Source organism: Bradyrhizobium yuanmingense (assembly GCF_900094575.1).
GTDB lineage: Bacteria > Pseudomonadota > Alphaproteobacteria > Rhizobiales > Xanthobacteraceae > Bradyrhizobium > Bradyrhizobium yuanmingense.
On sequence record NZ_FMAE01000002.1, the window covers coordinates 1 to 56,300 of the forward strand.

Genomic DNA, 56,300 nt, shown 5'->3' on the forward strand with positions numbered 1-56,300 from the left:
ATGAACTTGTGGATCTGGGCTTCGCTCATCTTCTCGAGCTCGGCCTCGGTGACGAGACCGGACGAGAGCGCCTTGGCCTTGATCTTCTCGGTGTTGAGGCCGCGGCCGTTGTCGGCGATGCAGATGATGATGTGGCCGCCCTCGTGATAGGCGGACAGGCGAATGGTGCCCTGCTCGCCCTTGCCGCTGGCGAGGCGCTCGGCGGGGGTCTCCAGGCCATGATCGGCGGAGTTGCGCACCATGTGGGTGAGCGGGTCCTTGATCAGATCGAGCACCTGGCGGTCGAGCTCGGTGTCGGCGCCGTGCATCTCGAGCTCGATCTGCTTGCCGAGTTCGGATGAGAGGTCGCGGACGATGCGGGGCAGCTTCTGCCAGGCATTGCCGATCGGCTGCATGCGCGTCTTCATGACGCCTTCCTGCAGCTCGGCGGTGACGTTGGAGAGGCGCTGCAGCGGCACCTTGAACTCGGTGTCCTCGTTGCGGCGGGAGATCTCCAAGAGCTGGTTGCGGGTCAGGACCAGCTCGGAGACCATGGTCATCAGGTGCTCCAGCGTATCCACGTTGACGCGGATCGACTGGTTGGCGATGCGGTCGCCCTCGCCCGCCATCTCGTCGGCCATCGACTTCTTCGGCGCGGCCTTTTCCTTGGCGGGCTTTGCGGCTTCAGCAGCCGGCTCGGCCTTAACCTCAGCCTTGGCCACGGGCGCGGGCACCGGCGCTTCGATCGCGGTCTCGCGGAAGGCGCGCTCGAGCTCGTCGAGCGAAACCTCGCCCGGACGCAGCGGACGCTCCAGGGTCTGATCGACCAGCGTGCCCATGGTCATCTCCTTGGCGGGGGCGGCTGCAGCGGCGGGCGCTTCCGGCACCAGCGGCGGCGCATCGGCAACGGGAGCCGCAGTGCCGGCAGTCGGCATCGGCTGCGCCGAGCCTGACATCGCCGCCATGCCCTGCTCGACCATTGCCTCCAGCTTGTCGATGAGATCGCGGTCGTTGCCTTCCGGCTCGGCCTCGGTCGCCTCCAAGCCAGCCAAAATCTCCTTGATGCGGTCGATCGAGGACAGGATCACCGTCACCGCCTCGGCAGTGACAGGCATGCCGTCACGGAATTTGCCCATCAGGGTCTCGCCGGCATGCGCCAGCGCTTCCAGCCGCGGCAGGCCGAGGAAGCCGCAGGTGCCCTTGATGGTGTGGACCAGGCGGAAGATGTTATCCAGGATCTTGGCGTTGTTCGGCTCCTGCTCGAACTTCACCAGCTGATTGTCCACGGTGTCCAGGCTCTCGCTGGTCTCCGTCAGAAACTCCCGCAACAGATCATCCATGAGCTACGCCTTACTGACCCGGGCCGCAAACGCGACGTCCGAGCCACCCTTGGCACGGACGGACGCCCTATCCTGGATCGTTAGACATCCCCTTTCACAGTCCCGTTAATTTCATCCTCCGTGCTACTACGGATTTTGAAGAGAAGTTTGCGGTTCTGCCGCGTGTTGCAGCGCTTTTCGGCAAAACCATCCCCGCGCCGCAACGGCGGGAGCCGCGCGGTGAACGAGCCACTAATCGCGCGACGCGGCGTGCGAGAAAGTCCTGCTCGTGAAGAACGATAGAGGCGGTCGAGGCAAGCCGGCCGCGCCCTCGTCGCGCGAGTGCTTGGGCGTTGCCGGATCTAGGCGGTCCACGCTCGAGGTAAACGAAGCGTTACCCCGCGGGGAAAGCGGCTCGTGTCGCGCTAACCGAGCTGCACGGCCGTGGCAATGTCGGAGCGGGGGCGAGGCTCTGCCAGGCAATCGTTGATGGCGGCGAGCAGCGCGTGCGGCGTGAACGGCTTGCGCAGACAGCGCGCGGCGCCGAGCTCCAGCGCCATCCGCAGGAAGTCCGGCGCGGGCGAGTCCAAATTCGCGAAGGCGTAGCCGGACATCGCGATCAGCGGAATGACCGGAGCCCGGTCGTGGAAATCCGGATCGATTCGAACCCGCGCATGTGCGGCATGAAGATGTCGATGATCATCAGATCGAATTGCTTGTGCTCGAGGGCGCGCAGTCCGGCTTCACCACCCTCGGCGATCGTCACCCGAAAATTGTTGCGCTGGAGGTAAACCTCGATGGCCATGCACACCATCGGGTCATCGTCGACGACGAGAATATGGCGCAGATCGTCTCGCCCGGATTGAGCTTCCCGTTCCGGCGATTCAACAATCGAACCGTGGGGCACGCCTTTCTCCTTTGCTTTCGATGAGAGATGAAACTAACATTTTTGCGGACGCGGTCGAGGCGACGCGAGCCGGCCCAATGGCCAGCGCGACTGCAATGCCTTCCGGCTCCTGAGGCCCCCTTGCCGCTTTTTCCCTGCGCAATCGTTGCAGGACGGCCGCCTCGTCAACGAATCAGCGTGCGCTACTTAATTCCGCCGCAAATGAGACAGGCTGTCTGCCCTCTAACGGGTATATGGACGACACCACAACCTTTAGATTAGTATTTGCGCGCCGTGCAACTGAGTGACGAAGGCCGCCGCGCCCGGCGTCCATCGAACCCGCCGGATTAACCTGCATGACCGTGAGCGGCCGCCCGCCCAACCAGCTGCTGCAACTGCTCGATGCCGCGGATTTCGATCTGCTGCGTCCGCACCTCGCGACGGTTGAAATGGTCAGCAAATCTGTCGTGGGCGAGATCGGCACTGCACCGAGACATGTCTACCTCCCGCATGGTGGATGCGTTTCGATCAGGGTGAGCCTGTCCGAAGGACAGACGATCGAAATTGCGATGCTGGGCCGCGACAGCGTCGTGGGGGCCGGTGCGGCCCTTGCCGACGGCATCTCGCCGATGGACGCGGTTGTGCTGTTCCCAGGAGCTGCTTCCGTGATCGAAATCGGAGTTTTCCGCGCGGTAGCGACCGCAAGCGCACGCCTCCGCAAGCTGATGGTCCGCCACGAGCAGGTCATGCTCGCGCATGTGCAGCAATCGCTGCTCTGCAATACGCTGCATCCGGTCGAGGCTCGGCTCGCGCGTTGGCTGCTCCGCGCCCACGACCTGTCCGACGACCAAATCCTGCCGCTGACCCAAGAGGCGCTGGCGCAGATGATCGGCGCCCGCCGCAACGCGATCTCGCTGGTCGCGCATGCGCTGCAGCGCGCCGGCATCATTCGCTACAGCCGCGGCCAGATCGAGATCATCGATCCCAAGGCGCTGCTGGCGACGTCCTGCGGCTGCTATTCGGCGGTGAAGACCCATCACCTGCGCCTGATGGGAGTCGTGGCGTGACGGGAGCACGATGCGATCTCTGTGTTCCGACGTGCACGCAGCGTCGGTGCATCGCCAGGGCCGGACAACTTGTCTCAATTGCCAATATATCCCGCCGCGAGGATGATGGAACTTACCCGCGCACCGCGTGAGTGCAGGCGTGCGATTCCCAGGTGCAAGGGTACGGAGGAGGCAGCTTTGGAAAGCATGGCGCGTCCGTCCAACGGTTTCCTGTCCGCACTGTCGGCAGACGATTATGAGTTGATCCGCCCGCACCTGCGAACTGTGGATCTGGCCCAGGGGGCGGTGCTGGTCGAGACCGGCGAGACGCTCATGCGCGCCTATTTTCCTCACCGCGGCGTCATCTCGCTGGTGGTTGAACTGGCCAAAGGCGAGCATGTGCAGGTCGCCATGATCGGCCGTGGCAGCCTGCTCGGAACGCTCGCCATCGAGGGTGATGCGTGTGCGTTGAACACCGCCATCGTGCTGGTTCCCGGCGCCGCCTCGGTGGTGGATCTGGACCGCCTGCGCATGGCCGCCGATCAGAGCAGCGCCCTGCGCACGCAGCTTGCGCGTCACGGGCTGGCGGTCTACGCCCAGGTGCAGCAAACCGCGGGCTGCAACGCCGCTCATCCGGTGGAGTCGCGGCTGTCGCGCTGCCTGCTGCACACGCATGACATGTCGGGCGAGTCGCGTCTGCTGCTGACACAGGAGACCATGGCTCAGATGATCGGGGCCCGGCGCAACAGCGTGTCGCTGGTCGCCAACTCCCTGCAGCAGGCCAATTTCATCCACTACAGCCGCGGACACATCCAGATCACCAACCTGGACGGGCTGCGCCAGACGGCGTGCGAATGCTACGCCGCCGTGAAGGCCCAGTACGACCGGCTGCTCGGCCCGCCCTGAACGCCGCGGTCCTTGGTAAACCGCGGGCTAATGCCGGCCTGCAAACACCAGCCATCCTGCTACCAGAACTGAAATTCGAAGGGCGTACACACGCGACATGCCGCGCGCGGCGGCGTGCCGCGCGACACGAACCGGGATGAGGGCAGGCAAGACATGTTTGACGTCACCGTCGGGCTCGATGCCGAACCCGCGCGCGAGCCGCGCGCGTACGAAGCGCTGGTGCGCGAGATCGGCGAGGACGGCGCCGGTGAAGTGCGCGACGTGTTCTGGAGCGAGACCTGCGCGCGCCTGCAATTGCTCCGCACGCTCTCGCCCGCGCAGCACCACGCCAGGATCGCGCGCGAAGCGCATTCGCTGAAGAGCGCGGCCGGAACGTTCGGCTATCTCAGGCTCGCAGCGCTGGCGCTGCGGCTGGAGAAAACCGCGGAAAGCCTCGGCGAGACCGAATTCCGCGCGCTCCTGAACCAGATGGATGCGGCCTACGCCGCCGCGCATGCGCAGGAGCCGCAAGGCTAGCTCGCTTGGGATGCGCGCTCGTCGCGCTGCTTCGCGTGAAAACGCTCCGGACTACTCGCGCGTGCATTCCCGCCGTACTTCTACGGTTTGCGATTTTCACAGATGGCTAATCATAGCTGGCGATAGTCCCGGAAAACCAGGAGGGTTTTCCATGTTCACCTACGAGACCGCAGACCAGAAGGAGGTTCGTCGCTTCCGGATCGCACAGTTCAACGGCCGGATGGCGACGGTGAAGGCCGGCGAGTCGACCGTGACCGGCTTCGTGCGCTCGGTGCTGGAGCAGGAATCGAGCATGCCCCCCCGCTGGACCATCACGATCATTCCGAGCGCACCGAAGGAAGAGATCAAGCCGCTGCGTCCCACCTCGCGCGCACGTCCCTTCGCCGAAGACTATTTCTGAGCGCCACGGATTTCCCAACTTTCGAGATAGGCGTCGGGTCTCGCCCGACGGCGGGCGACGGGCCCGGCCTCAGTCGATCGAATGCAGCAGCGCCGCACGGACGAGGTCCGCGGTGTTGCGCGCACCGAGCTTGCGCATCGCCTCGGCGCGATGGCTCTCGAAAGTGCGCGGACTAATCTGCATGCGAAGCGCACCCTGCTTGTTCGAGTAGCCTTCGCTGATCAGCCTCAGCACCTCGCGCTCGCGCCTGGTCAGCCGCTTCTGGCCCGACGGGCCGATCAGATCGGCGCTCGGCGACCGCGGCGGTTGCAGCACGCGGACGGCCTTCGATTCCGCTTCTTCGGACGGGCTGGGTAAGCCGCCCTTGGAGCCGCCCTTGGGCGGGCCGGCGAGCTGCTTGACCAGGCCGCAAACGCGCTCGGTCTGGGCCAGCGCGTTCTCCACCACCCGCTGCAAATAGGCGCGATCGCCGGTCGCGGGGACGAGCTGATCGCTGTGGTGCTTGATCTCGCCCATGTAGAGCAGCAGCGCGGTCAGGGGGCCATTGAGCTCGCGGGCGATGGCAGCCGCCATTTCGTCGGCCGCCTTGGCACGCAAGGCGCTCAGGCGGGCGAAATCGAGCTCTTCAGCTGAAGCAGCGCTGCTTTCGTGCCATGCCGACGGCCGCGAATCGGTGGCCGTATCATTCTGTGACCCCATGTCACTCGTTTAGCGGAACCGGGGCGGGTCTGTGATTAACTTTTTGCTCCGTATGACTACGGTGATTTAGACGGTTTTACGCTGAAATGACGACTTCGGCACAATTTGTGCTTGCGCGGCGCCGCACGCGACCATGCAGCGGTTGAGTTTTCTGCCGAATGCTGGGCTGGGAACGGGAAAAGCTCCTCGGCGAACGCCTTGCTCCGACATCCACCCCCCGGATTTTACGGATTAATTAACGGCGACTTGCTTCTCTAGGGAGGTTGAGAGCGCGCAAATGCCTCCACGCATTGGGCCCGCAAGCCCGCGGGCCACGCTGCGAAAGATTGCGTGCCATGGACGAGATCGACCGGCTATCGGAATTTCTGCAGAGGCTGACGCCGCTGTCGCGCAGCTGTCTGCTCAGCGAGCTCGAACGGCTCGAGCTGTGCGGCATCGACATGCCGGGTTCGGCCGACATCCAGGCCCGCTTGCGCGCCGAATTCCGCAAGGACGGATCGACCCAGGCGCGCGCCACCAGCCCGTCGCGCTATTTCTTCGCGCCGCTCGAGCTGCTGCTGATCGATGGCGCGCCCGAGCATGCCAACATGGGGCGGATCTCGCGCAATACCCTCACCCCGATCTGGGAATGGATCTGCCGCGACCTGCTGCCGACCATGGCGCGCGACTACATCAAGGCGATCGGCGACCAGGTCGCGGCCAACAACCCGAAGGAAGTCCAGAAGATCGCCTCGACCTTCCAGATCAAGGTCGTCAAGGTCCTCGAGAGCACCCTCGCCTCGCCCGAGAGCGCCGAATCCGCGCGCGCCAAGCTCGGGCAATATACGGCCTCGCGCACCGCCTTCGACGACGTCGTGAAGATGCTGCACGTGTTGCGCGCCGGCGATGCACTGCCGAAGTTCAACGCGAAGCTGCCCGACAAGATCGCGAAGTTCGACGACGGCCAGGTCGCTCAGATCACCGCGCAGCTCGACGCCTTCAAGAAGGCGCATCCTCAGGCGCTGCCCTTCGCGCTGGCGCTGGTGGCGCGACGCCTGAAGACGTCCTGGCAATTGGTGCGGCTTGCTACCCGAGCCGCTGCGAGCAAGGCCGCCGCAGACGTCGCCGCCACCCCCTATGCCTGCGTCGTTCCCATGGTTCTCGACCGGCTCGACGACAAGCGTCTCGCACTTCGCGTCGCGCTCCGGCACAACCGGGTGCTGATCGCCCGCGACCTGCTCGCCGAGATCTACGACACCGAATATGCGCTCAAGGTCCGCATCGACGGCATCGAGCAATGCGAATGGGGCGTCCGCCTCCAGCAATTGATGGATGCGATCGCGGCGCTGGTCTCCGCCGAGGTGAGCCGCTTCCCTGCCAATGTCGGCCACATTCTCGGCTCGCGGCGGCTGCGCAGCCACGATACGCTCGGCGGCAAGCTGAGCTATCTGGCCTGGAAGGGACGCGACGCGATGCAGGACGGTGCGGCGGCGTTCCGCAAATTGATCGGGCAAACCTAGAGCGTTTGAGCATGATCTTTCCGGAAAACTGCTGCACACTTTCCGGATCATGCTCTAGATCCGGTTCGGCCGCGAAAAGCCACGATGCGCCGCGCGGCTAGCGCGGCAGGCACAGGAAGCGATCCATGAATCGCCCTGACAGCACGAACCTGAACCACCAATACATCATTCGCCGCATCGACATAGCTGTAATCCTCGACAGCCCTCCACCGGCTCGGGGGACCTTTAGCGCGAGCGCGGCAACGCGCGTGTGATGTGCTTCACATTCTCGGCCGCCGGCGCGGACCCCTTGTCGCATGACCGTCACGAGCGAAAGGCGACGATGCGCGCATCGCGGGAAGACGCAAGCGTGAAAGCCGCCGCCGATTCACGTTGCGCCGGCTTCATCGCCGCCGCGGGACAACCGCGCGCGTGCACCCAAAGATTTCGTCGACAAATTAGCTCGAATTGCAGGGCTTAACGTTACTCAGATAATTCAAGAACGATGTGAAGCTCTCCTTATTTGAACCCACGCTCCGCGTTTAAGAAACCGTCACGGAACGGGAGTGGTGTACGATGAACGATGGGATGATTGAACTCGTCGGACGAAGGCCTGTGACCTTCGGACGGCGAAAGGTGACGCCGCGCGCCTGCGTGGCCGACAGCAAGCGTCACTTGCGCGCGTTCCTCAGCGAGATCCTCGAGGATCTCGGCTTCGTCACCTGCGAATGTGCCAGCGCCGAGGAGCTGAAGACGGTGCTCGCGAGCGAATTGCCGGACCTGATCCTGCTCGGCGTCGCCGCCGACGGCATCGAGCCGGGACGATTCCTCGAAGTCCTGGTGCGCGAGGCATTCGCCGGCAAGGTTCTCGCCGTCGGCGCCCGCGATTCGATCATCGTCAAAGCCGTGCGGCAGGTCGGCGACGAATATGGCCTTAGCATGCTGCCGCCGCTGACAACGCCTTTCGCCGCGGAGACGCTGCGCGAGCGCGTTGCGATGCTGCTGCCGGAGGAGCCGGCGCCGAGCCCGGCCGTGCATGTCGGCGAGGCCTTGCATGCCGGCTGGCTCGAGCTCTGGTACCAGCCCAAGATTGACGCACGCACGCTGGTGCGCAACGGCGCCGAGGCATTGGTGCGGATGCGGCATCCGACCTGGGGCGTGGTGCCGCCGGCCTATTTCATCCCGGAGCCGCACGATCCGCATTTTCGCGAGCTGTCGGAGTTCGTGATCGATCGCGCCATGCAGGACTGGCACTATCTTCTCGAGCAACAAAGTCCGGTCGACCTGTCGATCAATCTTCCCGCCGCCTATCTCAGGGAGCCGCAGGCGGTGCGCGATCTCTGCCGCCGCGTGCCGACGCATCCGGCCTTCGGCGGACTGACGGTCGAGATCGACAGCGAGGAGGCGATCCGCGAGCTCGATTTCCTCGCCGAGGTCGCGCGCGAGGTCGGCCTGCACAATATCGGCCTGTCGATCGACAATCTCGGCGCCAACTGGCCGTCGCTGATGGAGCTGGACAAGATTCCCTTCGTCAAGCTGAAGGCCGATCGGCAGTTCGTCACCGGCAGCGGCGGCGATCGGTTGAAGCGCACAGTGTGCCGTCATATCGTCGAGCTGGCGCAGACCTTCGGCGCGCGCGCTGTGGCGCAAGGGGTCGAGAGCCGCGCCGACCTCATCGCGGCGAGCGAGATCGGCTTCGATGTCGTTCAGGGCTTTCTGTTCGGCAAGCCGATGCCGCTGAAGAAGTTCGCGAAGGCCGCGCTGACGCGCACCGTGATGGGATGAGCGCGTTCGCTACGCCGTTTCCTCGCGGAGATCTGCCGTTGACCGCATCGCTCCTGGCTTGCTCGGCGCGCCGCCTTCGTGAGCGGAATCGAGGTGGAGCGCGAAACCGCGCGCTCCGGGAGACTCGAGCCCGGCGCGGAGCTGCATGCTCGGAATGATGTAATCGCCGCCATTCTGGCGCCGATAGGGAATCGGCAAAGTCGTCGCGAGCGTTCTCATCCGCTCGCGCAGGCGTTCGGCCGTCGCGCCGAAAGCGGCTTCATCGAACCTGTCGGTCTGATAGGCCACGAACGGCGGCAGGACGTCATAGCCGGGATAATAGAGAATGCCGTGATTGATCGGAAACAGCAGGTCGTCGATCGGCCCGTTGACCCCGCGAGCGGAATAATGGTCCTGCCAGCCGCCGGCCGTCACGATCAGCATCGCGCGCTTGCCCGCCAAGGTCCCCTCGCCATAACGGTCGCCCCAGCGCTTGTCGCTGTGCTCGCCGACACCATAGCCGAAGCCGTAGGCGAACACGCGGTCGACCCAGCCCTTGAGAATCGCAGGCATGCTGAACCACCACAGCGGAAACTGCAGAATCAGAGCATCCGCCCACAGCAGCTTCTCGATCTCGCCCTTGACGTCGGCCGTCAGCGTGCCCGCCTCGAACGCCTGCTTGGATGCCGCGGCGACCGCGAGACGCGCATCGACCGGCAGCGACGGAAAGTCGCCGCGGTCGACCTCGGACTTCCAGCCTTCGGCATAGAGGTCGGAGACCCGCACCTCGTGCCCCTGCGCCACGAGCTCTCTGACGGCGACATCCCGGAGCGAGCCGTTGAGCGAGCGCTGTTCAGGATGAGCATAGACGATCAACACTTTCATGTAAGGGCACCATTGGATTGAGGATTGTGGCTCGGCAGATAGCGCGGTGGCCCGCGATCCGGTAGACGTAGCCGATGGATAAGATTGTGCCGGAAAATGGATAGGCCGGAGGTTACGCTCGAGCGCATGCGCAGCTTCGTGCGCGTCGCCGAACGCGGAAGCCTGTCTGCGGTCGCGCGCGAGCTCGGGGTCGGCCAGTCCACGGTGACGCGGCACATTCGGGAGCTTGAGCAGGCGGTCGGCGTGCCGCTGCTCACCAGAACCACGCGCAGGGTCACCGTGACGGAGGAGGGCCGCAATTACTACGCGGGCTGCGTGCATATCCTGCGTCTCGTCGAGCAGGCCGGCGACGAGGCGCGCTCGACACGCGGCGCGCCGGCCGGAACGGTGCGGGTCTCCTGCACCGCGGCGTTCGGCGTGCTCCACGTCAGCCGCTTGATCTTCGCCTTCCAGGACGCTTATCCGGAGGTGTCGGTCGACCTCAGCCTGACCGACGAGCGGATCGACCTCGTCAGGGAAGGCGTCGATGTCGCGCTGCGTCTGGGGCCGCTCGCCGAAAGCACGATGAAGCTGAAGTCGCTCGGCCAGTCGCGGCGAGTGCTCGTGGCCGCACCCGATTATCTTGCCGCGCGTGGCCGGCCTGCGCGCCCGCAAGACCTCGCTCATCACGAGGGCATTCGGATGTCCAACATCGCTGGCAGCGATGTCCTCGTGCTGCAGGGGCGCCGCGGCGGCCGCCATGCGATACCCTTCGAGGGGCGGCTGCGCCTCGATCACGGGCTCGCCGCGCGTGAGGCGCTCGCGGCCGGCCGCGGCATTGCGCCGGCGCATCTGTGGCTGGTCAGCGACCTGCTCGCGGACGGCAGGCTCGAACGCGTGCTGCCGGACTATTCACCGCCGCCCGTTCCGCTGAACATGCTGATCGTGCCGGAGCGGTCCGGCATTGCGCGCGTGCGCCTCCTGGTCGATTTCCTCGCCGGAGAGATCGCGCGATTACCGGGGATCGAAAGGCCTCAATCAGAGCTTTCTGTCCGGCAAGCCGATGCCGCTGAAGAAGTTCGCACGGAGCGCGCTGATGCGCACCGTGACGGGGCAGCAGTGAGGCGAAGGCCTCACGCTAGCGGCAGACCCAGACGCCGTTGACCAGCACGCGGACGCAGGCTGGCGCCACGACGGCGGCTCCTGCGGCTGCTGCACCGACGGCGGCGCCACCGACCACGGCACGACGCGTCGTTCGACGTGCGACGCCCGCGACACTCGCCGGCGTCGCTGGCCGCCCGACTCGGGCTTCCGCGCTCTGGATCGCGAGTGAAAGACCGTCCTCGGCCGACCACTGCACCGAGCCCAATGCTGCGCAGACAACAACGGCGCCGGCTAACCACAATTTGGTTCGGTGTCGCATGACGTCCTCCTTCGCTCGAGGTTTTGACCAGGCTATTTCCTCGTAAAGGCAGACACCGCGCCGGGACGGGCATTGATCTAGATCAAGGTTTGCCGGTCGCATGACAATGGCCCCAGATATCGATGGCCCCGCCCCCCGCACGAAGCAAGCCGAGTGAGGCGAGAGGCTTTAGGCAAACCGCCGCGCGAAGAAGACGCAGGCGACCACGATTGCCGTCGCGGCGATCATGCTGCCTGCGACCGGCTCGCCAAGCAGAAGGCCGGCGAGCGCCAGACCGAAGAACGGCTGCAGCTGCTGCAGCTGGCCGACGCGGGCAATGCCGCCGATGGCGAGCCCGCGGTACCAGAAGATGAAGCCGACGAACATGCTGAAGACGGAGACATAAGCGAGCCCGATCCAGGCGGGCACACTGACGCCGCTCCAGGTGGGCGGCCACGTCAGCACTGCGAGCACCAGCATCAAGGGCAGCGCGAGCAGCAGCGCCCAGGAGATCACCTGCCAGCCGCCGAGGCGGCGCGACAGCGCAGCGCCCTCGGCATAGCCGAGGCCGCACAGCACGATCGCGGCCACCATCAGGAGATCGCCTTGAAGCGAGGCCGCGCCGTCGCCGGTGAGGGCAAAGCCGGCCACCGTGGCGCTGCCGAGACAAGCGAACAGCCAGAACAACGGCCGCGGCCGCTCGCCGCCGCGCAGCACGCCGAAGATCGCGGTCGACAGCGGCAACAGGCCGATGAAGACGATGGAGCGCGCGGACGTGATGTGCTGGAGCGCGAGCGCCGTCAGCAGGGGAAAGCCGACTACGACGCCGATGGCGACGATGGTGAGCGAGGCGAGATCACGGCGCTGCGGCCGCGCCTGCCGGAGCAGGCCGAGCACCACAGCACCAATCAGCGCCGCGATGACGGCGCGCGCCGACGTCAGGAACAGCGCCGAGAAGCCGCCGACCGCCACCCGCGTCGCCGGCAGCGAGCCGCTGAAGATGATGACGCCGAGAAGCCCGTTGCCCCAGCCGCTGGCGGAAGAGTGCATGTTGGTCTCGCTTGGGTAGGGGCGGCTGGCCCGGTGCCGCGGCGGTGAACGCCTCACGTGATGGCATGGAACAACAAAGGTGCGAAAACAACCCCATGCACAGTAGACGGGGGTTGCAAGATCAATGGGTTAGGTGGGGGGCTGGATGAGGTGCGGGTCGGGCGGGGTTTCGGGAGCCAAAAAGTCGGGGAATCATGATTCGACGCGCTTGTCCGGCGCGCTTTTACGAGCCGACGAAATTGGCGGCGAGCGGCGTCGCCCATTCCGAATGACATCTCCTGTCATTTGCTTCGTCGGGCAAAACAGGAGCATAGTGGCATCATCGCAGGAGGTCGGCCAGGCAGGGCTTTGGCCCAGATCTCGTGAAGGCGTCTGCCGCCGGACGGTGCGCGTTTCGTGCACTGTCACCGCAACATCCGGCATCCGCTCAGGCAAATCGAGAATATCGGGAAAGCTGAAAGAAGGGTTCTGCCTGGTAGGACGGATCGGTGGCAAGGCGAGCGAGCCTTTGCCCGATGGCGGGCGCGAACTTCGCACCATGGCCTGAACACGCAGAGCAGACGATCAGGCGGGACTCCGGCCAGCGATCGATGATAAATTCCTCGCCGGCATCGGGCCGGCGGTCGGCGGGCGCGGTGTTGGTGTAGAGACAGACGTCGCGATCGATGATGGGCCCGGCCGCACCCGGGACGAGGGCGGCCAACGCTTCGCCGATCGGGCGGAGTTCACCATCGCTGGCCTGCGGGCCCCAGTCGTCAGGGCCGACCACGGGCCCGTGGTTGTGAGGCGCAGCTTTGACGCCGCGCTGTTCGAAGTCCGGAAAGCCGTAGACGGTGTCATCAGGACCTCGGTCCAGGATGAAGATCGGCAAACGACCGAGCGACACGCTCTCGGGGCTGCTAGGTGCAAACCAGCCGACCGCCTGTCGGGTCACCTTGAGCAGCGCGGCGAGTTGCGGCAGTGCGCGACCGAGCCATGGGCCTAGCGCCAGAATCGCGCGCTCGGCGAAGAACTCTTCGGTATCAGTGCGGATCGACACGCCGTCGTGGTGCGGCGTGAAGCTCGCGCGTTCCGGAATCACGCGGTCGCGAGCGCGTGCGCGCATCAGTGTCATGACGACACCGGTGTGCAGGATCGCGCCACCGTCCTGCACAACGACGTCCCAATCGTCGGGCAGGCTGAAAGCCGGAAATTCCCTGTTCGCTTGAGCCGCGGTCAGCATCGGATCCGGGCGCCCCTTCGCGATCGCGGCCGCGCGCGAGGACGCCACCATGGCGGAGCCGGGGCGGCCGGCCTCCAAAACAGGGGCTTCCGTCAGAATTGTTTGACCGCTTTCGCTCTGCAGCCGGATCCAGCCGGCATGAGCCTCGTCGCTCAGGCTGGTGTAGTTGGGGTTTTCGAAATTGAAGCGACGGAAAATGCGACATGAACCATGTGACGAGCCTCGATCCGAACCGGGTCCGATCGGGTCGAAGCCGAGCGCATCGACGCCGGCATCCAGCAATGCGCCCAGCGCTGCTCCGCCCATGAGCCCCAGACCCAGCACGGCGACTTCGCATTTTCGCATAAAGGCCTCGCGAGCGATGCTACGACGCGCTGATCATCCTGGTCATTTCGCGCGTTTGCAAGGTGTGCGGGAGGCGATTGCGGCACGACGGCCTGCTCGCGGCAACGGCGTTGGCACACGATCTGACGCGGCAGGCGATATGCCAAAGGATGCAACCAAAGTCGCGCTGGGCTTCACAACGTATACTTGCACTATCCGGCGAAGTCGCTGTACTAGTGTGAGGCCGCTTGGGGCGTTCGAATGGCATTCTTCAAATCTATCTTTCATAGACCGATGACGTACAACGACTTGCTCAACGACATGAGCAAGCTAATCGTGTCCCCGCCGCTGCCGGGCGATTGGAAGCACCTTGCGGCGGGATTAGTTGGCAACAGCGGTGTGAGCCTGCTCGACTATTGGCGCACCTACTTTAAGTCTCAGCTTGAGATGATTGCTGAGGAAGAAACATGGCAGATGCAGCGATCTCGCCTGCTCAATTTGGTCATGTCTGAATGCAGTTGGCGTGCTGTCTATGCCGTCTCGACAAACACAAAGCACGTCGCGTCGTGGTCCTACATGTGTGAGGGGGCGCCGTGGTATGCGAGCGCGACTGAAAGCGATTTGCGCTCGCTGCTGACGCAGCGTTGGCTGATGGCGACTCTGTCAGATGCCTGTCTACGCACACTCGGGGCCATGGCTTACGGAGTAGATAAAGTCAAAGAGAACGAACTCGAATTGCACTACTCATACCACAAAGAGATAAAGCTGCTCGACGCCAACATCGTCGACGCGATCAAGACCGCTGTCGATGAATATAGGGACGAGGACGCACACTTCATCGCGGCATTCAAGGATGACCAACTCGCGCCGCTAATCCGCGAACAATACACATTGCTGGCCCAGCTTGGGGACGACGTCGCTAACGGTACAGTCGATCTCACTTGGCTCAATTCTCGGATGGGCGCACTCAAGCAGAAGCAGAACGAGCTCGCTTCGGCCGTCTCAACAAGTTGACTTAGGAATTACGGCGCACAAAATTGGAACTGGCCATTCAAGAACGTCGGAGCAATGGCGGGCAACGCCCGTCGAAGATGAGTACTATGAAAACATAGCAGGAACTCCTATTTTCAAAAATGACTTGATAATTGGTCCCGCGTCTCCTGTGCGTTAAGATGTAACATATCGCAGGAGAGACTGATCGACGCAGTGCAGGCAATGGAATAGCGACGCATGGCGGAAAATTTCAATTACATCTCTTTCGGCGATTGGAAATGTATCGAAGGAAACATCGATGACATCACCATGGGCCGGGGACGTATGTTCGAATATACGCCATCCGATACCGAAAAGAGGCTTGAGAGCCTAGACAGTACCGCGATCACCTTCCTGGAAAAGCTGCCAACCTTCCTATGCAGTGAAATCAAAGCAAGTGGAGACACCGTCTCCATGCTGATCAAGTACGGTCGAATTTCCAACATCAATCTTGGACGCAAGGAGGTCTCCGCTGCCTTCGAGACCATGATCGACTTCGGCGAGGTGGAATTCGAGGACATTGAGGCCGCGCGAACGGTGTTTGGCGCAGATAGGTTCCAACTCTATCGAACACATTGGGCCGTCCGTGAAGGCGATGCTCGTGACATCCTCAAACGACTCGCTGAGGCGAAGCCAGATCTTGCTCAATCTATAACGGCAGAGGACGCTTATGCTGACGACGAGGAAGTCCAACCGCCGCCGCGAGACAAAAAGATTCTCGGCAAGGCTGACAGCGTAGAGCAGTTTCTTAAGCTTCTTTACAGCTCGCCGGCAAAGGTGGGGACCGAGACCTTCTTCCGGGGGCACAGCGACGCGCGCTATGAATTGACCCCCTCCCTGCTGCGCAAATGGGATAATGGTGACTGGCAGTTCATGCCCAGCGAAGACCGCCTTTGCAAGGAGCTGCTGATCGCCCATCACGACGAGTTCCACGGCGATGACTATTGCTTCGACCGTCTCGTGCGGATGCAACACTACGGTTTGCCGACACGGCTGCTTGACATCTCCGGCAATCCGCTGGTGGCGCTGTTCTTCGCCTGCTCGTGCAGGCCGGATCAACTCGGAATCGACGGCGAGGTCATCGTCTTTCGGGTCGCGTCGGACGATATTAAGTACTATGATTCAGACACCGTCAGTTGCCTATCCAACCTTTCTAATCTGACCTACGCGCAGAAGAACGACATAGACCTCAGCCTTGATCCAGACGCCTTCAACGCAACGGATGTCGCCGGCAAGTTGCTCCACCACATCAAGTCCGAGAAGGGCTTTTTCGAGGGGCGGATAGTTCCCGACGACCTGGGATCTATCATCTGCGTCAAGGCGAAGCGCACGAATACCCGCATCAAATCGCAGTCGGGAGCCTTCCTGCTGTTCGGCCACGAAGCAGCGCTGCCCGATGCTGGACAGAATGGAATTGAGATCAGCCGGGTGACGATCAAGAACAAGGCGTACATTCTCAACCAACTCGACCGCATAAACATCAACGCCACGACCGTCTATCCCAGCATCGACCAGACCGCAGTTCATTTGCGAGATCAGCACCAGTCGCCGAAGCCTGCCAGAGCGGCCTCAACCGCTGCGCCCGGTGTTCTTCCAGAGGTTTGACGGTAGGTTTCGGCCGATTTCAGACATTGATGGCTGGCGGAGAGGGAGGGATTCGAACCCCCGATAGGCTTGCACCTATGCCGCATTTCGAGTGCGGTGCAGTCACTCTGCCACCTCTCCTGAAGACGCCATGGAGGGACTGCACATCTCGCATAGGGAAGCGTAAGATGAGCGAGCGCGGCCACAGCCGATTGTCCCCGCGCCATTCCCCCCTAATACAGCGGCTCCTCATACACCGCCTCACCCTCAAGCAGCAGCCGCTTGATCGCCGCGCGGCCCGAGGGCAGCACGGCGGCGACGATGCGCAGCTTCTGCTGATTGCGGGCCTCTTCGAGCGTCCTGCCCTCGCCTTCGGGGACGAAATAGCTTTCGAGGCCGTATTTGATCGGCAGCTTGTCGCAGAACCTTCGCCGGTCGTCGCCGCAGGACCCGCCGTAATTGCCGACGCGGCCGCGGATCAGCACTTCGGGCGCGGTGACCTTGACCGGCTCGGCATGCACCGAGACCGCCTGATAGACGCCGTCGGCCTTGGGTGCGAGCTTGACGAACACGTCAGGATGCCGCGCAGCGGCGGGCTTGCCGGCGAGCGCGCCGGCCGGCACTTGCGAGATGTCGTAGCGGAGCACGACATAGTCGCCGCGCAGGAGATCGCGGGGATCGACCGGCTGGGTCTGCAGGGTCACCTCGACGCCGTTACGCAGGATCTGCATGCGATCGGCGACCATCAGGACCAGCAGCGCGCACTGGATCAGGATGGCGGCACAAAACAGCACGGCTTTCGGGATGCGCCGCCAGAATGCGGTGAGGGGTGCGATCATCCCGTTCATCGCCCGGCCCTCGGCAGCATGCGATTGAGCGCGGTGGCAAAGGCGACGGCCGCAACGCCCGCCGCCGCCAAGAAGGCCGCGCGGCGCAGCAGCGAGCCCTTCACGGCCCAGGTGATGCCGGCGATGACCCCGGCGATCCCGAGCCAGCCGGCGACGATGCGCGGACGCACGTCGTCGAGCATGCCGGAGACGACGAGACACAGCATGGCCGAGAGCAGCGCGGCATAGGCGAGCCAGGATTCGCCGGCCATGGATGCCGGCCAGATCGGCGCGGCGAGCAGGACCAGGGCGATCGCCGCTGCTGCAAGCAGCTCTCCCGCGCGCCTGGTGATGGCAGCCGAGGCCAGCGCGAGGATCACGCCGGCATTTCCGCACGCGATCGCCCAAAGCGGCTGGCCCGCAAGAGACCCTTCGCGAAAGCGGACGAGATCGTCGACCGTCGTCACCTCCAGGAACGCGGCAATGGCCAATGAAAACGCGCCGTAAATCGACAGCACGCTGCCTAGCCGGAGCGCTCGCGGCGACGGCGCGGCGGCGATCGCAAGCCCGGCGCCGAACAGCAGCGCCGCACCGCTCGCGAGCACGAAGGACGGCTGGGTGCCCTCGAATTCGAAGCGGAGCGAGGTCGCGATCCACCACGGCAGCAGCGCCAGCGCGACGAGATGGGCGGCGACGCGGGAATTCCAGGCGAAGGCGAGCGCGGCGGCGATGAGCCAGACCGAGACGTAAGGAAGATGCAGCACGTCGGACGCGTCGGTGATCCGCATGCAGGTCCAGATCGAGGCGGCTACGAGGCCGACCGCGAGCGCGCCGCGCGAGCCGGTCAGCAGAGCCGCGGCAAAGGCGCCAATCGACCACAGCAGCATGCCGCCGGCAAAGTCGTCGCCGAGGTGGTACATCTGGCCGACCAGCGCGATGCCGGCGCCGAAGATGATCGCACCGATGCTGGCGCAGAGATCGGCGAGAATTGTGCGCTCTCGCGCGGCGAACCAGGCGCCGAGGCCGCCGGCAACAGTCATGCCGGCGAGCAGGATCGCGAACCGCGCCAGCCGCGCGATCTCGGTCCAGTGCGCCGCGACGAAGGCGAGGAACGCGGCCGCGATCAGGAGGCCGCCGACGATGGCGACGACCATTGCGATGTTGATGCCGGCCGGAAGCGGCGGCAGCGCGCTGCGGATCGCGACGGCCGCCGCCGGCGCAATCACGCCGTCGGCCTCCCATCGCGCAAGATCGGCTTCGAGGCGCCGCCGGTAGGTTTGGTCGAACATCGTCCTGGGATCACTTAGGCCCCGCCGGATGGCGGGGCAATGCTAGGTCGGATCGTACAGGCGATGGGTTCAAGCTCCTGCTCGCAGGAGGGTGAATCGCATTCGAGAGTTTTCCCTGCGGCCATCCTTCGAGACGCCCGCTTGCAGCGGGCTCCTCAGGATGAGGATGGAGTCCGCGGCAGCAATTTCGACGGGCATTAGCCTCATCCTGATGAGGCTAAGCGGCATCGGAGCCCGCTAAACTCGCGCCACACACTCGGTCCTCATCCTGAGGGCCCGCCAAGGGCGGGCGTCTCGAAGGATGGCCACAAGCGACATCACTCTCATGTGCGGCCTATTGCGCAGGCAAAGGAATGCGCCGCAGGACGTCGTCATAGGGTGCGAGGTCGAGATAGGCTGTGACCTCCGCCGCCTTGCCGTCCTGCATGAGCAGGATCCACGCGTAAGAGTTCGCGTAAGGCTTGCCGTCACGCGCGACGCCGCTGCCTTCCCAATGCGCGATGACGTGGTCGCCGTCAGCGAAGATCCTCACAGCAGTCGGACGGACCGGGGTCGACAACCGGCCGGCGAACGGGCGGACCGCGCGATCAACGAACACATCGCGGCCCCGGAATTCGCCGGCGCTGGGGCCGGACCCCTTGATGCGCCAGACCACGTTGTCGTGCAGCAGGTCATTGAAGAAGGTTGTTCCTCCGGCCGCCCAGCGATCGAACGCATCGGTGACGATCCGCTTGTTGTCGTCCTGCACGGAATTGGCCTGTCCGCACGGTGCGGCCGTCGTCAGGGTGGAAGCGGTGACGATGAATGCGTAGACGCACGACGCAAGTGCGCGGTTGAGCAGGGTTGCCATTGGTGTCTCCCTTTCTGGTGCAAGATGTCGTCTGCCCCGAAGTGATGCACGCGCGGTCGGTCGCGTTGTTGCTCGACCTACCCGCGCCGCGCGACGGCGGCGCCGCCGAAGATGAGCTGCTCCACCATCGGGCGGCGCAGGAAGCGGCCTGGAAAGATGGGATCGGGCGCGGTAGCCTGGTCGAGGCGCGCCATCTGTTCAGGCGACAGCGAGATCCCGACCGCGCCAAAATTGTCTTCCGCCTGCTCCAGCGTGCGGGCCCCGATCACCGGCGCGGTGACCGCGGGATTGGACAGCGTCCAGGCAATCGCCACCTGCGAGGACGTCGCGCCGAGCTCCCAGGCGATGGCTCGCACCGTCTCGGCCGCATCCAGCGACCGCTCGTTAAGAAGGCCTGATGACGCGATGATCGAGGCGCGTGTCGTTCCGACGGCGCGGTCCTGGGAATCCCTGAGATCGGCGCGGGTGTACTTGCCGGTGAGCACGCCGCCGCCGAGAGGCGACCAGGGCAGCACGCCCAAGCCGAGGCTCGCCGCCAGCGGAATGAGCTCGTGTTCGACGGTGCGCTCGACCAGATTATATTCGATCTGCAGGGCGACGAAGGGCGACCAGCCGCGCAGATCTGCGATCGTCTGCAGCTGTGCAATGCGCCAGGCCGGCGTGTTGCAAATGCCGATGTACAGAACCTTTCCGCTGCGCACGAGATCGTCCAGGCCGCGCATCACCTCGTCGGGCTGCGTCGTCGCATCCCAGGCGTGGAGGTAAAGCAGGTCGATGCGGTCGGTCTCGAGCTGCCGCAGGCTCTGCTCCACGGAACGAACCATGTTGAGCCGGTGGTTGCCGCCGGAATTGGGATTGCCGGGATCGCGCGCCATGGTGAACTTGGTTGCGAGCACGATACGGTCGCGCTTGCCGCGGGCGAACTGGCCGACCAGGCGCTCGGACGCGCCATTGGTGTAGTTCACCGACGTGTCGATGAAATTGCCGCCGCGGTCGACATAGAGGTCGAAGATCCGCCGGGCCTCGCCGGGATCGGCGCCCCAACCCCACTCGGTTCCGAAGGTCATCGTGCCCAGGGCAAGGGGAGATACGCGCAGGCCGGAGCGGCCGAGCAGGCGGTATTGATCGAGTGACGTCATCAGAGCCTCCTTCGTGTGGCTCCGAGATAGTCCCCGGCGAGAGGTGGGAGAAGTTGGCCAATGATGACTGGGGTGGTAAGTATAGCTAACCAATGACAGCCGACCTGAACCTCGTTGCCGTTTTCATCGCGGTTGCGGAAGCCAAGAGCTTCCGTGGCGCCGCCGAGCGGCTCGGGGTGACCCGATCCGCCGTGAGCCAGGCCATCCGGCGCATGGAAGACCAGCTGGGCGTGGCGCTGGTGCAGCGAACAACGCGCAGCGTCAGTCTCACCGAAGCCGGCCTGCGCTTGCACGCGCGTGTGGCACCGGCAGTTGCCGAGGTCGAACAGGCGATCAACGGCGCCCGCGACCGTGACGCGCAGCCGACGGGGCAGCTGCGTCTTGCCGTCTCGTCGATCGCCGAGCGATTCATTCGCGGCCCGTTGCTGGCCGAATTCACCCACGCCAATCCCGGCGTGCAGGTCGACGTCACCGTGACCGACGAGGAATTCGACATCGTGGCCGAGGGCTTTGATGCCGGCGTCCGGCTCGGCGAAGTGATCGAGCAGGACATGATCGCCGTGCCCGTTTCGGGCGACCAACGCCAGCTGGTCGTGGCAGCTCCAGCCTATCTGCAGCGGTTCGGCGCGCCCTCGCACCCGCGCGAGCTGTCGCAGCATTGCTGCATCGGCTGGCGGCCGGCGCCGCACGTCGCGCCCTACCGCTGGGAATTTGCGGAAGGAGGGCGCGAGTTCGACGTCGCGGTGGAGCCGAGGATCACGACCAACGACATGTGGGTCATGGTGCGGACCGCCTGCGCGGGCGGCGGCCTGACCTTCGGCATGGAGGAGACGTTCAGGCCGTATATCGAGCGAGGAGAGCTGGTACCCGTGCTGGAGGAATTCTGCCCGTTCTTCCCCGGCTTCTTCCTCTACTTTCCGGATCGGCGGAATCTTCCGCCGAAGCTGCGCGCGCTGGTCGATCACGTGCGTTATCGGGGAAGCGGAAAGCGCTGAACTAATTAGCCTTGATGCCGGCCTCGCTGATCAGCTTGCCCCATTTCGCGCTCTCGCTCTCAATGAAGCGGCTGAACTGCTCGGGCGAGGTCGGCGCAGGCTCGGCGCCGAGGGTGCGGATCTTCTCGGCCACGGCAGGATCCTTCAGCGCCTTGGTGAAGGCCTCGTTCAGCCGGCCGATGACATCCGCAGGCGTGCCGGCGGGAGCAACGAGCCCGAACCAGCCGACGGATTCGAAGCCCGCAATGCCGCTCTCGGCCAGCGTCGGCACATCGGGCAGGGATGGAAGGCGGCGCGCGGAGGACACGCCGATGGCGTTGAGCTTGCCGTCGAGGATCAATTGTCGCGATGCCGGAATATCCAGCACCGCGAACGGGACATGCCCGGCGAGAACATCGACCGCCGCCGGCCCCGTCCCGCGATAAGGGACCAGCTCCATTGCGATGCCGCTTCTCTGCGTGAATAGCGCGGCGGTCAAATGCATCGCCGTCGAGTTGCCGCCATGCCCGATCGACAGCGCACCGGGCCTTGCCTTGGCGAGCGCGATGGTCTCCGCTGTGTTGCGCGCCGGGACATTCGCGGATGCGACCAGCACGAAGGGAATTTCCGCGAGCAGGGTGATGGGCGCGAGATCCTTCAGCGCGAACGGCATCGCGGCATTGAGGTGCGGATTCACCGTCAGCGCACCTGCCGGCGCCACGCCGAGCGTGTAGCCGTCGGGCTTTGCCTGCGCGACCGCGGCCATGCCGATGTTGCCGCCGGCGCCGGCGCGGTTCTCGATGACGAGGCCCTGCTTGAGCTCGGCGGTGACGACAGGCTCGAGCGCGCGGATCACCGTGTCGGCGCTGCCGCCGGGCGGGAAGGTCACGATGATCTTGATCAATTGCTCGGGATAGGCGGCTTGGGCCGCCAGCGGCAACATCGCGAAAGAAGCGGCCGTCAGCGCGGCCAGGATGCGGCGCCTTGCAACGTGAAACACGTTCTCCTCCTCCATGCGTTCCTTTTCTTGAAATCAACCTGGCGAGCTGCGCCGCCAGGCCGTCGGCTCGTTGTCGTCTTACGCCGCAGCGCCGGTGATACGGGCCAGAAGGCCCTGCGCGTTCTCCGGCGCGGACTGGCCGCGCCAGGCGATGTGCTGGTCGGGCCGCGCCAGCACGAGCTTCTCGGCATAGGCGCCGTTCGCCTCCTCCGGCGCGACGTCGAGCAGCGCGAGCGGCACGCCGCGCGCCTTTGCAGCGTCTTGCAGCCGCGTCACATCGATCGCCGGATCGAACCGCAGCAAGGTGTAGCCGGGGCCGAAGGCATCATAGAGCGAGCGTCCGTCGCGCAGGAACAAATGCGGCGCGCGGGCGCCCGGCACGGTGGAGGGCGTGAAGCTGCCCATTGCGTAAGGCGGCGGCGCCTCGCCGTCATAGGCGATGATCGGCGAGGCATCGTAATAATAGCCGAAGTTGAGGCCGGCGCAGCAATATTGCTGCACGTTGAGATCGTAGGCCGCTTTCGCCAACGCCGCGCGCGCCGCATGGCCGCGCGGCGTGTCGTCCTCGATCTCCGCAGGTACGCCGCCGCGCTGGGCCATCATCTTCATCGCATGGTCCATCGCAAAGCGCGATACCTGCTCGGTGATGGGCTGGCGCTCCGCCTCATAGGCATCGAGGATCGCTATAGGCGCCCAGCCGTTCAGATGCGCCGCCAATTGCCAGCAGAGATCGACGGCGTCCGCAATGCCGGCATTCATGCCGTAGCCGGCATAGGGCATCCACAGATGCGCGGCGTCGCCGCAGATGAAGACCCTGCGGTCGCGGAAGCGGTCGGCCACCAGGCGCCGTCCGACCCAATCCTCCTTGCTGAGCACGCGGTATTCGAAGCGCTCGTCGACGCCGAGGATGGCACGGATGGCCCAGTCGCGATCGACCGAGTCGAACTCGGGCTCATCGGGCTTCAGATGATTGTGGATCAGCCAGCGGTCGTGGCCGTCGATCGCGACAACGGTGCCGGAGCGGCGCGGATTGAGCGAGAGCACCATCCAGGCCGGCTTGTGTGCCCCCATCAGCTCTTTCAGCTGCGGCGCTTCGATGAAGGTCGACTGCACGCGCTGGATCACCGGCGTGCCGGACAGGCTGGCACCGATTGATTTCCGAACCAGGGATCGGCTGCCGTCGCAGCCGATCACGAAGCTGGCTTCGATCCGGAGCGAATGTCCGCTGTCGAGATCGCGCGCCAGCGCGACGACATGGTCGTCGTGCTGCGCGATGTCGGTGATTTCCGTGCGCGCCAGGATCTTGATGCGTGATTGCGCAGCGGCATGGCTGAACAGGATCGGCTCGAGATAGACCTGGTTGATCCGGTGCGGCGGCTCGGGCGTCGGCCACCAGGTGTCGGGGCCACCGGTCGCGCTATAGCGGCGCGCACGGGAGGGAATGTCGATGCGGCAAAGCTCGATCCCGATCGCCGTGGTCCTATAGGAGCAATCGTTGGGAAAGTCCGCAGGGAGCCCCGCATCGCGCAAGCGGGCGGCTATTCCGAGCCGTCGAAAAATCTCCATCGAGCGCGCCGACACGTGATTGCACTTGACGCTGGGCGGATCGCCGGCGTGGCGGATCTCCGCGACGACGACGTCGATGCCGCGCGAAGCGAGATCCATCGCCGCGGTCAATCCGACGGGCCCGGCCCCCACCACCAGCACTTGTGCTCTCATGCTCGCTCCAATCCTTGCCGCGGATTCTTTTCGTCCGCACAGCATGCATTTTATTGCAGGTCCGTTTATGCGATAAGTCGGAAAGAACTCATCAATTCATGAGATTTCTCTATGAATGTCACATTGCGCCAGCTGCGGATCTTCACCGGCGTGTATCGGACGCGCAGCATCACGCGGGCCGCCCGCGAGCTCGGCATCACGCAATCGGCGGCGAGCCTGTTGATCCAGCAGCTCGAGGCCCAGCTCGGCGTCAAGCTGTTCGACCGCTCCACGCGCTCGGTGCAGCCGACGCTGGCCGCCGACGAGGCGTTCGCCGCCGCCGAGCGCATGCTGAGCGATGCGCAAGGCCTGTCGCGCCGCATGCGTGACCTCGCGCAAGCCCGCGCAGGCCGGGTCGTGTTTCTCGCCTCCGCCGGCACGGCATCGGCGCTGCTGCCCATGGTGCTGGCGAAATTCCGCACTGGCCATCCCGACATCGAGATCGACATGCGCGATGTCGCCGCCGACGATCTCGTGCCACGGCTGAGCACGACCGATGCCGAGTTCGCGATCGGCAGCGTCGAGGGCGAATTCGCGGACATGACGATCGAGACGCTGACAAGCGGCCGCCTGAGCGCGATCGGCCGTCGCACCGCGGACTTCGCCGCGCGTCGGTCCCTAACCTGGGACGAGCTGGTGCAACTCCCGACGATCGCGATGCGCAGCGAGACACGCATCCGCATGCAGATCGATCAGGCCCTGAGCGCGCAGGGCAAGCGCCTCGATCCGACCTATGAAGTGACCCTGATCAACACCGCCCTCGCCATGACGGCGCAGGGCCTCGGCCTCGCCATCCTTCCCGCGACGATGCTGCCGGCCGACCAGTTCCCGACACTGATCGCAAGACCGCTGGTGCGCCCCGCCCTCACCCGCCCCGTGTCGCTGCTGCAGCGCCAAGGCCGGACGCTGTCGCCCGCGGCGCAGGCGTTTGTGGCGACGGCGCGGATGGTGCTCGCGGGGCGAACGGCACCGGCATCAGGCTGATTTTGCGGAGCTATTGAGAGGGGGGTCGCTGAGCTGGCGGAGAGGGAGGGATTCGAACCCCCGATAGGCTTGCACCTATGCCGCATTTCGAGTGCGGTGCATTCAACCACTCTGCCACCTCTCCTGAAGGCGCCATATTAGGAGCTGGGCCCCTGTGGTTGGGGGCGTTAATAGGCGAGGATGGCGGGCCAGACAAGGCGCGAAAGGGGAAAATCCGCTGCCTCTTTTCGCCCACTATCCCGCTTTGGGAAGGAACTGCCATGGAGCATCTGACGGTCACCGCCAATGGCGCCAAATTCCACGTGGCTCGTGCCGGAAGCGGCAAACCGCTGCTTTTGCTGCATGGCTGGCCGGAATTCTGGCTGACCTGGGAGCCGGTGATATCGAGGCTTTCGGACCGATTCACGCTTGTCGCGCCTGACCTCCGCGGCTTCGGCGACAGCGACAAGCCAGGTGGACCTTACGGACCGGACGGCCATGCCGCCGATATGCTGGCGCTGATGGACCGGCTCGGCATCGACCGATTCGGCGTCGTCGGCCACGATGTCGGCGGCGCTGTCATGCAGCCGCTGGCTCGGCAGGCGCCCGAGCGGATGGCGGGCCTCTTCTTCTTCGATTTCGTCTATCCCGGGATCGGGCCGCGCATGGCCGCGCCCGATAGGCTCAACCACATCTGGTACCAGTCCTTTCACCAGATGGAGATGGCCCCACAGCTCGTCGGCGCGAGCCGGGAGAGCTGCCGGCTCTACATCAGCCATTTCCTCAAAGGCTGGGCGCACCGGACAAACGCCTTCGACGACGTGCTGGACGCCTTCACGGACAATTTCCTGAAAGACGGCAACCTCGCCGGCGGCTTTGCGCATTACCGCGCCTCGCATGCCGGGCGCGTGGCGATGATGAAGGGCGAGGCGCCCAGGCTGCCGCCGATCGCGGTGCCGACCTGCGTGCGCTGGGCCGAGCACGATCCGCTGTTTCCCTTTGGCTGGATCGACCGGCTGTCCGAGACCTTCAGCGATCTCGACCTCGAGATGTTTCCCGGCGTCGGCCACTTCCCGCATCGGGAAAATCCGGATCGCGCGGCACGCGAGATCGCCGCGTTCTTTGCGCGCATCGGCTGGAGCTGAGGAGAAAAACGGGGTGGGACCGCCAGACGCGGTAAACACTGGCGGTCCCGTGCCGCTTATTGAAATACTGGCCGTGAAGGGCGGCTTCGCCGGCCGAGTGGAAGCGACGATTCGACCCTAGCGTGCGACGGGCGGTCCGCAACGCAATCCGGTCCTTAACCTAACCGGTCAAGGTTACTCCTTGTCCGCTTTACCTTTTTTCTTCCCGTTCTCCGTGGAATCCCGGTCCTTGCCGTTGCCTTCCTTGCGGCGATTGGTGAAGCGCGCATTGCCAAGTCCGGTGCCGATGGTGAGCACGCCCCAGCGGTCAACGTCCTGCATGAACGGTACTTCCGAGAGCCCCTGCACCACGCCGTCATTGTGCATCAGGATCGCGGTGTCGTGCTCGCCAATAGCGGGGATGCCCTCGATCAGGCTCGCCGGCAGGTTGAACTTGCTGCTCTCCCAATTGCCCGGCAGATTCTGCGCGCCCTTCTCGATCGAGCCGTCCGGGTTGATCACACCGGGACAGGCGATGCCGATGAACGGCGCGAGCTTGTAGCCTTCGGCCTCGGCCTCCGTGATCAGCCCTTTCAGCATCTTGGTCAGCCGCTTCACCGCGCCTTCGCGCGTCGGCTCGTCGTCGGCGTGACGCCACAGCTCCGCATGCACCACCTTGGCCTTGGACAGATCCTTGGCTTTCTTCCAGCCGGTTTCCACCACGCCGCAGCGGATGTTGGTGCCGCCGATGTCGACGGCGAGAATGCTGTCATGAGCCTCGAAGATCCAGGACGGCGCCAGGTGCAGCGCGCCGATCAGGCCGGCCTCGTCAGGATGATGGCGGATCGGCTGCAGGTCGATCTTGAAGCCCTCGGATTTCAGGATGATCTCGGCGCGGGCGATCACGAGCTCGCCGAGCCTTGAATCGCGAAAGCCGCCGCCGACGACGATGCGCTCGGTCTTGGCCCAGGCCTTGGTCTTGAGGAATCGGCGCGTGACATAAGCGAGCTCCTGGGAGAAATCCTCGATCGCGCTGTGCACCACGGCCGAGGCCTCGGTGTCGTCGCCGATCAGGATGGCGTCCAGCGTCTTCTTGTTGATCTCCTCGGTCGGCACCTTCCCGAACGGGTCCTCCCCCGTCTTGCGCAGCGGCTTGCGCCAGCGCTCGAGCACCTCCCGGAACGCGCCCTTGCTGGCGCGGTCGCCGAGAAAGCCGTCCTCGTCCTTGATCTCGATGTTGAAGCTGTCGACGTCGACCGACGGCAGCCGTTCGGCGCCATGCTGGGCGATGCCCGTTGTTTTGACCAGTTCGTCTGTTGCCATGAGAGCCCTTGCCCCGCTTGCTTGTTCCGGCCGGGACAACTGCGGGGGAACCCGTTTGTTGCAAAGCCCACCCGAGATTCGGCTGCGCGCTTTCGGCGCGGCCAAAGCCTTCAAATCCGGGCGGTTTTCGCCCAGTTTTCCTTGACTTGGCGCGCTCGGCCGCTATAAGTCCCACAGCCGGCGCGGGGCGTTTCTCGCGCCGCTTGTTTTGCTTGGGTTTTCAAAGGGATAACTCCCGCCCACGCAGACTCGCATAAACCATAGCGACTGACAAAAAGCCGGCCCGGACGCTCCGCGTCCCGAGGCCGGGATTGAACACGGAGAAAGAACGATGTTCGCAGTCATCAAAACCGGCGGCAAGCAATACCGCGTCGTGCCGGATGATGTTCTCGAAGTAGGCAAGATCGAAGGCGAAGTCGGCTCGATCGTGCAGCTGAATGAAGTGCTCGTGGTCGGCGGCGACACGCCGGTGCTGGGCGTCCCGACGGTCGCAGGCGCGTCCGTCGCGGTCGAGGTGCTCGACCACAAGCGCGGACCGAAGGTCATCGCGTTCAAGAAGCGCCGCCGCAAGAACTCGCGCCGCAAGCGCGGCTATCGCGACGAGATCACGGTTCTGCGCATCAGCGAGATTCTGACGGACGGCGCCAAGCCCACCAAGGGCCCGCGTCCGAAGAAGGAAAAGGTGACGAAGGAGCCGGCAGCGGAAGCCGCCGAGTAACGCAAAACCGATCACGCCAATTCACGAATTGATGCGTGCGACGTTTTGAAATGATTCCGTCAAGGAATTGACCTAGAACTACGCAGGATTTCGGAGACGAGCCATGGCTCACAAAAAAGCAGGCGGTTCATCGCGCAACGGTCGCGATTCCAAGGGCAAGCGCCTCGGTATCAAGGCGTTCGGCGGCGAGATCGTCACGCCCGGCAACATCATTGCGCGTCAGCGCGGCACGACCTGGCACCCCGGCCTCAATGTCGGCATGGGTACGGACCACACTCTGTTCGCCAAGATCGAGGGCCGCGTTGCGTTCCAAGCCAAAGCCAACGGCCGCACCTTCGTATCGGTGCTCCCGCTTGCCGAGGCTGCTGAATAGACGGTGGACAAAAACGGAGTCCGCCGGTCCCGACTGAACCGGCGGAGTCCTAGAGATCGCAAGAGATCGAAGGCTCCAAGGGGAGGCGGGAAACCGGCCTCCCCTTTTCTTTGCTCACTTTGTTCTTTGCACTTTGACTTAGTGACTTTCACGGAGCCGGACATGTTGCAGGATTTCTCGAGCGTGACCTTGGCCGAGGCGAGACCAAGCGTCGTCGCCACCGAGCGGCTGACCTTGCGGCGGCCGACGCTGGCCGACGTCAGGACCATCGCCCGGCTCGCCAACGACCGCCGCGTCGCCGAGAACACGCGCCGCCTGCCGCATCCCTATTCGCAGGACGACGCCGCCGAATTCATCCGCGCCACCGCCGAACTCGGCAGCGAGACCGTGTTCCTGATCGAGCACGACAGCGGGCCGGTCGGCATGGTCGGCATCGATTGCTCCAAGCCCGGCAATGCCGAGCTCGGCTACTGGCTCGGCGTCGAGCATTGGGGTCGGGGCTTTGCCACCGAGGCGGCGCGCGGCGCGATCGATTTCTTCTTCGAGGAGTTCGAGGACGAGCATCTCTACGCCGGCGCGCGCGTTACCAATCCGGCCTCGCGCAAGGTGCTGGAGAAGTGCGGCTTCCAGTGGAGCGGCGTGCAGTTGCACCGCTTCCTGGCGCTCGGCTCCTCGACCCCCGTCGACTGCTTCCGCCTGTCGCGCGGCGTGTGGGCCTCGCTGAAGAGCTGGAGCAGTGCGAGGAGGGTGCGGTAGGGCGAGGCGCCGCACTCGCAATTGTCATCCCGGGGCGCGCGTAGCGCGAGCCCGGGATCCATAATCCCGGAGCGCAGTGCGGGGCAAAGCGCCCACTCCGGGTCGTCGTCCAATTGCTCCCTGGGGCTATGGGTCCCGGGCTCGCGCTGCGCGCGCCCCGGGACGACGTCGTGGCTACGCCGGCGGATTGACCTCGTCGCTCTCACGTCCCAAATCGCGCTCCCGAAGATAAATGTAGAACCCGGCGCCGATAATGATCGCGGCGCCGACGAGTGTTGCGATGGATGGGACGTCGCCGAACACGACGAAGCCGAAGATCACCGCCCAGACGATCATCGAATATTGGTAGGGCACCACGACGCTGGCCGGCGCCAGCTTGAGCGAACGGTTGACGCAGAACAGCGCGGTGACCGAAACCAGCCCGGCGGCGGCGAAGATCGCGAGGCTGCCCGGCGTCGGCGGCACCCAGTTGAACACCGACAGCACTGCGCCCAGCGAGAACGTGCCGAGGAATTGCGAGGACGCCATCACGATGTCGGGCGTCTTGCGCAGGCTGCGCGTGATCAGCATCAGGGTCGCGAAAGAAAGACTGCCGCCGAGCGCGATCAGGGCCGGCAGGCTGACGGTCTGCGCCGAGGGGCGCAGCGCGATCAAGACGCCGCAGAAGCCGATCAGGATCGCGGTCCAGCGCCGCCAGCCGACCTTCTCGCCCAGAAAGATTGCCGACATCGCGGTGACGAAGATCGGGCCGGCGAGATAATAGGTGATGACGTCGGCGAGCGGCAGATAGACGGTTGCGAGAAAGAAGGCCGCGACTTCCAGCGTCGACAGCACGACGCGAACCAGCTGCAGGCCCGGCCGCTCCAGATGCAGAAACTGGTGACGCTGCGTCCAGATCAGCGGCGACAGCAGGAGCAGTGCCGCGCAGGCGCGCAGGAATAGCAGCTGCCCCACCGAATAGGTCCCGACCAGGAACTTGCCCATGGCGTCGCCGAACGAGAACATGAAGATCGACAGCACCATGAGCCCGATGCCGGCCAGGCGCGCGGAGCGATCGTCATAGGCGGAGAGATTCTTGAACAGGGGCATTGCGACGAGTTGCAGGTTCGGGGGCTCGTCATTGCGAGGAGCTCTTGCGACGAAGCAATCCAGAATCTTTCCGGGGAGGGATTCTGGATTGCTTCGCTGCGCTCGCAATGACGGGGAGATAGCGGCGAAAGCAGGCGAATAGAGTCGCTTGCAGTCGTTTTAATGACGGCAGCCGCCGCGGCAAGCCCGCGCAAGCCGAATTGAACGGATTGTCGCATTGTTTGCATCGCGGTAGCGATAAGCGCCCAGCGACGAAAAGAGAGCTTTGACATGACCGATTTCGATCCGGCCCGGCATCGCATGATCCCGACGCAACGCTGGTTTGAGGATTTCGTCGTCGGCGAACGCTTCGTGCTGCCGAGCCGGACCCAGACCTCGGCGGTGTTCGCCGCATTCCAGACCGCGAGCGGGGACACCCACCCCGTGCATTACGACGTGGAGTATTGCCGCGCCCGCGGCATGCCGCACCTGCTCGCCCACGGCTTCCAGACCTTGATCCACACCGCGCCCGGCGCCGGCCTGTTTCCGTTCATGGTCGAGGACTCCCTGGTCGGCTTCCTCGAGCAGTCGAGCCGGTTCCTCAAGCCGGTGTTCGCCGACGACACCCTCTATCCGGCGCTCGAGGTCACGGAGCTCGTGTCGGGGCGCAGCACCGGCGTGGTGACGCTGCGCAGCACCGTGTTCAACCAGCGCAAGGAGCTGGTGCTGGAGGGCACGCAGAAATTCCTGATCCGGCGGCGGCCGGTGGATTAAGCAAGGGGTCCAACTCGCGGAATTTCAGCCGATTTGCGGACCGATCCGGGTTGCCGCAGGGGGCCGGCTGGCCTACCTATGGCCCATGAAATTCCTTGACGAAGCAAAGGTCTATATCCGCTCCGGTGACGGCGGGAACGGCTGCGTGGCGTTCCGCCGCGAGAAGTTCATCGAATTCGGCGGTCCCTCCGGCGGCAATGGCGGCCGCGGCGGCAATGTCATCATCGAGGTCGCCGACGGCCTCAACACGCTGATCGACTACCGCTACCAGCAGCATTTCAAGGCGCAGAAGGGCGAGAACGGTTCGGGCTCGGACCGCCACGGCGCCAACGGCAAGAACATCGTGCTGAAGGTGCCGGTCGGCACGCAGATCTTCGACGAGGATCGCGAGACCTTGATCCACGACTTCACCAAGGTCGGCGAAAAGTTCGTGCTGGCCGAGGGCGGCAATGGCGGCTTCGGCAATGCGCATTTCAAGTCCTCGACCAACCGCGCGCCGCGCAACGCCAATCCCGGCCAGCCCGGCGAGGAGCGCTGGATCTGGCTGCGGCTGAAGCTGATCGCCGACGCCGGCCTGGTCGGCATGCCCAATGCGGGCAAGTCAACGTTCCTCTCCAAGGTCAGCGCGGCAAAGCCGAAGATCGCCGATTATCCCTTCACCACGCTGCATCCCCAGCTCGGCGTCGTGAATGCCGACGGCCGCGAATTCGTGCTGGCCGACATTCCCGGCCTGATCGAGGGCGCGCATGAAGGCACCGGCCTCGGCGACCGCTTCCTCGGCCATGTCGAGCGCTGCCGCGTGCTGCTGCACCTGATCGACGCCACCTGCGAGCATGCCGGCAAGGCCTACAAGACCGTGCGCAAGGAGCTCGACGCCTATGGCGGGCAGCTCACCGACAAGATCGAGATCGTCGCGCTGAACAAGATCGATGCGGTCGAGCCGGACGAGCTGAAGAAGCAGAAGGACCGCCTGAAGCGCGCCGCCAAGAAGACGCCGCTGCTGCTGTCGGGCGCCACCGGCCAGGGCGTCAAGGAGGCGTTGCGCGCGCTGGCCGATGTGATCGGCGAAAGCCCGGTCTCCGCCAAGGCCAAGAGCGCGGCCGAAGCGGAGCCGTGGTCGGCTTAAACTCTCTCCCCAACGTCGTCCCCGCGAAGGCGGGGACCCATACCGCGTGATCTATCTGTTGCTAAGGGTCGAAGTACCGAACGACGAGTCTTCGCCAAACGACTCCCTGTGGTTATGGGTCCCCGCCTTCGCGGGGACGACAGCGGAGTCTATCGCTGCGAGCGTGCGCATCACCGGCTTGTCTTCGCGCCCGCGATAGCGCAGCATCAAACAATCAAGAAACGGCAGGGACAACGCATGGCGCGCGCGAAGAACATTCTCTGGATCATGTGCGACCAGCTTCGCTACGATTATCTCGGCTGCACCGGCCATCCCACGCTGAAGACACCGAACATCGACGCCATGGCCAAGCGCGGCGTGCTGTTCAGCAAGGCGTATGTGCAATCGCCGATCTGCGGCCCGTCGCGGATGTCGTTCTACACCGGGCGCTACATGCGCTCGCACGGCTCGCACTGGAACGGCTGGCCGCTGCGCGTCGGGGAGCCCACGCTCGGCGATCACCTCAACAAGATCGGCGTGCGCAACGTGCTGGTCGGCAAGACCCACATGGCGCCTGATATCGAAGGCATGAAGGCGCTCGGCATCCCGCCGGAATCGATGATCGGCGTGCATGTCGCCGAATGCGGCTTCGAGCCTTACGAGCGCGACGACGGCCTGCATCCGACCGGACGGCCACGCCCGAAATACGACGAATATCTGCGAAAGCAGGGTTTTGAAGCCACCAATCCCTGGGAGCACTGGGCCAATTCCGGCGCTGCCGAGGATGGCAGCTTGCAGAACGGCTGGCTGCTGGTGCACGCCGACAAGGCCGCGCGCGTGCCAGAAGAGCATTCCGAGACGCCCTACATGACGCGGCGCGCGATGGACTTCATCAGCGAGGCGGAAACGGACGGCCGCCCCTGGTGTTTGCATCTGTCCTACATCAAGCCGCACTGGCCCTATATCGCGCCGGAGCCCTATGCCAGCATGTATTCGACGGATGACATGATCCCGGTGATCCGCTCGGAGCGCGAGCGGCAGAATCCGCATCCGGTGTTCGGCGCCTACATGGACATGCGCTATTCCCGCAACATGGCGCGCGATGATGCACGCGAGAAGGTGATCCCGACTTATATGGGCCTGATCACCCAGATCGACGATCAGATGGGCGTGCTGATGAAGTTTTTAGGTGAGCGCGGCCTGCTCGACACCACCATGATCGTGTTCACCTCCGATCATGGCGACTATCTAGGCGATCACTGGATGGGCGAGAAGGACCTGTTCCACGAGCAATCGGCAAAGATCCCGCTGATCATCATCGATCCTTCGAAAGAAGCCGACGCGACGCGCGGCACACGCAGCGACGCGCTGGTCGAGGGAATCGATCTCGCGCCCACCTTCGTCGATTATTTCGGGGGCAAGGTGGCGGGCCATATCCTCGAAGGACGTTCGCTGCTGCCGCTGCTGCGCGGGCGCACGCCATCAGATTGGCGCAAGGTGGCGTTCTCCGAATACGACTATGCCATGCAGGACGTACGGCTGAAGCTGAACCAGCCGATCGAGCGCTGCCGCCTGTTCATGGTGTTCGACGGACGCTGGAAATACATCCACGCCTCCGGCTTCCGCCCGATGCTGTACGACCTCGAAACCGATCCGGACGAATATCTGGATCGCGGCGACGATCCGGAATGCGCCGGCATCATCGCGCGGCTCCAGGCCGAGCTGTTCGACTGGGCGCTGCATCCTAACGATCATATCACCACACCACGCGAGAAGATCGCCGCCTATGCGGATAGTCAGCTCCAGGTGAAGGGTGGGATCTTGATCGGCATCTGGGACGAGAAAGAGCTCGCGGCGATCAAGGACGGCATCGCCCAGCGCGCGAAGATGTGAAGCAGCCTCTCCCCGCTTGCGGGGAGAGGCCGGAATTTACGAGAGCAAATTCCGGATGAGGGGGACTCTCCGCGAGTTCAATTGCCAGCGCTTTCGCGGAGACAGCCCCTCACCCCAACCCTCTCCCCGTAAGAACGGGGAGAGGGAGAAGAGGCAGCCTTCAATTCGTGATCTTGTAGCCCGTCGCCTTCACGATCGGCTGCCACAGCGCGGTGTTCGCGGCGAGCTCCTTGGATAGCGCGTCCGCATTGCTGCCGATCGGAATCAGCCCGATCGCCGTCAACTTCTCCTTCACCTCCGGCTTGGCGAGCGCGGCGCTCGCCGCCGCCCCGAGCTTGCTCGCGAACTCCGGCGGGCTGCCGGCGGGAAGCCACATGCCGTACCAGGCGTCGGCAACGAGATCGATGCCGCTCTCCTTCAGCGTGGGCACGTCAGGCGCGAAGGGTGAACGTTCCGCGCTCGCGACCGCGATGATCTTCACGCCCTTGGCGCGGTGCTGCGGCAGCGCGTCCGCCAGCGTGGTGATCCCGAAGGAAATGTGGCCGCCGACGAGGTCGTTAAGGATCGGCGCGCTGCCGCGATAGGGCACGCGGGTCAGGGGAATACCGAGATCCTTCTCGAGCTTGGAGCCGGTGAAATGCGGAATGGTGCCGTTGCTCGGCACTCCGAACGAGGTCTTGTCCGGATGCGATTTCAGCCACGCTACGAACGCTTTGAAATCGGCAGCATCGATGCCCGGGCCGATCACCAGCGCAAACTCGAAGCGCGCCAGCAGCGACACCGGCATGAAATCCCTGGCCGTGTCGAAGCTCGGCGTCGCCTCCACCATTGGCAGCAGATACATGGTCGGCCCTGTCGTCACCAGCACCATGCTGCCGTCGGGGCTCGCGCCTTTCACCGCCTTGATGCCGATCAGGCCGTCGCCGCCGGTGCGGTTCTCGACCACGACGGTCCGCTGCAGCAGCGGAGCCATCTCCTGCGCGAGCAGCCGGCACAGCGTGTCGCCGCCGGCTCCGGCCGCAAACGGGAAGATGATCTTCGTCAGCCCGGCCTGCGCCCGCGCACCACCCGCCTGCGCGAACAGCGGCAGGCCGAGGCATCCGGCCATGAATTTGCGGCGATCCATTCGTTTCCTCTTTCGGCCCGTTTATCGTTGATCGCCATTAGAGCCAGACGGACGGCTGACACAAGGCCGACATGCGTCGTTTACCATCCCGGCTGCCTTGCGCCGGTCACCGTCCTGCTGCAAAAGCAGGGCTCATCGGCGCCGCCTGTCGCTCCGCCGTCATTCGCATCCAGCGCCAGCACACAAGAGACATGGCCAGCCCCGAACTCAGCCAATTCCGCCGCATCGTCGTCAAGGTCGGCTCAGCGCTGCTGGTGGATTCCGACAGGGGCGAGGTGCGTGCGTCCTGGCTGGCTGCACTGGCCGACGACATGGCCAAGCTGCACAAGGAAGGGCGCGACGTGCTGGTCGTCTCCTCCGGCTCGATCGCACTCGGCCGCAGCCGGCTGAAATTGCCGCGCGGCCCGCTGAAGCTGGAAGAGAGCCAGGCCGCGGCCGCCGTCGGTCAGATCGCGCTGGCGCGAATCTGGTCGGAGGTGCTTGGCGCCCACGGTATCGGCGCCGGCCAGATCCTGGTGACGCTGCAGGACACCGAGGAGCGCCGCCGCTATCTCAACGCGCGCTCCACCATCGGCAAGCTGCTGGAATGGCGCGCGATCCCCGTGATCAACGAGAACGACACGGTGGCGACCACCGAGATCCGCTACGGCGACAACGATCGCCTCGCCGCGCGCGTCGCGACCATGGCGAGCGCCGACCTGCTGGTGCTGCTGTCCGACATCGACGGGCTCTACGATGCCCCGCCGAAGAACAATCCGAACGCAAAACTCATTCCCGTCGTCGACAGCATCTCCTCGGAGATCGAGGCGGTGGCGGGCGATGCCGAGTCCGAGCTGTCGCGCGGTGGCATGCGCACCAAGGTCGAGGCCGCCAAGATCGCGACGACCGGAGGCACGCATATGCTGATCGCCTCCGGCAAGATCGAGCATCCCTTGCAGGCGATCGCCGATGGCGGCCGCTGCACCTGGTTCCTGACGCCGGCCAATCCCATCACCTCGCGAAAGCGCTGGATCGCGGGCACGCTGGAGCCGAAGGGCACGCTGACCATCGATGCCGGCGCGGTGACCGCGCTACGGGCCGGGGCCAGCCTGCTGCCGGCCGGCGTGAACAAGGTCGAGGGCCAGTTTGCCCGCGGCGATGCCGTGATCGTGCGCGGCCCCGACGGCAGCGAGGTCGGCCGCGGCCTGATCGCCTATGACGCCGATGATGCCGAGCGGATCAAGGGCCGCTCCTCCCCAGATGTGATGACCATCCTCGGCATCAGCGGCCGCGCGGAGATGATCCACCGGGATGATCTGGTGGTGGGCGGGTAAGGGCCCCGCCCCGCTCGCCGCCGGGAGACCAGCCATACCCTCCCCGCCCTTCGCAAAAGCGGGATTTCCGTGCTAGGACACCGCCTTAGCAGAAGGTTTTGACCCCATGGCCGCCCCCCTCAAAGCCGTTGACGGCAATGCCGATCTTCAGGCGCTGATGTCCGATCTCGGAACCCGTGCCCGCGCTGCCGCGCGCGTGCTGGCGCTGGCGCCGCCGGAGCAGAAGAACCGCGCGCTGGAAGCCATGGAGCGGGCAATCCGCGCCAACTCGGCCGCGATCCTCGCCGCCAATGCGGAGGACGTCGCGGAGGCCCGTGCCGCCGGCAATGCCACCTCCTCCTTCATCGATCGCCTGACGCTGACGCCGGCGCGCATCGAGGGCATGGCCGAAGGCATCGGCATTGTGCGCGGCATCGCCGATCCCATCGGCGTCGTCACCGAGCGCTGGCAGCGGCCGAACGGCATGTCCATCGAGCGCGTGCGCGTGCCGCTCGGCGTCGTCGGCGTGATTTTTGAGAGCCGGCCCAATGTCGCGGCCGATGCCGGCGTGCTGTGCCTGAAGTCGGGCAATGCCGTGATCCTGCGCGGCGGCTCCGACAGTTTCCGCTCGTGCCGCGCCATCCATGAGTGCCTGGTGCAGGGCCTGCGCGAAGCCGGCCTGCCGGAAGCTGCGATCACGCTGGTGCCGACGCGCGACCGCGCAGCGGTGGGCATGATGCTGTCGGGCCTCAACGGCGCCATCGACGTGATCGTGCCGCGCGGGGGCAAGAGCCTCGTCGCGCGGGTCGAGCAGGAGGCGCGCGTGCCTGTCTTCGCGCATCTCGAAGGCGTCAACCACGTCTATATCGATGGCAGCGCCGACCTCGCCATGGCGAAGTCGATCGTGCTCAATGCCAAGATGCGACGCACCGGCGTCTGCGGCGCGGCCGAGACGCTGCTGGTCGATCGTGCCGCCGCTGGCAAGAACCTGAAGCCGCTGGTGGAGATGCTGCTCGATGCCGGCTGCGAGGTGCGCGGTGACGAGGCCGTGCAGAAGGCCGATCCGCGCGTCAAGCCGGCGAGCGAGGAGGATTGGGACACCGAATATCTCGACGCGATCATCGCGGCGAAGGTGGTGGACGGCGTCGACGGCGCGATCGCGCACATCCAGGACCACGGCTCGCATCACACCGATGCCATCGTGAGCGCGGATGAGGCTGCGGCGAGCAAGTTCCTGAGCGAGGTCGATTCCGCGATCGTGCTCCACAACGCCTCGACGCAGTTTGCCGATGGCGGCGAGTTCGGGTTCGGCGCCGAGATCGGGATTGCCACCGGCCGCTTCCACGCCCGCGGCCCGGTCGGCGCCGAGCAATTGACGAGCTTCAAATATCGCGTCCGCGGCACCGGACAGACTCGGCCGTAGACGTCGCGGGGCGCGGGCATTGAGCAACAATCTCGTCGTGCCGCGCTTCGTGGCGCAAGCGGTTCCGCCCTCGACGCCGGGCATGCGCATCGGCCTGCTCGGCGGCTCGTTCAACCCGCCGCATCAGGCGCACCGCGCGATCAGCCGCTTCGCGCTGAAGCGATTGCAGCTCGATCGCGTCTGGTGGCTGGTTACGCCGGGCAATCCGCTCAAGGAGAACGGCACGCTGCACGAGCTCGGCGAGCGCATGCAGGCCGCGCGCGAGGTCGCCGATGATCCGCGCATCGAGGTGAGCTGTCTCGAATCCGTCATTCGCACCCGCTATACTATCGACACGATCAACACCTTGCGCCGCCGCTTTCCTGGCTTGCGCTTCGTCTGGATCATGGGCGCCGACAATCTCGCTCAATTCCATCGTTGGCAGGACTGGCGGCGCATCGCCGCCCAGGTGCCGATGGCCGTGATCGATCGCCCCCCGCAGAGTTTTCGCGCGCTCGGCTCGCCCGCGGCCCAGGCGTTATCGCGCTACCGTCTGCCCGAGAACAAGGCTGTCCAGCTTGCAGATCGGCCGGCACCGGCCTGGGTGTTCCTGACCGGATTGAAGCTGAATCTGTCCTCGACCGGCCTACGGAACCCGGACGGGAGCTGGAAAGGTACGAAGTGAGACGAAGTGTGCCGACCTGGTGGGGATTTCGGTCTCTCTGGCATATTGAAACCCTTAACCCCACATGATGTAGTGTAACCAGTGGGCGCCCGGATTCGGCGTTCGCGATACAGTGAAAGGAATGGTCCCTGACCGCATCTGTATTGTCCAAGTCTGTTTTACCCAAGGTTGCCAAGCCTACGCGTAAAACATCGACCAAAGCTGCGGCCTTGAAGGCGCAACCCGACGCCGACAAGACGCTGACCCTGATCCTCTCCCGCCTCGAGGACATGAAGGCGGAAGAGACGGTCACCATCGACCTTCGCGGCAAATCGGCGTACTCCGACTACATGATCGTCACCACCGGCCGGGTGAACCGGCACGTCGGCGCGATCGCGGAAAACGTCACCAAGAGCCTCAAGGAAAACGGCATCAAGAACATCCATGTCGAGGGCTTGCCCAATTGCGACTGGGTGCTGATCGATTCCGGCGACGTGATCGTGCACGTGTTCAGACCCGAGGTCCGCGAGTTCTACAACCTCGAGCGGTTGTACACGCAGGGCCCAGGGGCGGCGAAGGCGATCTAGGCTCGAAGGCCGATTTCGAATCGGCTGACGCGCATGCTAGCGTCGTGCGCGCGCTTGTTGCGCGCGGTCTCGTCAACGCGACTCAAGAATCATGCGTGTTGCTGTCATTGCGGTGGGCCGGCTGAAGCAGGGCCCCGAACGGGAGCTTGCAGACCGCTATTTCGAGCGGTTCGAGGAGGCCGGCCGCAAGCTTGGATTCCGCGAGCTCGGCATCCACGAAATTCCCGAAAGCCGCGCACGCGATGCGGCGACGCGGATGGCCGAAGAGGCCGCGGCAATCTCGGCGCATATTCCTGACAAGGCGATCCTGGTGGCGCTGGACGAGCGCGGCCAGAATCTCGAGTCCACCGTATTCGCACGGCATCTGGCGCGCTGGCGCGACGAGGGCGCCGGACATACTATCTTCGTGATCGGAGGGGCGGACGGACTTTCGCCCGAATTGCGCCGTAAGGCTAAGCTCGCGATCGCGTTCGGCTCTGCGACTTGGCCGCACCAAATGGTCCGCGTCATGCTTCTGGAACAGCTGTATCGGGCCGCCACCATCCTGGCCGGCCATCCCTATCACCGCGCGTGATGCGCGCCACAACGAGCACCTTTGCCGACACGATGCGAGCGCCGCTCCTCAACCTGCTGCTGATCACCGGCCTTGCCGGCGCAAGCCTCTTCGCCGAAGCAAGCCTCTTCGCCGAAGAAAGCCTCGCGCAAGCCCAGACGCAAGGTCAGACAGTTGCGCCGTCGCCGCAGACTGCCGCCGTCTCGCCCGATGCGATCAAGCAGCGCGAGCAGGAGCTGGAGGCCGCGCGCGCGAGGCAACGAAGCGCGGAAGAAGCGCAGGCCAAGCTGAAGGCCGAGATCACCGCGCTCGGCCAGGACCGCACCCAGCTCAATCAGCAGCTGATCGACACCGCCGCCAATGTGCGCGCCGTGGAAACCAAGATCGACGAGGCCGAGGCGCGGCTGCGAACGCTGAACGGCCGCGAGCAGCAGATGCGCGCTTCGCTGGATTCGCGCCGTGCCGACATCGTCGAGGTGCTGGCGGCCTTGCAGCGCGCCGGCCGGCGCACGCCGCCGGCGCTGCTGGTGCGGCCAGAAGATGCGCTGCAATCCTTGCGCACCGCGATGCTGCTTGGCGCCGTCGTGCCGGAATTGCGCGGCCGCGCCGAGAAGATCGCAAGCGAGCTCGGCGAGCTCGTGGCCTTGCGCAAGACCATAGCCACCGAGCGCGATCAGCTCGCCTCCGACCGCGACAAGGTCAGGAGCGACCAGACCCGGCTCACCGCCCTGATCGAGGAACGGCAGCGTCAGCAGTCCGCGCGGGAAAAAGACCTCGACGCCGAAAGCGCGCGCGCGATCGCGCTGTCAAGGCAGGTCGGCGATCTCCAGGGGCTGATCGCCAAGATGGAGCAGGATCTGCAAACCGCCGCCAGGGCGGCCGAGAAGGCTGCCGAGGCCGCAAGGCAGGCCGAGGCCAAGGAGGCCAAACTGGCGGCGGCAAACGCGGCCGCCAGCGCCAAACAGGGCCCGGGCGCGTTCAAGGACAAGTCCCGCACCACCCCGGCGATCGCCTTCGCTTCGGCCAAGGGCCTCCTGCCGTTTCCGGTTAACGGTAACAAGATCAGGGACTTTGGCGGTTCCGACGGGGTCGGCGGCGTCCAGAAGGGCATTTCGCTGGCGACCAAGCCCGGCGCCCAGGTCACGACGCCGTGTGATGGCTGGGTTGTGTATGCCGGCCCATTCCGCAGCTATGGACAACTCTTGATCCTAAACGCCGGGGGCGGGTATCATGTCCTGATCGCCGGGATGGAGCGCATTTCGGTCAACATCGGCCAGTTTGTGCTCACGGGGGAGCCGGTCGCGACCATGGGGTCGACCTCTCAGGTCGCTTCCATTCTCGCCACCAATGCGAGTCAACCTGTGCTGTATGTCGAGTTCCGTAAAGACGGCACTCCAATCGATCCAGGCCCATGGTGGGCCGCAAATGAAGGCGAGAAGGTTCGCGGATGATGCGCAAGACTTCAGTAATCCTCCTCAGCGCCGCCACCGGTGCAGCGCTGACGCTGTTCGTGACCCAGCCGCGCGCGGTGTTCATGGGCTCCAGCGCGCGAGCCGCCACCGCGGACACCTATCGCCAGCTCAACCTGTTCGGCGATGTGTTCGAGCGCGTGCGCTCCGACTATGTCGAGAAGCCCGATGACACCCAGCTGATCGAATCCGCCATCAGCGGCATGCTTACCGGCCTCGATCCGCACTCGAGCTACATGGACGCGAAGAGCTTCCGCGACATGCAGGTGCAGACCCGCGGCGAGTTCGGCGGCCTCGGCATCGAGGTCACGATGGAGGACGGCCTGATCAAGGTGGTCTCGCCGATCGACGACACGCCCGCCTCGCGCGCCGGCGTCATGGCCAACGACATCATCACCAATCTCGACGACGAGGCGGTGCAGGGCCTGACCCTGAACCAGGCGGTCGAGAAGATGCGCGGTCCAGTCAACACCAAGATCAAGCTCAAGATCATCCGCAAGGGCCAGGACAATCCGCTCGACGTCACGTTGGTGCGCGACAACATCCGCGTCCGCTCGGTGCGCGCGCGCGTCGAGCAGGATGACATCGGCTATATCCGCATCACCACCTTCAACGAGCAGACCACCGAAGGCCTGAAGCGCGAGATCGGCAACCTCACGAACCAGATCGGCGGCGACAAGCTCAAGGGCTTCATCATCGACCTCCGCAACAATCCGGGCGGCCTGCTCGAGGAAGCGGTCACCGTCTCCGACTCGTTCCTCGAGAAGGGCGAGATCGTCTCGACCCGCGGCCGCAATGCCGAGGAGACCCAGCGCCGCGCCGCGCATACGGGCGACCTGACCAAGGGCAGGCCGGTCATCGTGCTGGTCAATGGCGGCTCGGCCTCGGCGTCGGAAATCGTCGCCGGCGCGCTGCAGGACCACAAGCGCGCGACCATCGTCGGCACGCGCTCGTTCGGCAAGGGCTCGGTGCAGACCATCATTCCGCTCGGCAGCGGCAACGGCGCGCTGCGGCTGACCACCGCGCGCTATTACACGCCGTCGGGCAAGTCGATCCAGGCCAAGGGCATCGTGCCCGATATCGAAGTGCTCCAGGACGTGCCGGACGAGCTGAAGTCGCGCACCGACACCAAGGGCGAGGCTTCGCTGCGCGGCCACCTCAAGAACGACGGCGACGAGAAGACGGGCTCGCAGTCCTACGTCCCGCCGGACGCCAAGGACGACAAGGCGCTCAAGCTCGCCGGCGACCTGCTCCACGGCATCAAGAACAGCGCCTCCGCGGCGCCGACGCCCGGCAACGACAACAAGGCGGCGACCGACAAGGCCAAAGCGGCGAACTAGGTCGGCGTATCACGCGATCCAGCGAAAGGGCGGCTTCCCGAAGCCGCCCTTTTTGCTTGGGAACTGCTGCTGCCTCCGGCCTATCCCGGCCTGCCGCCGCTTGACCTCGGCGTGGTATCGTCGGCTGGAGTGATTCGGGATCGCGCATGACTGAAACGGCCGATGATCTGAGCGCCCCGCTCGGACAGGATAAGCCGCGCCGCAAACGGCGGCTGCGGCTGCCGTTCACGTCTATGCAGCTGCTGGCTGTTCTGCTCGGCCTGTTCCTGGTTACCTTTGCCGGCTTCGCCATCTTCAACAAGGACCCGCTCGGCGGTGAGCCGATGAGCCGGATCGCGATCAACCAGCTCAGGCCGGCCGAGAAGGCCACGGACGACAAGTCTGCCATCGGCCAAGGCCAGGAAACCAAGCACGAGACCAAGGAAGCGCCGAAGCAGGCCGCGCCCGGCGAGCAGAAGACCATCACCATGATCGATGGCTCCACCGGCGCCCGCCGCGACGTGGTGATCGGCGGGGGCGATGCCGCCGACAAGGGCGAGGCTGCATCCGCCCCGCCGCCCGTCATGACCGGGATCAATCCGAAGCTGCTGGAGAAATCGCGCTACGGCATGATCCCGGTGGTCGCCGACGGGCTGAGGCCGTTCAACGTCTATGCGGCGGACGCCGACCGCGCCAAGGCCGCCAAGATGCCGGTGGTCGCGATCGTGATCGGCGGCCTCGGCGTCGGCGCCGCCAAGACCCTGGACGCCATCATGAAGCTGCCGCCGGCGGTGACGCTGGCCTTCACGCCCTACGGCTCCGACCCCGGCAAGCTCGCCGAGCGGGCGCGGGCGCAGCGCCACGAGATCTTCCTCCAGATCCCGATGGAGCCCTACGACTTCCCCGACAACGATCCGGGGCCGCAGACGCTGCTGACCTCGCTCAGCCCCGACCAGAACATGGACCGCCTGTACTGGCACCTCAGCCGGATGCAGGGCTATGCCGGCCTCACCAATTTCATGGGCGCCCGCTTCATCGCGACGGAGCCGGCGATGCAGCCGATCATCCGCGAGGCGGCCAAGCGCGGGCTCGGCTTCTTCGACGACGGCTCCTCGCCCCGCAGCATCGCGCCTCAGGCCGCGGCCAACCAGGCCGTGCCGTTCGGCAAGGGCGATATCGCCATCGACGCGGTGCCGACAGCGACCGAGATCGACCGCGCCCTCAACAAGCTGGAATCGGCGGCGCGCGAGCGCGGCATCGCCGTCGGCACGGCCTCCGCCCTGCCCGTCTCGATCGAGCGCATCAGCGCCTGGACCAAGACACTGGGCGACCGAGGTATCCTTTTGGTGCCATTGACAACCGCGATGCTGAAATCAAAATCCAGCTAAATCAACGAATTGGTTCGGCGCGGGTCTCGCGGGGCCGGCATGCCTTCCCAAGAAGCAGGCAAGAGGTCTGGCGGAATGGCGCGTTACGAGGATCTGCCCTACCGGACCTGTGTCGGTGTGATGCTAATCAATCCAAAGGGACTGGTGTTCATCGGCCGCCGCGCCGGCGGCATCGAGCATGTCGACGACACCCATGTCTGGCAGATGCCGCAGGGCGGGGTCGATCCCGGCGAGGACACCTGGGAAGCGGCCAAGCGCGAGCTCTACGAGGAGACCAGCGTCCGCTCGGTCGAGCGGCTCGGCGAGGTCCCGGACTGGCTCACCTATGACATTCCGCGCACCGTTGCCGGGCGCGCCTGGAAGGGCCGCTACCGCGGCCAGCGCCAGAAATGGTACGCGGTGCGCTTCACCGGCAAGGACAGCGAGATCAACGTCGAGCATCCCGGCGGCGGCGGCCACAAGGCGGAATTCGTGAGCTGGCGCTGGGAGTCGATGAAGAATCTCCCTGAGTTGATCATCCCGTTCAAGCGCCCAGTCTATGAGCGCGTGGTGCAGGAATTTTCTGCGCTGGCGGAGGGGTGATCAGATCACCTGTCGCGGCTCGCTCGGTCGTCATCCCCGCGAAGGCGGGGATCCATACTCCCAGGCAGAAGCTGTGCGAAGGATAGCAGCCACGGCCTTTCAACCCATTGTGGCCTGTGGTTATGGATTCTCAGGTGCGCAATTGCGCACCAGAGCTCGCGCTTCGCGCGCCCCGGAATGACGAGAGAAGGTTACGCGTGACGACCCACAAACCCTACCGCCCGAACGTCGGCATCGCGCTGTTCAACGCCGACGGCCGCGTGCTGATCGGCCATCGCTTCAAGGGTGACGGACCCGAGATCATCCTGCCGGGGCTCGACTGGCAGATGCCGCAGGGCGGTGTCGACGAGGGCGAGAACCTGCGTGATGCGGCGATGCGCGAGCTGTGGGAGGAGACCAACGTCGTCAGTGCCGACTATCTCGGCGAGACCGACTGGTTCACCTATGAATTCCCGCCTTACGACGGACCGCAGACGCACCGGCTGGCGAAATTTCGCGGCCAGCGCCAGAAATGGTTCGCGCTGCGCTTCACCGGCACGGACGACGAGATCGATCCGCTGACGCCGCGCAACGGCCAGCCCGCCGAGTTCGACGCCTGGCGCTGGGAGCGCCTCGGCCGTGTCGCCGACCTCGTGGTGCCGTTCCGCCGCGAGGTCTACCGCGCGGTGGCACAGGAGTTTGCGCACCTCGCCGACTGAACTCTCGAAAACAACCCCATGCACAGTAGCGAAGTGACTGACGCGCCGCGATAAAATAGGCGACAGCGCCAGCGATAGCGCAATAAAGTTTCAGCGCCCGCCACGACCGTGACGAGCGCTGAAACTGTTCAGGAATTTGGAGATCGAGCCCCGGAGCGGTGCCCCGGGGCTTAGTGCATAGCCGTGGCGTTGAGCTGATGCTGGATGCTCTTGAAGTGGTCGAGCCGCTCGATGGCCTGATCGAGCTCGGTGCCTTCGTGCTCCTTCAAGTTCTCTTCCATCTCCGCGATCGTCTCGGCGAACTGGACACGGTCGAGCTCGTCCAGCGAGGTCGCGACGTCGGCGAGCACGGTGAGGCCCTTTTCGGAGACTTCGGCAAGGCCGCCGAGCACGATGATCTTCTCGTGGCGGCCGCCGGTGGTGACGGTGAGGATGCCGGGCCGGATCGCAGCCACGACCGGCGCATGCCCCGCCAGCACGCCGAAATCACCCTCGGCGCCGGGGATGTCGACCTGATCGACCTCACCCGAGAAGGCGAGCTTTTCCGGAGAGACGAGATCGAAATGGAAGGTGGCCATGGGAAACCTTGCGAATGGTGAGTAGCGAATGGCGAGTGGCGAAGAGAGCAGCGCGTCTATTCGCTACTCCCTATTCGCCATTCGCACCTTAGGCCGCTTCCGCCGCCAGCTTCTTGCCCTTCTCGACGGCTTCTTCGATGGTGCCGACCATGTAGAAGGCAGCTTCCGGCAGGTGGTCGTACTTGCCTTCCACCAGGCCCTTGAAGCCCTTGATGGTGTCGGCGAGGTCCACGAACTTGCCCGGCGAACCCGTGAAGATTTCGGCGACGTGGAACGGCTGCGACAGGAAGCGCTCGATCTTGCGGGCGCGGGCCACCGTTAGCTTGTCCTCTTCCGAAAGCTCGTCCATGCCGAGAATGGCGATGATGTCCTGGAGCGACTTGTAGCGCTGCAGCACCTGCTGGACCTGACGGGCGACGGTGTAGTGCTCCTCGCCGACGACCAGCGGCGAGAGCATGCGCGAGGTCGAGTCGAGCGGGTCCACCGCCGGATAGATGCCCTTTTCCGAGATCGCGCGCGACAGCACCGTGGTAGCGTCCAAGTGCGCGAACGAGGTCGCGGGCGCCGGGTCGGTCAAGTCGTCGGCCGGCACGTAGATGGCCTGCACCGAGGTGATCGACCCCTTTTGCGTGGTGGTGATGCGCTCCTGCAGCGCGCCCATGTCGGTCGCGAGCGTCGGCTGATAACCCACCGCCGAAGGAATACGGCCGAGCAGCGCCGACACTTCCGAACCCGCTTGCGTGAAGCGGAAGATGTTGTCGACGAAGAACAGCACGTCCTGGCCCTGGTCGCGGAAGTGCTCGGCAACGGTCAGACCGGTCAGGCCGACGCGGGCGCGGGCGCCCGGCGGCTCGTTCATCTGACCGAACACCAGCGCGCACTTCGACTTCACGCTCGGATCCGGATTGTGCGGATCGGCGTTGACCTTGGACTCGATGAACTCGTGATAGAGGTCGTTGCCCTCGCGGGTGCGTTCGCCGACGCCGGCGAACACGGAGTAACCGCCGTGCGCCTTCGCGACGTTGTTGATCAGCTCCTGAATCAGCACGGTCTTGCCGACGCCGGCGCCGCCGAACAGGCCGATCTTGCCGCCCTTCGCATACGGAGCGAGCAGATCGACGACCTTGATGCCGGTGACGAGAATTTCGGCTTCAGTCGACTGGTCGGTGTAGGTCGGCGCTTCCTGGTGGATGGCGCGGGTGCCTTCCGACTTGATCGGGCCGGCCTCGTCGATCGGCTCGCCGATGACGTTCATGATGCGGCCCAGCGTACCGTCCCCCACGGGAACCGAGATCGGCTGACCGGTGTCGGTCACTTCCTGGCCGCGCACCAGACCTTCGGTGGCGTCCATCGCGATGGTGCGGACGGTCGACTCGCCGAGATGCTGCGCGACTTCCAGCACCAGGCGGTTGTTGCCGTTCTTGGTTTCGAGCGAGTTGAGAATGGCCGGCAGGTGGCCTTCGAACTGCACGTCGACGACGGCGCCCATGACCTGGGTAACGCGACCGATCTGTGTGGCTGCTGTAGCCATTTACTGTCTCCTTCGATCCGAATTTCGTGTCCGGTCAGACTGCTTCTGCGCCGGAGATGATTTCGATGAGTTCCTTGGTGATCTGAGCCTGACGCGTGCGGTTGTAGACCAGCGTCTGCTTGCGGATCATTTCCCCGGCGTTGCGGGTGGCGTTGTCCATCGCCGACATCTGCGCACCGTAGAACGATGCGTTGTTCTCGAGCAGTGCGCGGAAGATCTGCACCGCGAGGTTGCGCGGCAACAGGCGCGTGAGGATCTCGTCCTCCTCCGGCTCGTATTCGTACGACGTCGTGTTGGCGGCACCGCCCTCCTCGATGACCAGCGGGATGACCTGCTGGGCGGTCGGGATCTGCGCGATCACCGACTTGAATTGCGAGTAGAACAGCGTGCAGACGTCGAACTCGCCGTTGTCGAAGCGCGCCAGAACCTTCTTGGCGATCTCCTCGGCGTTGACGAAACCGAGCTGGCGGACGCTGCGCAGGTCCATGTGCTCGACGATCTGCTTGTCGAACTGGCGGCGAAGCTGCTCGTAACCCTTGCGGCCGACGCAGAAGAACTTCACTTCCTTGCCCTGCGCGATCAGCGCCAGAGCGCGCTCGCGGGCGAGACGCACGATCGAGGAGTTGAAGGCGCCGGACAGGCCGCGCTCGCCGGTGCAGACCAGCAGCAGATGAACCTGGTCCCGGCCGGTGCCGGCCAGCAGCACCGGTGCGCCGGGCGAGCCGACCGCGGCGCTGGCGATGTTGGAGATCACCGCGCTCATCTTGTCGGCATAGGGACGCGCCGCTTCCGCGGCGGTCTGCGCGCGGCGCAGCTTGGAGGCCGCGACCATCTGCATGGCCTTGGTGATCTTTTGCGTCGCCTTGGTGGAGGCGATGCGGACGCGCATGTCTTTAAGTGACGCCATTCTTCGTCCCCAGCGATCAGCCTGCGGCTCGACCGCGACCCTATCCTTTCGTCATGCCCGGGCGTGTCCCGGGCATCCACGTTCTCCGTCTTCCACGCACAAGACGTGGATGGCCGGGACTTCAGTTGCGAAGACGCGCTTCGCGCTTTGGCCCGGCCATGACAGCCTTCTTATGAGAAAGACTTCGCGAAGCCCTCGACCACCGACTTCAGCTTGGCAGCGGTATCGTCGGAGAGATCGCGGCTGTCGCGAATCGCGTTGAGGATGTCGGCGTGCTTGCCGCGCAGCAGCGAGAGCAGGCCGTCCTCGAACGCGCGCACCTTGTTGAGCGGGAGCGGATCGAGATAGCCGTTGGTGCCGGCCCAGATCACGCAGACCTGCTCTTCCATCTTCAGCGGCGAGAACTGCGGCTGCTTGAGCAGCTCGGTGAGGCGCGAGCCGCGGTTGAGCAGGCGCTGGGTCGAGGCGTCGAGGTCGGAGCCGAACTGCGCGAACGCCGCCATTTCGCGGTACTGCGCGAGCTCGCCCTTGATCTTGCCGGCGACCTTCTTGGTGGCCTTGGTCTGCGCCGACGAACCGACGCGCGACACCGACAGACCGACGTTCACGGCAGGACGGATGCCCTGGAAGAACAGGTCGGTTTCCAGGAAGATCTGGCCGTCGGTGATCGAGATGACGTTGGTCGGGATGTAGGCCGACACGTCATTGGCCTGGGTTTCGATGACAGGCAGCGCCGTCAGCGAGCCCGAGCCCATGTCCTTGTTCAGCTTCGCCGCGCGCTCGAGCAGGCGGGAGTGCAGATAGAACACGTCGCCGGGATAGGCTTCGCGGCCCGGCGGGCGGCGCAGCAGCAGCGACATCTGACGGTAGGCGACGGCCTGCTTGGACAGATCGTCATAGATGATGACCGCGTGCATGCCGTTGTCGCGGAAGTACTCGCCCATGGTGCAGCCGGTAAAGGGCGCGATGTACTGCATCGGCGCCGGATCGGAGGCGGTGGCGGCGACGACGATCGAGTATTCGAGCGCGCCCTGCTCTTCCAGCACCTTCACGAACTGGGCGACGGTCGAACGCTTCTGGCCGACCGCGACGTAGACGCAGTACAGCTTGATGTTCTCGTCCGGCTGCGCGTTGAGCGGCTTCTGGTTCAGGATGGTGTCGAGCGCGATCGCGGTCTTGCCGGTCTGGCGGTCGCCGATGATCAGCTCGCGCTGGCCGCGGCCGATCGGGATCAGGGCGTCGATGGCCTTGAGGCCGGTCGCCATCGGCTCGTTCACCGACTTGCGCGGAATGATGCCGGGCGCCTTGACGTCGACGCGCATGCGCTTCTCAGCCTGGATCGGGCCCTTGCCGTCGATGGGATTGCCGAGCGCGTCGACGACGCGGCCGAGCAGGCCCTTGCCGACCGGCGCGTCCACGATGGCGCGGGTGCGCTTGACGGTCTGGCCTTCCTTGATCTCGCGGTCGGCACCGAAAATAACGACACCGACGTTGTCGGTTTCGAGGTTCAGCGCCATGCCGCGGGTGCCGTTCTCGAACTCGACCATTTCACCGGCCTGGACGTTGTCCAGACCGTAGACGCGGGCGATACCGTCGCCGACGGACAGCACCTGTCCGACTTCGGAGACTTCAGCTTCCTGGCCGAAATTTTTGATCTGGTCCTTGAGGATCGCGGAAATTTCCGCGGCGCGGATGTCCATCAGCCTGCCTCTTTCATCGCGTGCTTGATCGAATTGAGTTTGGTGCGAAGCGAACCATCCACCATGCGGCTGCCCAGCTTGACGACGAGGCCACCGATGATCGAGGGATCGACTTTCACGTTCAGCGCGACGTCCTTGCCGGTCACCGACTTCAGGGCAACCTTGAGGGCATCGAGATTCTTGTCTGAGAGCGCCTCCGCCACCGTGACGTCGGCCGTCGTCTCGCCCTTGAACCGGGCCACGAGGGCGCGGTAGGCGCGGCTGACGTCGGCCACCGCGAACAGGCGGCGATTGGCGGTCAGCACTTTCAGAAAGTTGGCGGTGATGCCGGCGATGCCCACCTTGTCCAGCACGGCCGAAAGGGCCTTGGACTGGGCATCGGCGGCGAACACCGGGCTGCGGACGAGGCGCTTGAGATCAGCGTTTTCGTTCAGCAAGGCATCGAATTTATCAAGATCGGCTTTGACCTCGTCGACCACGTTCTGGTCGCGGGCCAGCTCGAACAAGGCCGTTGCATAACGGCCGGACACACCTGAAACGGACGTATCTTCTGCAGCCACAGACGCGCTCTTTTTGCTGTCAAACTCGCAAGGGAAAAACCGTCGCCACGAAGCGGCGCCTAGCGATCCAAGCCCTTGGAATTCAAGCGGGACTTCGATTTCCGACCAGCACGGGAGGTGCCGGGCTCGTTAAAATCGCGGCTTTGCTAACATAGCAGGTGCGCAGGTGCAACATGACGCCAAACTAAAGGCATGAGGTTCTATCGCCAGTTCGTCGCAGCCTCGCAACACATTGCGCGCGGGAGGGCCGACCGAGGCGGCGACCTGCCACGTCACGGAATTCAGCGCCGGCCCTGCCGCGGCACCCCCCATTTGGTTCCTGCCCCCAGCGCATAGCGGCCATGAACACGGATCGCTGAGGCGTGAATCCGTTCCCACCAGTTCCACCCGCCGAATACTTATCGAATTCTAAACGCTAGGGGCGATGACTTCGCTTTACAGTATTCGCAAGTAATATAGAGGTTAATAAAACGTTAAAGGCGAAGATTACGGAACATCGGCTGAATATCACGCGACGGTAACAAGATATTTCAAGACGACACATAGCGGATTTACTGCCCAATTCACGCCTCATTGGGAATCGAAACGCCAACTCGCTCACAAACTGATGGGGGCTCCACTTGCCACAAATGTGGCAATACTAGCTTAGGGACCATTAAATGCTGTCTTTGAAGACGCTGGGCTTTGTGACCCGGCCGCGTACGGCGATTGCTTTCGTCGCCGCAACTCTCCTCGTCGGTGGAACTGCCACCGAAGCTTCCGCCAAATCCAAGCATCGGCATCACCACCGCCACCACGCCCAGACCGAGGCCAACGCGACCTCCGATTGGCGCAATGCCAATGCGTCGATGACGCCGACCTCCGGCACGGGCCGCAGCTTCTCCGGCATCGCGTCCTTCTACGGCAATGAGTCCGGTAGCAAGACCGCCTCGGGCCAGCGCTTCAACCAGAACGCCATGACCGCGGCGCACCGTTCGCTGCCCTTCGGCACCAAGCTGCGCGTCACCCATGGCAGCCAGAGCGTCATCGTCACCATCAACGACCGCGGCCCGTTCATTCGCGGGCGTGTGCTCGACCTCTCCACGGGTGCCGCCCGCGCCATTGGCCTCACCAGTCGCGGCGTTGGCCGCGTCACCGCGGAAGTCGTCTCCTAAAGGCGCGATCTGCGCCTGATCGAGCGCGCAGTTTTCATCAGTTTGCTGCGCACGTGAAACAAGCCCGCGGTCTTGGGGGACCGCGGGCTTTTTTTGTTTTGTCATTCCGGGGCGCGCGGAGCGCGAACCCGGAATCCATTCATCCACAAACTCTGCCGCCCGATGGATTCCGGGCTCGCGCTACGCGCGCCCCGGAATGACAGTAGAGGGTATGGCTGCGGTGGCCCTACAAAAAGCTCTGCGGATCGACGTCGACTTCCAGCTTCAGATTGCCTGTCGGCTTCGGGCAGACCGCGAGCCAGTTGCGCAAATAGTCCGACAGGTCGAAACCGCGCGCCGATTTCACCAGGATGCGGAAGCGGTAGCGGCCCTTGATGACGGCGAGCGGGGCTTCGGCGGGGCCGAGCACGACGACGCGCTCGTCGCGCGGCGCGAGCGCGACGAGCTTGCGGCCGAAGCCTTCGGCGCCCGGGCGATCGCCGGCAGAGATGATGAGGCTGGCGAGCCGGCCGAAGGGCGGATAGAGCGTCTTTTCGCGCAGCTCGATCTCGCTGTCGTAGAAGGCCTCGCGGTCGCAGGCGATCAGCGCCCGCATCACGGGATGATCGGGCTGGTGGGTCTGCAGATAGCCGACGCCGCGGCCCTGCTCGCGGCCGGCGCGGCCGATCACCTGGTTGAGCAATTGCCAGGTGCGCTCGGCCGCGCGCGGATCGCCGTTGGAAAGGCCAAGATCGGCATCGACGACGCCGACCAGATTGAGCCGCGGGAAGTTGTGACCCTTGGCCACGAGCTGCGTGCCGATGATGATGTCGACGCGGCCCTCCGCGATCTCGGCGAGCTCGCTTCGCATCGTCTCAATCGAGGTGATGAGATCGCTCGACAGCACCATGGTGCGCGCTTGCGGGAACAACGCGGCCGCCTCCTCCTGCAGGCGCTCGACGCCGGGTCCGACCGCGACCAGCGATTCCTCGGCCGAACAGTTCGGGCAGATGTGCGGGCGCGGCATCGAGAAGCCGCAATGGTGACAGACGAGGCGCTGGCGAAAGCGATGATCGACCAGCCAGGCATCGCAGATGGTGCAGGCGAAGCGATGGCCGCAGGCACGGCACAGCGTCAGCGGCGCATAGCCGCGGCGATTGAGGAAGAGCAGCGCCTGCTCGCGCCGCTCGATCGCGGTTCTGATCTCGCCGGCAAGCCGCGGCGAGATGAAGCGGCCGCGCGCGGGCGGCTCGCGGCGCAAATCGATGGCCTCGATATGCGGCATGTGCTGGCCGCCGAAGCGCGAGGGCAGCGCGATACGCTGATAGCGGTTCTTGCGCGCATTGACCTCGGATTCCACCGACGGCGTCGCCGAGGCCAGCACGACCGGAATTTTCGCGATGTGCCCGCGCACCACCGCCATGTCGCGGGCGTGGTAATGCACGCCGTCGTCCTGCTTGTAGGCCTGGTCGTGCTCTTCATCGACGACGATGAGGCCGAGCTTGGCGTAAGGCAGGAACAGCGCCGAGCGCGCGCCGACCACGACCGGCGCCGAACCTTCGGAGATCGCGGCCCAATTGCGCGCGCGAGTGCGCGGGGTGAGCTCGGAATGCCATTCGATCGGCCGGACGCCGAAGCGCTGCGCGAAGCGATCGAGGAACTGGCCGGTCAGCGCGATCTCCGGCATCAGGATCAGCGCCTGCTTGCCGCGGCGGATCACCTCGGCGACCGCTTCGAAATAGACCTCGGTCTTGCCCGAGCCGGTGACGCCGTCGAGCAGCGCGACATGGAAGGTGCCGTTGGCCGCGAGCGCGCGCATCGCATCCACACCGGCACGCTGTAGCAGCGAAAAATCCGGCCGGCCGAATTCCGGATCGGGCGCCGGCGGCGGAGGCGGCGGCGGCATCGGCTCCACTGTGAGCGTGCCTTCATCGACGAGACCGTCGATCACGCCCGAGGAGACGCCGGCCTCCTTGGCCGCCTCGGACTTGCCGTGCAGCAGCCGGTCCGACAGCAGCGTGATAACGCGCTGGCGCGCCGGTGTCAGGCGCTTCGGCGGATCGCCGGTCAGGCGCACGCCGGCGCGCACCCGCTCCGGGCCGAGATTTTCGCCCATGCGCAGGCACATGCGCAGCACCATGCCGCGCGGGCTCAGCGTGTAGTTTGCGACCCAGTCCACCACCGAGCGCAACTCCGGCTTGAGCGGGGGAATGTCGAGCTTCTCGCTGACCTCCTTGAGGCGGTTATGCAGGCGCGGATCAGGATTGGCGTTCTCGCCCCAGACCACGGCCAGCACCTCGCGCGGACCGAGCGGCACGCCGACGAGGTCGCCCGCCTTCAGCTCCATGCCGCGCGGCACCTTGTAGGAATAGGTCTGGTCGAGCGCGACCGGCACCAGCACGTCGACCATGCGGGTGGCGGGGGCGGTGTCGTTGCGCGGCGATTGGTCCATGAGCGGGGAATCGGAACCTTGAGGCCTTGAGGCTAGCGCCGCGCGGCGGCCTTAGCGAACAGTAAACTGGTGTGATGCGATATACTGTGCGGAATCACCACGTCCAGAGCGCATGAGCAAAGCGGTCGCCCCACACATCGAGCTCGCCAGCGCCGATCCCTCGATCGCGCAGGAGATGGCGCGCTGGCTGGCGCATCTCGGCGCCGAGCGACGGCTGTCGCCGAAGACGCTGGAGGCCTATGGCCGCGATCTGCGGCAATGCCTGGATTTCCTCAGCAATCATTGGGGCGAGCGGGTCACGCTGGAGCGGTTTGCAGCGCTGGAAGCCACCGACGTGCGCGCCTTCATGGCGATGCGCCGGGCCGACGACATTGCCGGCCGCAGCCTGATGCGCGCGCTGGCGGGCCTGCGCTCGTTCGGACGCTTTCTGGAGCGCGAGGGCAAGGGCAAGGTCGGTGCATTGTCGGCGATCCGCGCGCCGAAGGTCGCCAAGAGCCTGCCGAAGCCGCTGCCGATGGCCTCGGCCAAACGTCTGGCCGATGCCGACGAGCGCGCCGGCGAGGAGCGCGAGACCTGGATCCTTGCACGCGACGCCGCGGTGATGGCGCTGCTCTATGGCTCGGGCCTGCGCATCTCCGAGGCGCTGGGTCTCAAGCGCCGCGAGGTGCCGAAGCCCGGCGAAGGCGACGTGCTGGTCGTGACAGGCAAAGGCAACAAGACCCGCATGGTGCCGGTGCTGCAGAACGTGCTCGCGCTGGTGCAGGAATATGTTGCGATGTGCCCCTATCCGCTGCCGGCGGAAGGACCGATCTTCGTCGGCGCGCGCGGCGGCCCCTTGAGCCCGCGCATCATCCAGCTCGCGATGGAGCGGCTGCGCGGCGCGCTCGGGCTGCCCGACAGCGCCACGCCGCACGCGCTGCGGCATTCCTTCGCCACGCATCTGCTCTCGCGCGGCGGCGATCTGCGCGCCATCCAGGAATTGCTCGGCCATTCCTCGCTCTCGACGACGCAGGTCTATACCGGCATCGATTCCGAGCGGCTGCTCGAGGTGTATGCCAGCGCCCATCCGCGGCGCTGACACACTCTCGTCATAGCTCGCGTGCCTCTTGCACAGCGCCCACGGTTCGGTCAAATCGTGGGAACCGGCACAGGAGGGACATTATATGGGCGCACATGAAAGCATGGAGCATGCCGAGCACGCCGAACACGCGTCCGGCTCGAACAAGAAGATCGCTCTTCTGATCGCCGTGCTGGCGCTGTTCCTGGCGATCTCGGAGACGCTCGGCAAGGGTGCCCAGACCGAATCGATCAGCAAGAACGTCGAGGCCGCCAATCTCTGGGCATTCTTCCAGGCCAAGAGCATCCGCCGCACCGTGGTGGTGACCGCGGCGGAACAGGGCAAGCTGACACTGGCCGCCGCGGCCGAGGCGCAGAAGCCCGCCGTGCAGAAGCAGATCGACGACTGGACCAAGACCGCGCAGCGCTACCGCTCCGAGCCCGAGACCGGCGAAGGCACCGAGCAGCTTGCGGACAAGGCCAAGCACGCCGAGCACGCCCGCGACGAGGCGACCGCGAAGTACCACCATTTCGAGCTGGCCTCGGCCGCCTTCCAGATCGGCATCGTGCTGGCGTCCGCCACCATCATCACCGGCATGATCGCGCTCGCCTATGTCGGCGGCGCGCTGACGATCGCCGGCCTGTTCATGACCGCGCTCGGCCTGTGGTGGCCGCATCTGTTGCATTTGCATTGAGGTGCGCGTGCGGCGGGCGCTCAAGAACACACAGACAGTGTCATGCCCCGGCTTGACCGGGGCATCCAGTACGCCGCGGCTTCTCGGTTCAATTATTGACGTCTCTGGAATACTGGATCGCCCGGTCAAGCCGGGCGATGACGGAGAGCGTGTGGTGAACAGCTAGCGCGCCTGATGCACGCTCTTCCTGAAGCGCTGGATCA

52 protein-coding genes, 2 tRNA genes and 2 pseudogenes (1 of these 56 running past the window's edge) are annotated in these 56,300 nt (G+C 65.0%); 31 read left to right on the forward strand and 25 right to left on the reverse strand.

Annotated elements, in window-relative coordinates:
* Both GA0061099_RS05010 and GA0061099_RS05015 read right to left on the reverse strand, forming a co-directional pair.
* Positions 1–1,319 (reverse strand): chemotaxis protein CheA (locus GA0061099_RS05010; protein ID WP_208604908.1); only part of this gene is annotated, 1,319 nt, incomplete at its 3' end.
* Between the two features lie 404 nt (positions 1,320–1,723).
* Positions 1,724–2,205: pseudogene (locus tag GA0061099_RS05015) on the reverse strand (response regulator).
* Positions 2,206–2,540: 335 nt separating this feature from the next.
* Here GA0061099_RS05015 and GA0061099_RS05020 point away from each other — a divergent pair.
* From GA0061099_RS05020 to GA0061099_RS05035, 4 genes are all read left to right on the forward strand, one after another.
* Positions 2,541–3,251, forward strand: a complete 711-nt coding sequence (locus GA0061099_RS05020; RefSeq protein WP_036024700.1) for a Crp/Fnr family transcriptional regulator — start codon at positions 2,541–2,543, stop codon at positions 3,249–3,251.
* Between the two features lie 186 nt (positions 3,252–3,437).
* Complete coding sequence (locus GA0061099_RS05025; RefSeq protein ID WP_193375186.1) at positions 3,438–4,136, forward strand: Crp/Fnr family transcriptional regulator; 699 nt, start codon at positions 3,438–3,440, stop codon at positions 4,134–4,136.
* A 153-nt stretch (positions 4,137–4,289) separates the two neighbouring features.
* Complete coding sequence (locus tag GA0061099_RS05030; protein WP_036024696.1) at positions 4,290–4,652, forward strand: Hpt domain-containing protein; 363 nt, start codon at positions 4,290–4,292, stop codon at positions 4,650–4,652.
* 151 nt (positions 4,653–4,803) lie between these two features.
* Positions 4,804–5,052: a hypothetical protein gene (locus tag GA0061099_RS05035; protein WP_036024694.1), complete on the forward strand. Its 249-nt coding sequence runs from the start codon at positions 4,804–4,806 to the stop codon at positions 5,050–5,052.
* A 69-nt stretch (positions 5,053–5,121) separates the two neighbouring features.
* Here GA0061099_RS05035 and GA0061099_RS05040 read toward each other — a convergent pair whose 3' ends face one another.
* On the reverse strand, positions 5,122–5,751 hold the full coding sequence (locus GA0061099_RS05040; RefSeq protein WP_036024692.1) for a LuxR C-terminal-related transcriptional regulator: 630 nt from the start codon (positions 5,749–5,751) through the stop codon (positions 5,122–5,124).
* Positions 5,752–6,086: 335 nt separating this feature from the next.
* Between GA0061099_RS05040 and GA0061099_RS05045 the strand changes: the two genes are divergently transcribed.
* Positions 6,087–7,250: a hypothetical protein gene (locus tag GA0061099_RS05045; RefSeq protein ID WP_036024690.1), complete on the forward strand. Its 1,164-nt coding sequence runs from the start codon at positions 6,087–6,089 to the stop codon at positions 7,248–7,250.
* Positions 7,251–7,805: 555 nt separating this feature from the next.
* Positions 7,806–9,014 carry an EAL domain-containing response regulator gene (locus GA0061099_RS05050; protein ID WP_036024688.1) on the forward strand — a complete coding sequence of 403 codons (1,209 nt, stop codon included), beginning with the start codon at positions 7,806–7,808 and terminating at the stop codon, positions 9,012–9,014.
* Between the two features lie 9 nt (positions 9,015–9,023).
* Here the strand turns inward: GA0061099_RS05050 and GA0061099_RS05055 are convergent, their stop codons facing one another.
* Positions 9,024–9,878, reverse strand: coding sequence for an NAD(P)H-dependent oxidoreductase (locus GA0061099_RS05055; RefSeq protein ID WP_036024685.1), 855 nt, complete (start codon positions 9,876–9,878; stop codon positions 9,024–9,026).
* Between the two features lie 96 nt (positions 9,879–9,974).
* Here GA0061099_RS05055 and GA0061099_RS05060 point away from each other — a divergent pair.
* Positions 9,975–10,889: pseudogene (locus GA0061099_RS05060) on the forward strand (LysR family transcriptional regulator); the annotation flags it as partial.
* A 106-nt stretch (positions 10,890–10,995) separates the two neighbouring features.
* On the opposite strand, the gene GA0061099_RS05065 reads toward GA0061099_RS05060, so the two are convergent.
* The 3 genes from GA0061099_RS05065 to GA0061099_RS05075 form a co-directional block, all read right to left on the reverse strand.
* Entirely contained in the window at positions 10,996–11,280 is a 285-nt protein-coding gene (locus GA0061099_RS05065) for a hypothetical protein (protein ID WP_036024702.1), read from the reverse strand.
* Between the two features lie 168 nt (positions 11,281–11,448).
* A complete protein-coding gene (locus tag GA0061099_RS05070; protein ID WP_036024683.1) occupies positions 11,449–12,309 on the reverse strand; it encodes a DMT family transporter in 861 nt (286 codons plus the stop codon).
* A 427-nt stretch (positions 12,310–12,736) separates the two neighbouring features.
* Entirely contained in the window at positions 12,737–13,876 is a 1,140-nt protein-coding gene (locus GA0061099_RS05075; protein ID WP_036024681.1) for an FAD-dependent oxidoreductase, read from the reverse strand.
* A gap of 240 nt (positions 13,877–14,116) precedes the next feature.
* Between GA0061099_RS05075 and GA0061099_RS05080 the strand changes: the two genes are divergently transcribed.
* Together GA0061099_RS05080 and GA0061099_RS05085 are read left to right on the forward strand one after the other, a co-directional pair.
* On the forward strand, positions 14,117–14,869 hold the full coding sequence (locus GA0061099_RS05080; protein ID WP_141697563.1) for a hypothetical protein: 753 nt from the start codon (positions 14,117–14,119) through the stop codon (positions 14,867–14,869).
* 216 nt (positions 14,870–15,085) lie between these two features.
* Positions 15,086–16,492 carry an FRG domain-containing protein gene (locus GA0061099_RS05085; RefSeq protein WP_036024677.1) on the forward strand — a complete coding sequence of 469 codons (1,407 nt, stop codon included), beginning with the start codon at positions 15,086–15,088 and terminating at the stop codon, positions 16,490–16,492.
* 34 nt (positions 16,493–16,526) lie between these two features.
* On the opposite strand, the gene GA0061099_RS05090 is transcribed toward GA0061099_RS05085, so the two are convergent.
* From GA0061099_RS05090 to GA0061099_RS05110, 5 genes are all read right to left on the reverse strand, one after another.
* Positions 16,527–16,612, reverse strand: a tRNA-Ser gene (locus GA0061099_RS05090).
* A 92-nt stretch (positions 16,613–16,704) separates the two neighbouring features.
* On the reverse strand, positions 16,705–17,310 hold the full coding sequence (locus GA0061099_RS05095) for a GDYXXLXY domain-containing protein (protein WP_162130840.1): 606 nt from the start codon (positions 17,308–17,310) through the stop codon (positions 16,705–16,707).
* 5 nt (positions 17,311–17,315) lie between these two features.
* Positions 17,316–18,587: a DUF2157 domain-containing protein gene (locus GA0061099_RS05100; RefSeq protein ID WP_074447569.1), complete on the reverse strand. Its 1,272-nt coding sequence runs from the start codon at positions 18,585–18,587 to the stop codon at positions 17,316–17,318.
* Positions 18,588–18,921: 334 nt separating this feature from the next.
* Positions 18,922–19,437: a nuclear transport factor 2 family protein gene (locus tag GA0061099_RS05105; RefSeq protein WP_036024666.1), complete on the reverse strand. Its 516-nt coding sequence runs from the start codon at positions 19,435–19,437 to the stop codon at positions 18,922–18,924.
* A gap of 77 nt (positions 19,438–19,514) precedes the next feature.
* Complete coding sequence (locus tag GA0061099_RS05110; protein WP_036024663.1) at positions 19,515–20,576, reverse strand: aldo/keto reductase; 1,062 nt, start codon at positions 20,574–20,576, stop codon at positions 19,515–19,517.
* Between the two features lie 92 nt (positions 20,577–20,668).
* Between GA0061099_RS05110 and GA0061099_RS05115 the strand changes: the two genes are divergently transcribed.
* Complete coding sequence (locus GA0061099_RS05115) at positions 20,669–21,571, forward strand: LysR family transcriptional regulator (protein WP_036024661.1); 903 nt, start codon at positions 20,669–20,671, stop codon at positions 21,569–21,571.
* Between the two features lies 1 nt (position 21,572).
* Here the strand turns inward: GA0061099_RS05115 and GA0061099_RS05120 are convergent, their stop codons facing one another.
* Complete coding sequence (locus GA0061099_RS05120) at positions 21,573–22,565, reverse strand: Bug family tripartite tricarboxylate transporter substrate binding protein (RefSeq protein WP_085972142.1); 993 nt, start codon at positions 22,563–22,565, stop codon at positions 21,573–21,575.
* Positions 22,566–22,628: 63 nt separating this feature from the next.
* Positions 22,629–24,269 (reverse strand): FAD-dependent oxidoreductase, encoded by a 1,641-nt coding sequence (locus GA0061099_RS05125; RefSeq protein WP_036024660.1) that lies wholly within the window; start codon positions 24,267–24,269, stop codon positions 22,629–22,631.
* Positions 24,270–24,380: 111 nt separating this feature from the next.
* Here GA0061099_RS05125 and GA0061099_RS05130 point away from each other — a divergent pair, with 111 nt between their 5' ends.
* On the forward strand, positions 24,381–25,292 hold the full coding sequence (locus tag GA0061099_RS05130) for a LysR family transcriptional regulator (protein WP_036008701.1): 912 nt from the start codon (positions 24,381–24,383) through the stop codon (positions 25,290–25,292).
* A gap of 34 nt (positions 25,293–25,326) precedes the next feature.
* On the opposite strand, the gene GA0061099_RS05135 is transcribed toward GA0061099_RS05130, so the two are convergent.
* Positions 25,327–25,416 (reverse strand) — tRNA-Ser (locus tag GA0061099_RS05135).
* A gap of 136 nt (positions 25,417–25,552) precedes the next feature.
* Here GA0061099_RS05135 and GA0061099_RS05140 point away from each other — a divergent pair.
* Positions 25,553–26,416, forward strand: a complete 864-nt coding sequence (locus GA0061099_RS05140) for an alpha/beta fold hydrolase (protein ID WP_036024659.1) — start codon at positions 25,553–25,555, stop codon at positions 26,414–26,416.
* 174 nt (positions 26,417–26,590) lie between these two features.
* Here the strand turns inward: GA0061099_RS05140 and GA0061099_RS05145 are convergent, their stop codons facing one another.
* The gene (locus GA0061099_RS05145) at positions 26,591–27,718 is read right to left on the reverse strand and encodes an ROK family protein (RefSeq protein WP_036008710.1); all 1,128 of its coding nucleotides are present in this window, start codon (positions 27,716–27,718) and stop codon (positions 26,591–26,593) included.
* A gap of 331 nt (positions 27,719–28,049) precedes the next feature.
* Between GA0061099_RS05145 and rplU the strand changes: the two genes are divergently transcribed.
* The 3 genes from rplU to GA0061099_RS05160 all read left to right on the forward strand — a co-directional run bounded on the left by rplU (position 28,050) and on the right by GA0061099_RS05160 (position 29,565).
* On the forward strand, positions 28,050–28,436 hold the full coding sequence (gene rplU / locus GA0061099_RS05150) for a 50S ribosomal protein L21 (protein WP_036008712.1): 387 nt from the start codon (positions 28,050–28,052) through the stop codon (positions 28,434–28,436).
* Positions 28,437–28,539: 103 nt separating this feature from the next.
* Positions 28,540–28,809 (forward strand): 50S ribosomal protein L27, encoded by a 270-nt coding sequence (gene rpmA / locus GA0061099_RS05155; protein WP_025032812.1) that lies wholly within the window; start codon positions 28,540–28,542, stop codon positions 28,807–28,809.
* A gap of 162 nt (positions 28,810–28,971) precedes the next feature.
* Positions 28,972–29,565, forward strand: a complete 594-nt coding sequence (locus tag GA0061099_RS05160) for a GNAT family N-acetyltransferase (protein WP_036024657.1) — start codon at positions 28,972–28,974, stop codon at positions 29,563–29,565.
* A 174-nt stretch (positions 29,566–29,739) separates the two neighbouring features.
* On the opposite strand, the gene GA0061099_RS05165 is transcribed toward GA0061099_RS05160, so the two are convergent.
* Entirely contained in the window at positions 29,740–30,654 is a 915-nt protein-coding gene (locus GA0061099_RS05165) for a DMT family transporter (RefSeq protein WP_036024656.1), read from the reverse strand.
* Between the two features lie 270 nt (positions 30,655–30,924).
* On the opposite strand from GA0061099_RS05165, the gene GA0061099_RS05170 reads away from it, so the two are divergent.
* From GA0061099_RS05170 to GA0061099_RS05180, 3 genes are all read left to right on the forward strand, one after another.
* Positions 30,925–31,407 (forward strand): MaoC family dehydratase, encoded by a 483-nt coding sequence (locus tag GA0061099_RS05170; RefSeq protein ID WP_036024655.1) that lies wholly within the window; start codon positions 30,925–30,927, stop codon positions 31,405–31,407.
* Between the two features lie 85 nt (positions 31,408–31,492).
* Complete coding sequence (gene obgE, locus GA0061099_RS05175; protein WP_036008723.1) at positions 31,493–32,533, forward strand: GTPase ObgE; 1,041 nt, start codon at positions 31,493–31,495, stop codon at positions 32,531–32,533.
* Between the two features lie 237 nt (positions 32,534–32,770).
* Positions 32,771–34,405, forward strand: a complete 1,635-nt coding sequence (locus GA0061099_RS05180) for an alkaline phosphatase family protein (protein ID WP_036024654.1) — start codon at positions 32,771–32,773, stop codon at positions 34,403–34,405.
* A 160-nt stretch (positions 34,406–34,565) separates the two neighbouring features.
* On the opposite strand, the gene GA0061099_RS05185 is transcribed toward GA0061099_RS05180, so the two are convergent.
* Positions 34,566–35,531, reverse strand: a complete 966-nt coding sequence (locus tag GA0061099_RS05185; RefSeq protein WP_036024653.1) for a Bug family tripartite tricarboxylate transporter substrate binding protein — start codon at positions 35,529–35,531, stop codon at positions 34,566–34,568.
* Positions 35,532–35,722: 191 nt separating this feature from the next.
* Here GA0061099_RS05185 and proB point away from each other — a divergent pair, with 191 nt between their 5' ends.
* From proB to GA0061099_RS05235, 10 genes are all read left to right on the forward strand, one after another.
* Positions 35,723–36,844 carry a glutamate 5-kinase gene (gene proB, locus GA0061099_RS05190; protein ID WP_036008728.1) on the forward strand — a complete coding sequence of 374 codons (1,122 nt, stop codon included), beginning with the start codon at positions 35,723–35,725 and terminating at the stop codon, positions 36,842–36,844.
* Positions 36,845–36,950: 106 nt separating this feature from the next.
* Positions 36,951–38,246, forward strand: coding sequence for a glutamate-5-semialdehyde dehydrogenase (locus tag GA0061099_RS05195; RefSeq protein WP_036024651.1), 1,296 nt, complete (start codon positions 36,951–36,953; stop codon positions 38,244–38,246).
* Between the two features lie 19 nt (positions 38,247–38,265).
* The gene (locus tag GA0061099_RS05200) at positions 38,266–38,910 is read left to right on the forward strand and encodes a nicotinate-nucleotide adenylyltransferase (RefSeq protein WP_036024650.1); all 645 of its coding nucleotides are present in this window, start codon (positions 38,266–38,268) and stop codon (positions 38,908–38,910) included.
* Positions 38,911–39,119: 209 nt separating this feature from the next.
* Complete coding sequence (gene rsfS / locus GA0061099_RS05205) at positions 39,120–39,476, forward strand: ribosome silencing factor (RefSeq protein WP_036024649.1); 357 nt, start codon at positions 39,120–39,122, stop codon at positions 39,474–39,476.
* A 91-nt stretch (positions 39,477–39,567) separates the two neighbouring features.
* Positions 39,568–40,050 carry a 23S rRNA (pseudouridine(1915)-N(3))-methyltransferase RlmH gene (gene rlmH / locus GA0061099_RS05210; RefSeq protein ID WP_036008734.1) on the forward strand — a complete coding sequence of 161 codons (483 nt, stop codon included), beginning with the start codon at positions 39,568–39,570 and terminating at the stop codon, positions 40,048–40,050.
* A gap of 32 nt (positions 40,051–40,082) precedes the next feature.
* Positions 40,083–41,480: a murein hydrolase activator EnvC family protein gene (locus GA0061099_RS05215; protein WP_036024669.1), complete on the forward strand. Its 1,398-nt coding sequence runs from the start codon at positions 40,083–40,085 to the stop codon at positions 41,478–41,480.
* Positions 41,477–42,838, forward strand: a complete 1,362-nt coding sequence (locus GA0061099_RS05220) for a S41 family peptidase (RefSeq protein WP_074447570.1) — start codon at positions 41,477–41,479, stop codon at positions 42,836–42,838. Before GA0061099_RS05215 ends, GA0061099_RS05220 begins: the two co-directional genes overlap by 4 nt.
* 146 nt (positions 42,839–42,984) lie before the next feature.
* The gene (locus GA0061099_RS05225; RefSeq protein ID WP_074447571.1) at positions 42,985–44,205 is read left to right on the forward strand and encodes a divergent polysaccharide deacetylase family protein; all 1,221 of its coding nucleotides are present in this window, start codon (positions 42,985–42,987) and stop codon (positions 44,203–44,205) included.
* A gap of 75 nt (positions 44,206–44,280) precedes the next feature.
* On the forward strand, positions 44,281–44,787 hold the full coding sequence (locus GA0061099_RS05230; RefSeq protein ID WP_036024645.1) for an RNA pyrophosphohydrolase: 507 nt from the start codon (positions 44,281–44,283) through the stop codon (positions 44,785–44,787).
* Between the two features lie 197 nt (positions 44,788–44,984).
* Positions 44,985–45,485, forward strand: a complete 501-nt coding sequence (locus tag GA0061099_RS05235; protein ID WP_036024643.1) for an RNA pyrophosphohydrolase — start codon at positions 44,985–44,987, stop codon at positions 45,483–45,485.
* 170 nt (positions 45,486–45,655) lie between these two features.
* Here the strand turns inward: GA0061099_RS05235 and GA0061099_RS05240 are convergent, their stop codons facing one another.
* The 5 genes from GA0061099_RS05240 to GA0061099_RS05260 all read right to left on the reverse strand — a co-directional run bounded on the left by GA0061099_RS05240 (position 45,656) and on the right by GA0061099_RS05260 (position 50,761).
* Positions 45,656–46,063, reverse strand: coding sequence for a F0F1 ATP synthase subunit epsilon (locus GA0061099_RS05240; RefSeq protein WP_036008748.1), 408 nt, complete (start codon positions 46,061–46,063; stop codon positions 45,656–45,658).
* A gap of 88 nt (positions 46,064–46,151) precedes the next feature.
* Positions 46,152–47,594, reverse strand: coding sequence for a F0F1 ATP synthase subunit beta (gene atpD / locus GA0061099_RS05245; protein ID WP_036008750.1), 1,443 nt, complete (start codon positions 47,592–47,594; stop codon positions 46,152–46,154).
* A gap of 34 nt (positions 47,595–47,628) precedes the next feature.
* Positions 47,629–48,501: a F0F1 ATP synthase subunit gamma gene (locus GA0061099_RS05250; protein ID WP_036024640.1), complete on the reverse strand. Its 873-nt coding sequence runs from the start codon at positions 48,499–48,501 to the stop codon at positions 47,629–47,631.
* Between the two features lie 170 nt (positions 48,502–48,671).
* The gene (atpA, locus tag GA0061099_RS05255) at positions 48,672–50,201 is read right to left on the reverse strand and encodes a F0F1 ATP synthase subunit alpha (protein ID WP_036008755.1); all 1,530 of its coding nucleotides are present in this window, start codon (positions 50,199–50,201) and stop codon (positions 48,672–48,674) included.
* Complete coding sequence (locus GA0061099_RS05260; protein ID WP_036024638.1) at positions 50,201–50,761, reverse strand: F0F1 ATP synthase subunit delta; 561 nt, start codon at positions 50,759–50,761, stop codon at positions 50,201–50,203. Before GA0061099_RS05260 ends, atpA begins: the two co-directional genes overlap by 1 nt.
* Before the next feature lie 659 nt (positions 50,762–51,420).
* On the opposite strand from GA0061099_RS05260, the gene GA0061099_RS05265 reads away from it, so the two are divergent.
* Positions 51,421–51,915, forward strand: a complete 495-nt coding sequence (locus tag GA0061099_RS05265; protein WP_036008760.1) for a septal ring lytic transglycosylase RlpA family protein — start codon at positions 51,421–51,423, stop codon at positions 51,913–51,915.
* A gap of 226 nt (positions 51,916–52,141) precedes the next feature.
* Here the strand turns inward: GA0061099_RS05265 and GA0061099_RS05270 are convergent, their stop codons facing one another.
* Entirely contained in the window at positions 52,142–54,346 is a 2,205-nt protein-coding gene (locus GA0061099_RS05270) for a primosomal protein N' (protein ID WP_036024636.1), read from the reverse strand.
* 112 nt (positions 54,347–54,458) lie between these two features.
* Between GA0061099_RS05270 and GA0061099_RS05275 the strand changes: the two genes are divergently transcribed.
* Positions 54,459–55,424, forward strand: a complete 966-nt coding sequence (locus tag GA0061099_RS05275; protein WP_036024634.1) for a tyrosine recombinase XerC — start codon at positions 54,459–54,461, stop codon at positions 55,422–55,424.
* Positions 55,425–55,509: 85 nt separating this feature from the next.
* On the forward strand, positions 55,510–56,097 hold the full coding sequence (locus GA0061099_RS05280) for a DUF4337 domain-containing protein (protein WP_036008765.1): 588 nt from the start codon (positions 55,510–55,512) through the stop codon (positions 56,095–56,097).
* Positions 56,098–56,259: 162 nt separating this feature from the next.
* Here GA0061099_RS05280 and GA0061099_RS05285 read toward each other — a convergent pair whose 3' ends face one another.
* Positions 56,260–56,300, reverse strand: partial view of a hypothetical protein gene (locus tag GA0061099_RS05285; protein WP_036024632.1) — the 3' portion only. Its footprint extends 490 nt past the window's final position; 41 of the gene's 531 nt are visible here — the last part of the coding sequence; its start codon lies off the right edge, out of view; the stop codon is at positions 56,260–56,262.

Coding starts and splice junctions, on each gene's coding strand:
- GA0061099_RS05215 (WP_036024669.1), top strand. CDS start 40,083: ATGCGAGCGCCGCTCCTCAACCTGCTGCTGATCACCGGCCTTGCCGGC.
- GA0061099_RS05075 (WP_036024681.1), bottom strand. CDS start 13,876: ATGCGAAAATGCGAAGTCGCCGTGCTGGGTCTGGGGCTCATGGGCGGA.
- GA0061099_RS05140 (WP_036024659.1), top strand. CDS start 25,553: ATGGAGCATCTGACGGTCACCGCCAATGGCGCCAAATTCCACGTGGCT.
- GA0061099_RS05240 (WP_036008748.1), bottom strand. CDS start 46,063: ATGGCCACCTTCCATTTCGATCTCGTCTCTCCGGAAAAGCTCGCCTTC.
- GA0061099_RS05065 (WP_036024702.1), bottom strand. CDS start 11,280: ATGCGACACCGAACCAAATTGTGGTTAGCCGGCGCCGTTGTTGTCTGC.
- GA0061099_RS05270 (WP_036024636.1), bottom strand. CDS start 54,346: ATGGACCAATCGCCGCGCAACGACACCGCCCCCGCCACCCGCATGGTC.
- GA0061099_RS05045 (WP_036024690.1), top strand. CDS start 6,087: ATGGACGAGATCGACCGGCTATCGGAATTTCTGCAGAGGCTGACGCCG.
- GA0061099_RS05195 (WP_036024651.1), top strand. CDS start 36,951: ATGGCCGCCCCCCTCAAAGCCGTTGACGGCAATGCCGATCTTCAGGCG.
- GA0061099_RS05225 (WP_074447571.1), top strand. CDS start 42,985: ATGACTGAAACGGCCGATGATCTGAGCGCCCCGCTCGGACAGGATAAG.
- GA0061099_RS05095 (WP_162130840.1), bottom strand. CDS start 17,310: ATGATCGCACCCCTCACCGCATTCTGGCGGCGCATCCCGAAAGCCGTG.
- GA0061099_RS05070 (WP_036024683.1), bottom strand. CDS start 12,309: ATGCACTCTTCCGCCAGCGGCTGGGGCAACGGGCTTCTCGGCGTCATC.
- GA0061099_RS05030 (WP_036024696.1), top strand. CDS start 4,290: ATGTTTGACGTCACCGTCGGGCTCGATGCCGAACCCGCGCGCGAGCCG.
- GA0061099_RS05275 (WP_036024634.1), top strand. CDS start 54,459: ATGAGCAAAGCGGTCGCCCCACACATCGAGCTCGCCAGCGCCGATCCC.
- GA0061099_RS05025 (WP_193375186.1), top strand. CDS start 3,438: ATGGCGCGTCCGTCCAACGGTTTCCTGTCCGCACTGTCGGCAGACGAT.
- GA0061099_RS05180 (WP_036024654.1), top strand. CDS start 32,771: ATGGCGCGCGCGAAGAACATTCTCTGGATCATGTGCGACCAGCTTCGC.
- GA0061099_RS05085 (WP_036024677.1), top strand. CDS start 15,086: ATGGCGGAAAATTTCAATTACATCTCTTTCGGCGATTGGAAATGTATC.
- GA0061099_RS05115 (WP_036024661.1), top strand. CDS start 20,669: ATGACAGCCGACCTGAACCTCGTTGCCGTTTTCATCGCGGTTGCGGAA.
- GA0061099_RS05165 (WP_036024656.1), bottom strand. CDS start 30,654: ATGCCCCTGTTCAAGAATCTCTCCGCCTATGACGATCGCTCCGCGCGC.
- GA0061099_RS05040 (WP_036024692.1), bottom strand. CDS start 5,751: ATGGGGTCACAGAATGATACGGCCACCGATTCGCGGCCGTCGGCATGG.
- atpD (WP_036008750.1), bottom strand. CDS start 47,594: ATGGCTACAGCAGCCACACAGATCGGTCGCGTTACCCAGGTCATGGGC.
- GA0061099_RS05050 (WP_036024688.1), top strand. CDS start 7,806: ATGAACGATGGGATGATTGAACTCGTCGGACGAAGGCCTGTGACCTTC.
- atpA (WP_036008755.1), bottom strand. CDS start 50,201: ATGGACATCCGCGCCGCGGAAATTTCCGCGATCCTCAAGGACCAGATC.
- obgE (WP_036008723.1), top strand. CDS start 31,493: ATGAAATTCCTTGACGAAGCAAAGGTCTATATCCGCTCCGGTGACGGC.
- GA0061099_RS05080 (WP_141697563.1), top strand. CDS start 14,117: ATGGCATTCTTCAAATCTATCTTTCATAGACCGATGACGTACAACGAC.
- GA0061099_RS05055 (WP_036024685.1), bottom strand. CDS start 9,878: ATGAAAGTGTTGATCGTCTATGCTCATCCTGAACAGCGCTCGCTCAAC.
- GA0061099_RS05265 (WP_036008760.1), top strand. CDS start 51,421: ATGCTGTCTTTGAAGACGCTGGGCTTTGTGACCCGGCCGCGTACGGCG.
- GA0061099_RS05230 (WP_036024645.1), top strand. CDS start 44,281: ATGGCGCGTTACGAGGATCTGCCCTACCGGACCTGTGTCGGTGTGATG.
- GA0061099_RS05125 (WP_036024660.1), bottom strand. CDS start 24,269: ATGAGAGCACAAGTGCTGGTGGTGGGGGCCGGGCCCGTCGGATTGACC.
- GA0061099_RS05020 (WP_036024700.1), top strand. CDS start 2,541: ATGACCGTGAGCGGCCGCCCGCCCAACCAGCTGCTGCAACTGCTCGAT.
- GA0061099_RS05130 (WP_036008701.1), top strand. CDS start 24,381: ATGAATGTCACATTGCGCCAGCTGCGGATCTTCACCGGCGTGTATCGG.
- rpmA (WP_025032812.1), top strand. CDS start 28,540: ATGGCTCACAAAAAAGCAGGCGGTTCATCGCGCAACGGTCGCGATTCC.
- rlmH (WP_036008734.1), top strand. CDS start 39,568: ATGCGTGTTGCTGTCATTGCGGTGGGCCGGCTGAAGCAGGGCCCCGAA.
- GA0061099_RS05145 (WP_036008710.1), bottom strand. CDS start 27,718: ATGGCAACAGACGAACTGGTCAAAACAACGGGCATCGCCCAGCATGGC.
- rplU (WP_036008712.1), top strand. CDS start 28,050: ATGTTCGCAGTCATCAAAACCGGCGGCAAGCAATACCGCGTCGTGCCG.
- GA0061099_RS05120 (WP_085972142.1), bottom strand. CDS start 22,565: ATGGAGGAGGAGAACGTGTTTCACGTTGCAAGGCGCCGCATCCTGGCC.
- GA0061099_RS05110 (WP_036024663.1), bottom strand. CDS start 20,576: ATGACGTCACTCGATCAATACCGCCTGCTCGGCCGCTCCGGCCTGCGC.
- GA0061099_RS05250 (WP_036024640.1), bottom strand. CDS start 48,501: ATGGCGTCACTTAAAGACATGCGCGTCCGCATCGCCTCCACCAAGGCG.
- GA0061099_RS05220 (WP_074447570.1), top strand. CDS start 41,477: ATGATGCGCAAGACTTCAGTAATCCTCCTCAGCGCCGCCACCGGTGCA.
- GA0061099_RS05170 (WP_036024655.1), top strand. CDS start 30,925: ATGACCGATTTCGATCCGGCCCGGCATCGCATGATCCCGACGCAACGC.
- GA0061099_RS05280 (WP_036008765.1), top strand. CDS start 55,510: ATGGGCGCACATGAAAGCATGGAGCATGCCGAGCACGCCGAACACGCG.
- GA0061099_RS05100 (WP_074447569.1), bottom strand. CDS start 18,587: ATGTTCGACCAAACCTACCGGCGGCGCCTCGAAGCCGATCTTGCGCGA.
- proB (WP_036008728.1), top strand. CDS start 35,723: ATGGCCAGCCCCGAACTCAGCCAATTCCGCCGCATCGTCGTCAAGGTC.
- GA0061099_RS05035 (WP_036024694.1), top strand. CDS start 4,804: ATGTTCACCTACGAGACCGCAGACCAGAAGGAGGTTCGTCGCTTCCGG.
- GA0061099_RS05105 (WP_036024666.1), bottom strand. CDS start 19,437: ATGGCAACCCTGCTCAACCGCGCACTTGCGTCGTGCGTCTACGCATTC.
- GA0061099_RS05160 (WP_036024657.1), top strand. CDS start 28,972: ATGTTGCAGGATTTCTCGAGCGTGACCTTGGCCGAGGCGAGACCAAGC.
- GA0061099_RS05185 (WP_036024653.1), bottom strand. CDS start 35,531: ATGGATCGCCGCAAATTCATGGCCGGATGCCTCGGCCTGCCGCTGTTC.